The organism is Microbulbifer aestuariivivens, from assembly GCF_039545115.1.
GTDB lineage: Bacteria > Pseudomonadota > Gammaproteobacteria > Pseudomonadales > Cellvibrionaceae > Microbulbifer > Microbulbifer aestuariivivens.
On record NZ_BAABRT010000025.1, the window covers coordinates 1 to 41,962 of the forward strand.

The following is a 41,962-nucleotide window of genomic DNA, read 5'->3' on the forward strand; positions in this document are numbered from 1 at the left end:
AGCAAGAGCAGACGTATTTAATTACATCGAACGATTCCACAACCCGAGAAGGCGGCGTAAAGTGGCCGCTCAAGATCGAAAATTTACAGCCGTTTTAAAACCGTCCGTAGAAACGGGGTAGAACCCCCCCAAGCCCCAAGCCCCAAGCCCCAAGCCCCAAGCCCCAAGCCCCAAGCTGAAGATCTGAAGAGTTTAAGAGTTTAAGAGTTTAAGAGTTTAAGAGCCGCGTATCGGTCAGGGAGCGCGTGAACCTCAGGAGCCTAAGCACTTGTTCTGTGGGCGTATCGCTTGAGAGTGACGAAATAGAGGGGCACCGCATACAGCAACGCCAGCAAAGCAAGGTGGGCCATGGGCCAGGCAGCGCCGGGCAGCCCACTGCCGAGCTGGTTCAAGCGCACAAACCCCTCGACCGCGGCAGTGCTGGGCAGCAGGCCGGACAGCCACTGCAGCGGTAGGGGGATATCCTCAAGAGGCCAGGAAAAACCGCTGAGAAAAACGATGGGCAGGGAAGAAAAAAGCAGAAATGGAATGACGTCTTCACTGCTGGCAAACACTTCGGCGACCAGAAGCCCGAAAATTGCGATGGTAAGGAAAAATAACCCCATAAACAGCAGCAGCTGGGTGAAATGCCCAAGGGATGGCAGGTGATAATCCGGAAAAATCAACCAGCGGATAATCAGAAACTGCAGCAGGTACAGCACCACCCACGGGCTGGCGCGGCCAAGCGTCCATGCGGCGCGGCCAAAAAATCCCCGAGGGAGGCTGCAGGCAATTTTCCGGCGCGCATCACACAGGAGCCCAAGGCCAATCAGCATGGTCTGCTGCAGGATAATCATGGCCACAGCGGGCACCACGAAACTGGCATACCCCCCGGCGGGGTCGTAGAGTTCTTTTTTGGCCAGTGAAAATGGTATCTGGGAAATGCGGGCGGAGTGTGTGCCGCCGGAAATTTCCGCAGCGAGCCCGACGCCAATCTCTTGACCGGTCGAGAGGATTGCCGAAGAAGCCGAGCCGGTTAGCTGGCTATAGGCGAGTAAATACCCCGCATTGGCAAACAGCCCCACAGCCGGGGACTGGCCGCGGGTGACTTCCCGCTGGAACCCTTCGTCGATCTCGATATATCCGAGCACTTCTCCACGTTTTAAGGCGGCTATGGCCGCATATCGATTGCCTGAACCATCGATAATCGCCAGCTCCTCGGTGGCATCGATCCGCGCAAGCAGCATTCGCGACAGCGGACTGTCGTCCCGGTCCAGGGCGTAAACCGGCATATCGCGGTAGATCTGCTGGGAGTAGGGGGCGGGATAGATCCAGCAGTAGAAAACAGCCGCACCGGCGAGTATGAGCACCGTGGAGGGAACTCTCATTAACGCCTGTATTTCAAACCGTGCCCCTGCGAAGAAGGCGCTCATGGGCTGCCCTTGCGCTGTCGTGTGAGAAACCAGGCGTAGGTCGCGCAGACCAGACACAGGGCGAATATGGCCATTACAGCCAGCTGCAGCAGCTGTGGTTGCGCATAGACGACTTCCACCTGCTCGGTGACCAGCTTCGTCTGCAGGTGCAGGAACGAGGTCACCGGCAGTGATTCGCCGTACAGGCGCGGCCACAGGGGCATGGCGCCCTGAGGAAAGGTGACGCCGGAAAATGCCAGCGCCGGCCCCGCGAGAGCACTGATGCAGGAGTAGGCGATATGCGAGGGCAGGAGAAACGCGAAGAAAGCGCCGAGGCAGACGTAGGCGATAACCATTACCGCCCAACCGGCCACCAGCCAGCCGGGCGCTGACACCGGCGGGAGATCGAGCCAGGCGAAGCAGGAAAACAACAGCACGCTCCCCCAGACTGCCCACCAGGAGGTGAGCGCCAGCAACTTGCCGAAGAGACCGCGCCAGCGGCTTTCCCCAAACCATTCCCTCGACTCACCGGCAATGGTTCTGGCTCCATGCACAAACGCAAAGCAGTGCAGGCAGGCAGCGATCAGCGCAATTCCCAGGTAGGCGGCATAATCCAGTCCGGGATTAAATAACGGGTGCGCCTCAATTCGAATGGGTTGCGCCATGGCGGCGGCCAGCGGCAGGGGCATGCCGGTCTGTACGCGCAGGTTTACCGAAGTTTCGCCGGCCGCCTGCAGGACGACGGCGGTGATCGGGCTGCTGATAGCCCCAGCGGCCGCAAGCGCCTGCGCATTCAGCAGCAGGCCGATTTTCGGTTGTTGGCCGCGGATAATGTCGCGCTGGAAATGGCGCGGAAACTCGACCACCGCATAAATCTCCCCGCGCACCATGGATTCACGGGTCGCAGCGGTCGTCGTCACATATTGCGCAATCCGCACCGCCGGCGCCGCCTCGATCTGGGCGCTAAGCCGCCGCGAGAGCGCGCTCTGATCGAGATCGACCACCGCGATGGGCAGTGCGCTGACTGTGCGCTGCTGAAAAATCCCCAGAACCAGGGCGCAGGCCAGCAGTGGCAGCCACAGCATGAGCGTTCGCAGGCCGGGGTCGGTGCGCCAGCGCTGCAGCTCATGGCGCAGCGAGTCAGCCAGCCGGGTCATCGCCCCTGCCGAGATCGCTCATGGGCACCAGAACACTCATTCCTGCGCGCAGCCCGGAAACCGGCTGAACAGGACGCGCCCGCACCTCGAAGGAACGCAGGTCATAACTTCCCAGCGCCCGGGTGGATTGCCAGGTCCCGTAGTCACCGAGTACGGCGATACGAAAAACCTGCAGTTGCACCGATTCACCGGCCTGGCCCAGTGCCGGTATTTTTGCTGTCAGCCGCTGGCCGACTTGCAGTCCCTGCAGTAAATCCTCGCGCAGGTTGAAACTGATCCAGGGCCTATCCACGCGCGCGAGGATCGCAATGGGGACGCCGGGCGCAATAATTTCCCCTTCATGGAAGTTAATCGAGGTGATCTCGCCATCCGCAAGGGCAATGACGCGGCTTTCCGTCAGCGCCGCCTGCACCAGTTGCCGCGCACCTTCGGCTGCTCTGGTGACGGAGGCTGCGGCTGTCTTGTTCTGGGGGCGGGCGCCGGCCAGCACCAGATCATATTCGGAGCGCGCCGCATGGTAGATCGACGCGGTTGACTCTTCTGCGGCCAGCGCCTCATCCAGCCGCTGGCGTGGCACCACCCCCTCAGAAAAAAGTCGCTGCATACGCTGCGCCGTCACCCGCGCCAGCCGGGCCTGAGCCTCGGCGGCCTGCATATTCGCCTTGGCTGCGCGGCGCTGTTCAATGCGGGCACCGTCATCGACGACGGCCTGTTCCGCGCCGGCGCCAACCACGCCTGCGTCCGCCTGTGTCATCCGTGCCTCTGCCTCGGGGTCACTGATTTCAGCGAGCAGCTGGCCCTTCTGCACCCGCTGCCCCTCTTCAACATACAGGCGGGCAATCCTGCCGGGGTATTTGGTGGCAATGTTGAGTTCGCGCATCTCGACACGCCCTTCAAGGTAGCTTTCCCCGCTGCAAGCGGCCACAAGCCCCAGACCTACCATGATTAGTGCGCGCAGGCCGGCAAGAGCGCCGTGGGGAATGCCACAGGCGTGTTTACTTTCCATTGGCGCGGCCCCCGGCGTGTGACAGAAAATGCTCCACCTGATCGCGATGACCACAGGCAAGCATGAGGGCGGTCCACGCCAGCACATTGTCGAACTGCGCGGCCAGCTGCTGCAGCCGGGTGGCGGCGACTGCGCTCTGGGCATCAAGTACATCAATAGAGCGCCCCATGCCCGCGGCAAACGCGAGGCGCTGCATGCGCAGCGTCTCTTGCGCCAATGACTCGGTGCGCATGGTGACCGCAAGGCGGCGCCGGGCATCTTCCAGAGCGAGATAGCGGCTCTCAACCTGTAAATGCAGGCGTTCGATCGCATCGCGCTGCAGGGATTGCGCTTCCCGCAGGTGCTCGCGGGCCATCGAAACGCCAGCGCGCGTGGCGCCGCCATCAAACAGGTTCATCGTCAGGTTCAGCGATATGGTCCACTGCGGAAGTAATTCCGGCAGCAGGTCGCTCTCCAGTTCATACCCGCCCAGCAGGGTGACATCGGGCCAATAGGCGGAGCGCGCTGCGCGGATTGCCTGATCCGCCTGGGCGGTGATGGCAGTGAGCTGCTGAATGACCGGGTTTGACTGCCGCGCAACCTCCTGCAGTGTTTGCAGCTCTTGTGGCTCGGGTATCGCCAGGGCTGGCCCTGCGCTGGTGCTCCAGCCTTGAATATTTAAGCCAATCAGGTTGGCAAGGCCCGCTCGGGATATCTGCAGTGCGTGTCGTCGCTCCTGCTCTGCCACCTGCGCCTGTGCCAGAGCGACTTCCACCTGCATGCGCTCCACACTGGCAATTTGTCCCTCGCGCTCCAAGGCCTCGGCATTGGCGAGATGGTCCGTGAGACTGCTGACAACTTCGGTCTGAACAGCCAAGGCTCGCTCATTGACCGCGACCCCGTAATAGCGTGTCACCAGGTCGAGCAACAGCGTGTCACTGGTGGTGTCTGCAGCCGCAACCGCACCGGTAATGCCGGCCGCTGTGGCTTTCTTCGCCGCATCGATACGCCCGCCGGTGAATACCGGCCAGGCGAGGGTTGCCATGACCACGCCGAATGAATCTCCCTGCAAAATTGGGTTGGGAATACTTGGCAGTGCCGGGTCGAGGGATTCAATCAGCCGATTGAGTGGGGCGAGGTCCACCTCAATGGGATCAGACAGCCGGGCGTAAGTGCCTTCAATACCGAGCCTTGGCAGGGCAAGCGCTCTGGCGGCCTGATTTTCGGCTTCGGCACTGGCGATGCGGGCGCGGCTTGCCATCAGCAGCGGATGTGAATGCAGACGGCGCAGAGCTTCGGCAAAGGTCAGGGAATAGCTATTCGACACCGGCGCTGCGCTGGTCAAAGCAGCGGTGCACAGGCTAGCCACCATCGTAATCACCGCGAGGATTCCAAAGGCGAGGTTGGCGACAGGATGTTTCTGCACGTTCAGTGGTCAGGCAGCATTGTCAGTGGATTTGGGTGAAGTATTTGGGCCTGGATCAACTATTTTTATGTGACTGTGTATGCGGAATACCGACTGCGCATTACACGGGCAGCATGAGCGCTACATGGGAACTACATGGGAACTACATGGGCACTACATGGGCACTAAGAGAGTAGCAGACTGGGGCCGCGGGGCAGCGGGGCAGCGGGGCAGCGGGGCAGCGGGGCAAGCAGGGAGTAGGGGCTAGGGAGTAGGGGCTAGGGGGTAGGGGCTAGGGGGTAGGGAAGCGGTATCTTTCATAACGTCAGCGACGAACCAGGCGAAACTGGTTCGCCGCGCAATTTTAGGGAATTCTCACAGGTCTTTTTTAACCTTGTGCCACTCATCCTTCAGCTTGTCCCAGAAGGAGGCGCCGGGGTCTTCTTCACAGGCTGTTGTCAGCATCGGAGTCACCGTTTCTGTGGCATCCACGTCGAACATACTGTCCAGAGGCTTTCCATCTTTTGAATAAGCGGTTGCCCAAAAGACGGCATTGGGCTGGTACTGCTCATCCAGTGCCAGAAAATCTGCGCAGGTCCAAGTCTCAGGGCTTTTGTGATTGTCGGCATAGAGATTCAGTGATGCCGAGAGGCTGATAATGGCGGCAGGGAGAATGAAATACTTGCTATTCACTGCATAGTCTCCTGACTTTCAGTTCGGATGGGAGGAACCCCGCTAGGGGAGAGCAATGGCTGACTTTGATCGACCGCACTGGCACTGAATGACACCATCGCTCAGTGAAAGCATAGCCCGCCAAATGGCAGTCGACGAAGCTCGCAGTAATCCGCCTAATGAGTCTTTCAAGGAGTCCCGCTGCGTCCCGTTAAATGGCATGGAAAAGAGCCGTTCACACGCTCAATGGCTGCTTTTTAGATGCAGTGGAGTGGAAACGAAATGGGCTTATTTAACGGCAAAATTTTAAAGGGAAGTTTTGATATTGTGATTTGAAATATCAGAACCGGGGTGTCGGATTCAGCGGCTTGCCTGCGCCATCGGGAGCGTTTAAGGCGCGATTAGCCGGTGCTTTCGGTACTGTCGGTACTGTAGCTGGTATTGAAGGCAACGTAGGCAAGGCCCTTCAAAAGCTCATCAACTATTTTCCTCATCCAGCAGTTCACTATCGAGGCCCAGAGCCTCCTGGTTGCTGGAGGGACGAATGCTGATGAATTTGTTGATGACAAATAGTATCAGCCAGGTAATGAGTGCGGTGTAAATGGCGACGATGATCACCGCCAGCAACTGAACGCCAAATTGATGAACGCCGGCGGAGACTTTATCAACCCCAGAGCGGGCAAAGATACCAATAAGCAATGCGCCGGTAATACCGCCAACGCCGTGCGCCCTGAACACCTCCAAGGCATCATCTACCTTCAGAAGTCTCTGTATGCCTCTGGCAAAGTAACAGGCTGTGGCGCCAACCACACCGAAAATAGGGGCAGACCAGGGTTCAACATAGCCCGCAGCCGGTGTGATGGTGGCGAGCCCTGCCACGGAACCGACAAGAATGCCGGTAAATGAGGGCTTGCTGTCATCCCGCCATTGCCAAAACAGCCACGTCAACAGCGCGGCAGAGGCGGCCAGCGTGGTATTGGCAAAGGCATAGGCCGCAAGATCATCCGCCGCATAGGCGCCACCGGAGTTGAACCCAAACCAGCCAAACCAGAGAAGCCCGGAGCCAATGGCGATCAAAGGGATATTGGAAGCCTGTTGTGGCTTTTCATCCTCAGCGCGGGCGCCGATGAAGTACGCGGTCGTCAACGCCGATATCCCGGCGGTCAGGTGGATGACAATGCCACCGGCGAAGTCCACAACGCCGAGCTTTTGCAGGAATCCGCCGCCCCAGACCCAGTGCGCAATGGGCGCGTAAATCAGTAAGGTCCAAAAAATTACATACAGGATGTAAGGCGTCATTTTAAAACGGCTGACAAATGAACCGGTTATCAGGCCGGGGGCGATGATGGCGAACATCATCTGGTAGGCAAAGAACAGTATGAAAGGAACCGTGGGGCCGTAATTCGGATTGGGTGCGGAGCCAACATCGCTGAGCGCGAAGTAGGTGAGCGGGTTGCCAATGATGCCTGCCAGATCCGCGCCAAAAACCAGACTAAAACCCACATAAAGCCAGATCATTGCCACCAGGCCCATGCACACGAATGTCTGCATCATGATGGAAAGCACGTCCCTTCGGCGCACCATGCCTCCGTAAAAGAAAGCGAGCGCCGGAGTCATCAGCAGTACCAGCGCGGTGCAAACCATGACGAATCCGGTATCACCGGAATTGAACATCTTGTCCATGTGGCATTCCGTGTTCCATGTTGGGGAAGAGGCTGCAAGTGGGGTTTAGGCCTCAAAACAGCATAGTTGCTCGGCGAGAACTGATCAGGGGGTTGCAGAAACAGGAATCTGATCTCCAAGTGCTGTCAGGAGTGCTGACAGGGGTGTGCAAGTGAGAATGTAAAACCCCTTGGTTGAAAGTTGCGTATTGGGCAGGGGGTGAAATCAGGCAAGAGATAGTTCTACATCTTTAATCTATTGCCGTCGTTACCTGAAACCCTGGCGAGTGTTTTTGCCTTGTCTTTTTGATCTTGGTGTCCTTCAAGGCGAGGGGAGATCATTTGTCCCGCTAAGTTCCACCGTTATCGCCTCAAGTCAAGACTGCACTTTTATCTCTAACTCATTAGAATGCGCCGCTTTTTCATGTTCCAGTATTCCAGTGAAACGTGAATCGCCAGTTTTGTTCTGATCCCCGAGAGGTTTTTGAGGTTACATGATTGTTTTTACCCTTATAAATAATGAAACGGATGATGTCTGGGTTGGTACGGCCCGTGACGGGGTGTCGCCCGAGGCCCGATTCAAGCAGTTGCAGGATGCGCTGGAGCTGGGTATTGATCATCCCTTTTATAAGGATCTGCGAGCATTTGGGGCCGAGGCCTTTTCGGTTGATATCTATGCGGTGGCGGATGACCGCTCGGAACTGGCACTGCTTGTGGAGGAGGCCCTTGAAACCCACAACGGCAACAGTCTAGTCGGGATAAAAACCGTGGCTTCCAGCACTGCGCTGGGGCAGCTTACCGGCAAGTCCCAGTCCTCGCGGCGCGCTGGTGCTGCCAAGACAACTTCTGCAGCGGGCGCCTCCGGTACCGCCAAGAAGGTAAGCAAGGAAAAGCTCTCCGCAGGGCGGACTGGCAGTGCGGCCAAAGAGCGCAAGATTAAAGAGGCCATCGAGGCCGAAAAGGCGGCAATCGCCGCGGCAAAGGCAAAGCGGGTGGCAGAGGAAGCGGCGGAGATGAAAGCCATTATGGCGGCGCTGGATGCCCGGGGTTCCACCCTCAGCAGACGTTAAGGCCGACCTAGGCGATGTTAATAGGGCGTGCTGACTGCGTTTGGCTATGGATGGCCTAGCGGGTGCGGGTGTCTGACTGTTATCCAGCTGCTGCCTGCCGTGCGTCCGCCATCGCCATATACTCCCGCTCTGCGTTTTATTCTGTGATCTTTTTGCTGTGACGTTTCTGCTGTGACGTTTGTGCGGTGACGTTCAGGCAGGCTTGCCGCGTTTTGTTTGAGTACGGAAAAATTTGGCCAAAAAAAAGCCCCGCAACGCGGGGCTTTTTTCTTTAATTCAGGGGCTGCTTAAACAGCGACGTCCTGAATCTCGGTTGCGGCGATACGCTTGCCGTCCTCGGCAGATTTCTGGAATTCCTCAATCTGGTCGAAGTTCAGGTAGCGGTAGATTTCCGCTGACATGGCGTCCAGGTTCTTGGCGAACTCCTGATATTCCGCCGGGGTCGGCAGTTTGCCCAGGATGGCACCCACGGAGGCCAGTTCCGCAGAGGTCAGGTACACGTTGGCACCATCGCCCAGACGGTTGGGGAAGTTGCGGGTGGAGGTGGACAGTACGGTGCTGTTCGGGGCTACACGTGCCTGGTTACCCATACACAGGGAGCATCCCGGCATCTCGGTGCGGGCACCGGCAGAGCCGTAGATGTTGTAGTAACCCTCTTCCATCAGCTGGTGCTCGTCCATCTTGGTGGGCGGAGAGATCCACATGCGGGTGGAAATGCCACCCTTGTGCTGCTGCAGCAGTTTACCGGCGGCGCGGAAGTGGCCGATGTTGGTCATGCAGGAGCCGATGAATACCTCGTCTACCTTGTCGCCAGCGACGGAAGAGAGCAGGCGGGCGTCGTCCGGATCGTTCGGCGCACACACGATGGGCTCTTTGACTTCCGCCAGGTCGATTTCGATAACAGCGGCGTATTCGGCGTCGGCGTCGGCGCTCATCAGTTCCGGGTTGGCCAGCCACTCTTCCATGGCGCGCGCGCGGCGCTCCAGGGTGCGCTTGGAGCCGTAACCTTCGGCGATCATCCAGCGCAGCAGGGTGATATTGGAGCGCAGGTATTCGGCGATGGCTTCTTCCGGCAGCTTGATGGTACAGCCGGCAGCGGAACGCTCGGCAGACGCGTCGGACAGTTCGAAGGCCTGTTCAACGGTCAGGTGGTCGAGGCCTTCGATTTCGAGGATGCGGCCGGAGAAGATGTTCTTCTTGCCTTTTTTCTCGACGGTCAGCAGGCCCTGCTGGATGGCGTAGTAGGGAATGGCATGCACCAGGTCACGCAGGGTGATGCCCGGCTGCAGTTCGCCCTTGAAGCGCACCAGTACCGATTCCGGCATGTCCAGCGGCATTACGCCGGTGGCTGCGGCAAACGCCACCAGACCGGAGCCGGCCGGGAAGGAGATGCCCATCGGGAAGCGGGTGTGGGAGTCACCACCGGTGCCGACGGTATCCGGCAGCAGCATGCGGTTCAGCCAGCTGTGGATGATGCCGTCACCGGGGCGCAGGGAAACGCCGCCGCGGTTCATGATGAAGTCCGGCAGGGTGTGCTGGGTGTCGATGTCCACGGGCTTCGGGTAGGCGGCGGTGTGACAGAAGGACTGCATCACCAGGTCGGCCTGGAAGCCGAGGCAGGCGAGGTCTTTCAGCTCGTCACGGGTCATCGGGCCGGTGGTGTCCTGGGAACCTACGGTGGTCATTTTCGGTTCGCAGTAGGTGCCCGGGCGTACGCCTTCCATGCCGCAGGCCTTGCCGACCATCTTCTGGGCCAGGGTGTAGCCTTTGCCGGTGTCGTTGGGCTGCTCGGGCTTGCGGAACAGGTCGGTGGGCTCCAGGCCCAGTGACTCGCGGGCCTTATTGGTGAGGCCGCGGCCGACGATCAGGTTGATGCGGCCACCAGCCTGGACTTCGTCCAGCAGCACCTGTGAGCGCAGTTCGAATTCAGACAGCACTTTGCCGTCTTCAGACAGAATCTTGCCGTCATAGGGGCGAATCTCGATGATGTCGCCCATGTTCAGCTCGTCTACCGGCGCTTCGAATACGAGGGCGCCAGCGTCTTCCATGGTGTTGTAGAAGATCGGCGCCACTTTACCGCCGATACAGATACCGCCACCTTTCTTGTTCGGTACGCCGGGCATGTCTTCACCGAAGTACCAAAGCACGGAGTTGGTGGCGGATTTGCGTGAAGAACCTGTGCCCACTACGTCGCCGACGAAGGCGACCGGCAAGCCCTTGGCTTTGACTTCTTCGATCTGCTTCAGAGGACCGGTTACACCGTGCTCCTCAGGCTCCAGACCGTCGCGCTTCATTTTATACATGGCCAGCGCGTGCAGGGGGATGTCCGGACGGGACCAGGCGTCGGGTGCCGGGGAGAGGTCGTCGGTGTTGGTTTCGCCGGTCACCTTGAATACGGCAACCTTGATGCTTTCCGGCACCTTGGCGCGCTTGGTGAACCATTCGCCTTCGGCCCAGGATTCGATAACGGCCTTGGCGTGCTCGTTGCCGGCCTTGGCTTTTTCTTCCACGTCGTGGAAGGCGTCGAACATCAGCAGGGTGCTTTTCAGCTGTTCGGCGGCCAGTGCGGCCAGCTTGCTGTCGTCCAGCAGCTCAACCAGAGTGGCGATGTTGTAACCGCCCAGCATCATGCCCAGCAGTTTGGTGGCGTGCTCGGCGTCGATCAGCGGGCTCTTGGCCTCGCCCTTGACGATGGCGGACAGGAAGCCGGCTTTGACGTAAGCGGCTTCGTCCACACCCGGCGGTACGCGGTGAGTCAGCAGCTCAACCAACTCCTGCTCTTCGCCGGCGGGAGGGTTCTTGAGGAGCTCTACGAGCCCGGCCACTTGTTCGGCATCTAAAGGCTTGGGCGGAATACCCTGTTCGGCGCGTTCGGCGACGTGTTTGCGATAGGCTTCAAGCACGGATAAATCCCTCTTAGTATGTGGGGTGAAACCAACAGCTGGCGAAATTCAAGCCGGTTGCTCCGGCCAAGCTTTTCCGTTTGTGGCCGCTGGAGGCGGGTGCCGAATTCTACATGAAAGGCTTGGCGCTGTTAAGGTTATTGAAAAATCAATAACTTACGCGAATTATGATTATTTGTTTGGTGAATGTTGTCTTGGGGTCGGCGCCGGTCTTCCTTTCGCCAAGCAAACAAAATAGTCTTGCGTCGCAATGCTTCCACCTCTGCTGGAGACTCCTCCGGCAGTCGCAATACTGGTTGTCTGATGTATAAAAAAGTCCGAACTCCCTGCATTGGTGTCTGCTCTACCGGTATCGGCGATAACGTGTGTCGCGGTTGCAAGCGGTTTGCCCATGAGGTGATTGACTGGAATGCCTACAGTGAGGACCAGCGTCGGGTGATTGCCGAGCGGCGCGAGGCCTATCTTGTTAACGCCGTGCGCAGCCAGCTGGAAATTGTCGATCGCGAGCGGCTGCTGGCGCAGTTGCGCCATCAGCAGATTCGCTTCGATGAGGATCAGAATCCCTACTGCTGGGTTTTCGAGTTGCTGCGGGCGGGTGCCAGCCAGATCGCCAATCCGCTGGATTACGGCCTGCTGCCTACCTTGCCGGCCCGTGATCTGACTCTGGTGGAGATTCGGCGGCGCATTGATGAGGATTTTTACGGGCTGTCTGTGGCCTATTACCAGCGCTATGTGGCGCCGGGCCTGCAACAAGCCTGACTGATTCTGTGCGATGCAGGCGCAATACCTCGCGAGGTGGGATCTAGTGCGTATGCCGCAGGTGCACCCTGAGCGCGGGCAGGAAAGGCTCCCGATCCAGTGACAGGTCCCGCCGCTGACGCCGTCGCCCCTCCGGCGGTTCATTGCCAACCCGTGAGTACTCCGGCAGTTGCCCACTGCCATCGTTGACGACCAGTACCGGCATGGCCGCATAGCCTACCTGGTGGTAGCGCTCCCCCTCATCGCCTCTAAAAATCTCAGCCACTTGCAGGTTGGGGCGGTTCTGTACCTGCACCTGTCGCAGGTTGTCCTGCTGGCTGCGGTTGAGACCGGCCAGCAGCTGGCGCTGGTACTGAATGCCCGCGTCCGCGCCCTGCGGGTCCATTTTTACCAGCTGGCGTTCGCACCAATCGGCGCTGACCTTGCGGATCGATTTGCGCGCCTTGATCCAGCTGAGGGTCAGGGCGTCGGGCCGCTCTGGGCACAGGAGAATTTGCCGATAGCACTGGCGCAGGTGCAGACGGGGATAGCCGGCGGCGGCAAACAGCTCGCGCAGTTGCCGGTCGCGTTCATTGGCGGAGTGCCTGCCCGTGGCTTCACGGAATGCTTTTACTCCATGGGCGAATGCCAGTTTGGCTCTGTTCAGGTGCTGGGCGAGGGCGACGGTTTCCATCGGCGCGCAGAGTAGGCCGGGAATCTGCAATGTGATGCGGGCGTCGCTGCCGGCATCCTCTGGGTAACTGAGCTGCGCAAACAGGGCGCCGGTCAGCGCAAACGGCTGCTCGAAAGTCTCTCCAATCTGCTCTGCGGCCTGGCGGGCGTAGGGCGGCTGCAGCAGGTAGGTCTCCAGTCGCCGCCGGCTTGCATGGGAGTCCCGCTCCAACTGGCGCAGGTTCTGCTGCAGTGCGGCCGCACTCTGGTGCATTTCGTTCAGCAATGGGGTGAGCGACTTTGCGGCCTCTGCCTTCTTTACTTTATCCGCCGCACCGAATGGAGTCTTGTCCTGCTCCGTCATCGCCTGTTTGACCTCAGTTCCCGGCCCTGTGGCCTGTTAGTTGCTGTTTTAGCCGAAGGCCCAGCTTTTCTCCTGCCCGGTCGCTAAGGTCCGGCTGGCTAAAATATACCACCTTGATAAGTCGTTATCATATTGCGGATTGCCGCAGGCGTCACCCTGATTTGTGGTTGGTTAGGGTGGAGGGTACTGGCTGCCAGTGGTTGGCCCTACCATGGCCGGATGAATCGCAACGAGTTTAAAGAAGGGCTGCTACGGGTGATGGAGCGCAAGGTGCACTGGTCCGAGGCGGCGTTTGCGGCAGGGCAGGTGCCCCGTGACCGCTTGCATATCCTGCTTGAGCAGGAGTATGCCTCTCATGTGCGGGATCTGGCTTTGCTGATCGGCAATGCCTATGTGCAATGCCCTGCAGAGAAAGCCCGCAAGCTTATCGCGCAAGAGCTTTACGAGCAGGAAACCGGTGGCCTCAGTGGCTCTGAAGGCAATGCCGAGCTGTTTATGAGACTGGTGAGTGGGCTGGGTCTGTCTACTGACCGATTGCGCCATGTCACTCTGCTGCCTGAAGCCGCCGTGTTCCATGAGCTGTTGCATGAGGCCTGCAGCCGTCATGGTTGGGAGGTGGCTGCCGCCGTGACCATGGTGTTCCTTGAGGGCAATGCCTATGCCCGCGCAGGGCTGGAGCCGGGTGTGGACGATGTGCCGCGGCTTCGCCCGGCTGATCACCCGCTGGTGCGTTTTTATGGTCTGCGGTTGCAATGTCTGGCGCAGGCTCGAGTTCATCATGGTCGTGACAGGGCGCAGCGCAAGGCCGCCTGGCATCTGATGCTGGATCTTGTCGGGGAAGGGGCGCGCTCGCAGGTGCTGCACTGGATGGGGCAGGTGCTGCACGCCTGGCTGCGTTATCGCGATGCGCTTGCAGAGAAGATCGGCTTGCAGTCTTTTAAAACTCTACCCATAGCTCGCGGCTGGGGGCACTCGGCTTGAGCCGCCAGCGCGGGTATAATCGCCGCCCATTCTTTTGAAGTATTGCCGCCCACCGGCAGCGCAGATCCGTTATGAATCAAGCCGTCTCCGATGTCCCAGCTATTCCCGACCTCTCAGCTATCCACGCGTTCCTGCTGTGCCCGACCCCTGATGCCTGGGTGCAGGCTGCCCTGGCTGAACCGGCTCTGATGCTGGTGGATCACGCCAACTGCGAGAAGAAGGCCGCCGGAACGGCTTTGAATTTGATGTTCCGTTATCTCGATGACTTTGAACTGCTGCACAAGATGTCGCGCCTGGCGCGGGAGGAGTTGCGTCATTTTGAGCAGGTGCTGGCGATTATGGAGAAGCGCGGAATCCCTTATCCCCATGTGAGTGCATCCCGCTACGCTGCCGGGCTGCGACAGCAAGTGCGCAACGGCGAACCCGCGCGGCTGGTGGATACGCTGATTTGCGGCGCTATTATCGAGGCGCGCTCCTGTGAGCGCTTTGCCCGCATTGCTCCTCAGCTCGATGATGAGCTGCAGAAGTTCTATTTTTCCCTGCTCAAGTCTGAGGCGCGTCATTTCCGCGATTATCTGGCGCTGGCGAAAAAGGTGGCGGGGAAGGACATCAGCGACCGTGTGCAGGAGTTGCTGCAGGTGGAGCGGGAGCTGGTGGAAAGCCCGGATGGTGAGTTCCGTTTCCACAGTGGCGCGCCCGAAGTCACAGTCTGAATGGGTGAGCGGACTAAAACTCCCAGGCCATGAGCCATGATCCGTGACCCATGACTATCGTCATGCTTATGCTGATCAGGCCTTATTAAACTGTCTCAGTCGTCGGCGCGGTCGACCTTTGCCAAGAGGTCGACAAGCTCTTCCAGCTCCACTGGGTTGGCATAGTCGACGGTAAATTTATTGTGGAAGAACACGGTCAGTAGAGTCTTGCCGTTGCTGATATACACGGTGTAGCCGTCAAAATCGGTGCTGCAGGTCAGTCCCCGGTAGTGCCAGCCATCCTCTCGTTTTTCGCCATTCTTGGTGACTTTGTCGAATACCCTCAGAGCCTGCTTGACGTCTACTTTGTGTTCTATATCCATGCTGTTTCCCCTTAATCAGGCTCTGCCACTTTGGCCGCGCTAAGCTTATTCATCTCCATCCGCCTGTCAGCTTAGCGTACATGAAGGACTCCCTCGACAATTCGGCCTCCACGGAAGCTACGCCATTGTTTAATGGCCTTGCCTATGCCGGTGTGCTGCCCTTTCTGGTTGGAATCTGGGTGGCGTGGCGGGGGATTGACTTGTTCGGCGTCTCTGGACGTCTGCTGTTTACAGCTTACAGCGCTTGTATCCTGAGTTTTCTCGCGGGAATCTGGTGGAGCGGGGCGCTCAATCGGCCAGGCCATCCGCACCGGCTGGCTCTGGCACTGCAGAGCAATGGCGTGGCGCTGGCGGCCTGGGCCGGTCTCCTGCTGTCCAGCGTCAGTGTGTGGGGGCTTTTGCTGCTGGCTCTGGGATTTGCCTTTGTGGTCTGGCAGGAGGCCCGACTAAATCCCAATGCGCGACGCCTGCGCAACTATTTTCGTGCCCGCAGCCGGGTCAGCTACCTGGTGATCGGCTGTCATTTGCTGATGGTGGGATTGCTGATCTGGCGGGCTGCCGGGGTATAAGCCCGATTATCGCGGCAGCCTTCTGCGAGGTCATGATGGCTGTATGCCGGCGTCAGACCTGTGCTGGCGCCGGGCATTATGGCGATGGTGATGTTGCGGTGACTATGCCGTTGCCGGGCGCCGGATGATTCCCCGGGGCTGCAGAGTTTCCACGGCTGTCACCACAGAGTAGGGCGTCAGCTCCCGTAAAATTTCCTCCATGCTCAGCATTTGCCAGCAGACACTGGCACCGGGCCCGGGGCCCTGGCCGGCCAGAACCTTTCGGGCCAGCGCCGCCGCGGGTGCGGCGGGTATCCACAGGCCGTCCCCGGACAGGCCCAGTATCTGCCAGCGGCGCGACAGGGGCTGTCCGTTGCGGTCTTTACCGCGCAGCAGAATCTGCATGCCGCCATGGGGGGAGCCACCGGGCCAGCGGGCCGCGAGCCGGTGCCCAAGCTTTGCCAACCAGGGGCCGGTTGCCGGCAGGCGCAGGCGGTTGAGGTGGGCGCAGGCGGCCAGTCCCAGCTGCAGGGGGCGCGGTTGCACACCGGTTCCAAAGCGCACGTCCGTCAGTTCCGGAAATGCGCGCGGCCACAGTTCGAGGTCGGGCACATCCAAATCGCACACCCAGCGCTCACCCACCGGGTGGGCCATGCGCACCCGGCGCAGGTGCTTGCCGGCGAAAGTCTCGCGCCACTGCCCCTTGCGCAGAGCCGGGAAGTTTTCCCCCAGGGATTCGAAACCGGCCCGCACCATGGCCAGGCCCCGTTCGATGCGGTGGCCCGGTGCGATATCGATGCGGGCGCTGTCGAGCCGGGAATAGTCGCCGGCGAGTTTCGCCAGCACCGCGGAACTGAGGGCCGGCAGGGTGCTGGCGCCGGTGACCAGCGAGATACCAGCGGCTTCGGCCTTCGATGACAGGCGCTGGAAGTCGCATACGAAACGGCGCCCATCGGCTATGTCGATATAGGGGGTGCGGGCCTCGATGCAGGCCTCGGCGACGCGATAGTCCTGGTTCTGGAAGGGGCCGGCGCAGTGAATCAGCAGGTCGAGGTGCAGTGCCTTGAGCTGCGCGGCCAGATTGACAGCGTCGCGCTCGAGGCGCAGGCCTTCGGCAAGGTTGGGCAGGCGCGAGGCGCAGAGGTCGGCGCGGTGCTTGTCGCGGCCGGCGATGATCAACTGGATGTTCGGGTCGCTGGCGAGCATCTGCGCGATGCGCGCACCGAAACTGCCGTAGCCACCCAAAATAAGTACGCGCTTTCTGTAATTGCTGACCATGTCCCGCTTCCGATTCCTTTTGTCGGCTGATTCCCCGCAGGACGAGAATATCAGGAAGTGATGGGCCAGTGGATCAGTTTCAGGTCTGTGTCGTCGGCGCGGATGCACCAGCCTTCATTACCCCAGTCGCCGAGCACGATGCGTTCGGCGTTTTCACCGTCGAGATCCAGCGTGTGGTGGGCGGGGCGGTGGGTATGGCCGTGGATCAGGGTGCGCACTCCGTGAGTGCGCAGTGCTTTTTCCACTTCTTCGGGGGTGACATCCATGATGTCCTCGGCCTTGAGGCTGTTCATGGATTTGGAGGCGGCGCGAATCTGCGCGGCGATCTGGCGGCGCTCATCGAGGGGCTTGGCCAGCAGGGCTGCCTGCCACTGGGGGTTGCGGGCCTGCTGGCGAAAGGCCATATATTCGCCGTCGCGGGTGCACAGGCTGTCGCCGTGCATCAGCAGTACCTCGCGACCGCCCAGCCGGACCGGGCTGGGGTCCGGCAGCAGCACTGCGCCGGCGCGGCGGGCGAACTCCTCACCGAGCAGGAAGTCGCGGTTGCCGTGCATCAGGTAGAGCTCGACACCGGTTGCGCTGTAGCACTTCAGTGCTTGCGCCACTTCTTCGGCGAATGGGGAGTCGTCATCATCGCCAACCCACACCTCGAAAAAGTCGCCGAGAATGTACAGGGCCTCGGCGCCGGCGGCCTGGGTGCGCAGGAACGCATAGAAAGCCGCCGTAATGGCCGGACGGCTCTCGTCGAGATGCAGGTCGGAGATGAGGTAGGTCGTCAAAGCCGGCCTTACTTGTCTGCGTAGTCGTCGGAAATGCTCACGCCGGTGATTTCGATGGCGTCCAGCGGTACATCCTGATGGAAGCCCCGGCTGCCAGTTTTGACGCTCTTGATCTTGTTGACCACGTCCATGCCGTCGACCACCTTGCCGAACACGCAATAGCCCCAGCCCTGCGAGTCTTTGCTGCGGTGGTTGAGGAAATCGTTGTCCTTTACGTTGATAAAGAACTGCGAGCTGGCGGAGTGGGGGTCCATGGTGCGGGCCATGGCCAGGGTGCCGGTGTCATTCTTGAGACCGTTGTCCGCTTCGTTCTCAATCGGGTCGCGGCCGGGCTTCTGCTCCATGTCCGGGGTCATGCCGCCGCCCTGGACCATGAAGTTGTCGATCACCCGGTGAAAGATGGTCCCGGTGTAGAAGCCATCGCGGCAGTACTGCAGGAAGTTGGCCGCGGTCTTCGGGGCCTTGTCGAAGTCGAGTTCGATGGCGATGTCGCCATGAGTGGTGTGCAGGGTGATCATAAAACGTCCTAAAGATTCAACTCGGCGCGCATCATACCTTGTCGTCGGTGGGGGTCAAAAGAATCGCGCTGCCAATTTGCGCTTGGTCAAAAAATGGCCGCGGTGAGATGCCTGTGGGCCTGCCGGTTGCATCGCGATGTGTCAACCGGTGTTATGCGCTACAACTGAGTTATAATCCGCCGCTTAACCTGACTCACGGGATGGCGGCAGGCGCCTGCGATCCCTAGCCGCAGCTGTATGTAGAGAATCCTATGACATCCGAGAGCAAACCCGCTCACTTTCTGCAGAACATCATTCGCGAAGATCTGGCCGAGGGCCGTGTGTCGCAGGTGGTTACCCGTTTTCCGCCGGAGCCCAACGGCTACCTGCATATTGGCCACGCCAAGTCCATCTGCCTGAACTTTGGCCTTGCCGGCGAGTTTGGCGGTCGCTGTAACCTGCGCTTTGACGATACCAACCCCGCCAAGGAAGAAGAAGAGTATGTGGCGGCCATCCAGCGGGATGTGTCCTGGCTGGGCTTTGAGTGGGCCGACGGCGCCAAGTACACCTCTGATTACTTCGACCAGCTGTACGAATGGGCCCTGTACCTGATTCGCGAGGGCAAGGCCTATGTTTGTCATCTGAATCCCGAGCAGGCCCGCGAGTACCGCGGCACCCTGACAGAGCCGGGCAGGAACAGTCCTTACCGCGAGCGCAGCGTCGAAGAGAACCTGGCGCTGTTCGAGCAGATGAAAAACGGTGAGATGCAGGAAGGCGAGTGCAGCCTGCGCGCCAAGATCGATATGGCGGCGCCGAACATCAACCTGCGTGACCCGGTGATCTACCGCATCAAAAAGATGGCCCATCACCAGACCGGCGACAAATGGTGTGTCTACCCCAGCTACGACTTCGCCCATGGCCAGTCGGATGCCATCGAGGGAATCAGCCACTCCATCTGTACTCTGGAGTTCGAGGACCACAAGCCCCTCTACGACTGGTTTATCGACAACCTGCCGGTGCCGACGCGCCCGCGCCAGTATGAATTTGCGCGGCTTAACCTGAACTACACCGTGGTCTCCAAGCGCAAGCTCAAGCAGCTGGTGGACGAAAAGCATGTGGACGGCTGGGACGACCCGCGTATGCCGACCCTGTCGGGCCTGCGCCGCCGCGGTGTTACCCCTGCGGCTATCCGCAGCTTCTGCGAGATGATTGGCGTCACCCGTTCCGACTCCGTAGTGGATGTGGGCATGCTGGAATACTGCATCCGTGACGACCTGGACAAGAACGCGCCCCGCGCCATGTGCGTGATGGACCCCCTAAAAGTCACTCTCACCAATTATCCGGAAGGGCAGAAGGAGATGTTGAGCGCCCCCGGCCACCCGGTGCGCGAAGACCTGCCGGCCCGCGAACTGCCCTTCACGCGCACCCTGTACATCGAGAAGGAGGATTTCCGCGAGGAGGCCAACAAGAAGTACAAGCGCCTGGTGTTGGGTAAGAAGGTCCGCCTGCGCAACGCCTATGTGATTCAGGCGGACGAGGTGATCAAGGACGAGGCCGGTGAGATTGTGGAACTGCTCTGCTCGGTGGACCTGGACACTCGTGGCAAGGATCCGGCGGATGGGGTCAAGCCCAAGGGCGTGATTCACTGGGTGTCCGCCGATCACAATGTGGACTGCGAAGTGCGCCTCTATGACCGCCTGTTCAACGATCCTGCTCCCGATGCGGGAGGCAAGAATTTCCTCGATTACGTGAATCCGCAAAACCTCAAGGTGCTGAGTGGCTGCAAAGCGGAAATCGGCCTGGCCAGGGCCGAACCGGAGCAGGGTTACCAGTTTGAGCGCAACGGTTATTTCTGCCGTGACAGCAAATACGGTACCGCCGACAAGCCGGTGTTCAATCGCACCATCGGCCTGCGGGACTCCTGGGCCAAAGAGCAGGGCAACTAACCTCAGAAGCCGGCCTCTGAAGCCGGAAATACAACCCGGAAACGGAGCGGGTGCCGGCAGCGCCGGCACCCGCTGATACAAGTCCGCGAGCCGGGCTGCAACGAACTCAAGCGCGAAAGGATTTATGGCTTTACAGCTCCACAACACATTCTCTGGACAGAAAGAAGACTTTAAGCCGCTGGTGGAAGACCGGGTGCGCATGTATGTGTGTGGTCCCACCGTGTATAACCGGGTGCATATCGGCAATGCCCGCCCGGCGGTGGTGTTCGATACGCTCTACCGGCTGCTGAAGCGCAACTACAGTGATGTGGTCTACGCGCGCAATATCACCGATATAGACGACAAGATCATGAAGGCCGCCCGCGACCAGGGCGAGGATATCGGCACCCTTTCCGCGCGTTTCGCCCAGGCTTATTTCGATGATATGGCGGCGCTGAATAATCTCGAGCCGGACATCATTCCCTACGCCACCCAGCACCTGCCGGAAATGATCGCCATGATCGAGCAGCTGCTGGAAAAGGGCCACGCCTATGCGGCCGAGGGCCACGTGCTGTTCGCGGTGGACTCCATGGCGGACTACGGCAAGCTGTCCAAGCGCTCCCTCGACGACATGCTGGCCGGGGCGCGGGTCGAGGTGGCGCCCTACAAGAAGTACGCCGGCGACTTCGTGCTGTGGAAGCCCTCCAAAGAGGATGAGCCCGGTTGGGACAGCCCCTGGGGACGCGGGCGTCCGGGCTGGCACCTGGAGTGCTCGGCGATGATCAAAAAGCACCTGGGTGACACCATCGATATCCACGGCGGTGGCCGCGACCTGACCTTCCCCCATCACGAGAACGAGCGCGCGCAGAGCTGCTGCGCCAACGGCACAGATTTCGTGCGCTACTGGATGCACAATGGCTATGTGAATATCGACGGCGAGAAAATGTCCAAATCCCTGGGCAATTTCCGCATGGTCAATGATCTGCTGCAGCAATATCCTGGTGAAGTGCTGCGTTTTGCCCTGTTGAGCGCCCATTATCGTTCGGAACTGAATTTCAGTGCCGATCTGCTCGACCAGGCCTGGCGCAGCCTCGATACCCTCTACGGTTTCCTGCGGGATGTGGAAGATGTCGCCGCGGCGGAGTCCGACCTCGCTGGCAGCGCCTTTATGGCGGCGCTGGAAGACGACCTCAATACGCCAGTGGCCATCAGCGAGCTGCATCAGATGGCCAAGGAGCTGAATCGCACCGGTGATTCCGATAAGCCGCAGCAGAAAGGTCTGCTGCTGGCCGCTGGTGACATGCTCGGCATTCTGCAGCAGGACCCGGAGGCCTGGTTTAAGCAGGCCCGCGGCGGCCGTGAAAGTATCTCGGAAGGCGAGATCGAAACGCTGATCGCAGAACGCCAGCAGAGCAAGAAAGACCGCAATTACGCCCGCGCCGACGAGATCCGCGAAGTGTTGAAGGCGCAGGGTGTGGTGCTGGAGGACAGCCGCGAGGGCACCAAATGGCGCCGTGAGTAGCGGTTTCCCTTGCACCTAGTTTGCATTGCGTTTAGGGGGCCGGCGGCGACGCCCCTAAATGGCTTGGATCGGTCATCAACAATCAAGAACGTGCATCTCAATGCACCCAGAAAAGTACAAGGCCATCATGAAACAGTTTCTCGCTTTTTCGATTTCCGTGCTTCTCGTTGCCAGTCTTGCCGGCTGCAGCCCCAAGCGTGGCTCCGATGCCTGGTGCAAAAAGATGGACGAATTGCCCAAGGGCAAGTGGACGCTGGAGGACGCCGGTGACTACACCCGCTACTGTGTCCTGAACCAGAAACCGGACCAGGAATAAACGGAAGCCAACGGTTGTTTTTCGCCGACCATTATCAGCACTTCTTCCGCCCGCTCACCGGCAAATACCGGGAGCAGGTGGTTGAATGTCTGCGCCTGCTGTATGAGCGCCTGTATACCGCCAAGGCGGATTATGGGGAATCCCTCGCTCGCGAGCAGATCCTTGAAATCTTCAGTGAGGCACTAACCCGCGCACCGCAGCTCGATAGCGACGATGTGGATGAATCAGGCCGCTCAACGCAGGCGGGAGCCGATACCGGCGCCACTAGCAAAGAGCACCGTTTTCGCAGCCTGCGCGAGCAGGCGGTGTGGGTGCTCAACAGTCTGGTGGAATTCGGCTGGCTCGAAAAACAGGTGGACAGCGCCACGCTGGCGGCCTCCTATCCATTCAGCCGGCGCGGCCGCCTGTTTACTCAGCCACTGGTGGAAGTCAACAGCACCCGCGTGCGCACACGCCACCGCAATACCCGCAACACCCTCAATGCACTGGAAGCCTTTGCCGGTCGTGGTGAAATCCACGATCTGATCGATGCCTGGGAGTATTCCGAGCGGATCGTGGCGGACTTCACCGACATGATCGCCGAGCTGGAAGAGCGCAAGCGCGAGCTGGTGCGTGAGGTTGAGGCAAAGCTGCTGGTGCAGCAGGCCACCGACGAATTTTTCTCTTTTATGGAGAGCCGTTTCCAGCCGGACCTCGCCATCCGCCTCTCCGCCGACAGTGTGGAGAAGCATCGCGATGCCATCGGGCGGGTGATCGCCCGCATCCGCCGCAAGGACAAAAACCAGAAAGCCGAATGGGAGCGCCGCCTGCGCCAGCTGCTGCCGGAAATGGTGGAAGAGGGACGCTCTCTGCTGTGGTGGATGCTGGACACCATCGAAGATCGCATGCGCCGCGCCTGTGAGGTCAAACTGCCCGCACTGCGCCATGCCCTGCACGGCTTTACCAAGCGCGCCGACATCATCATCCGCCAGCTCAGCTACCTGCACAGTCAATCCCAGGGCGGCTTCAGTGATCTGTGCCAGAACCTTGGCGAGAGCGACGCCCGCGACCAGCTGCTGGACCGCTTGGGCCAGCAGCTGGGTAGTTTCCAGTTGCGCCTGTTCGACCCGAAACAGACACAGTTGTGGCAGCGCCAGCGGCGTCAGCCGGTGAATACCCGCATGGAGGATGCCGAGCCTTTGGCGGAGGACAATCGCCGCGAGATCCTCCTGCAGCAGCGGCTGGACCAGGCGTTTAATTTCAACTCCGGCGACCTGCGTGAATACCTGCACAAGGCCCTGGGGGCGGGGCGTCGCGTCAACAGCCGCGATCTGCCACTGGATAATGCCCGCGACCTGCTGGCGATGAGCCACGCGCTGGAAGCGGCAGCGGTGAGTCAGGATGGTGGCCCGCGCATTGCCGTGCAGTTCACCGGCAATACCGCCAGCAATGATTATTTTGCCCAATTCGACGAATACTACCTCGAGCTGAAAGACAGTGATTGAACAGGCATTGGAAGAAGCACTGGAACAGTGCCAGGTGACGCGTGGGGAGTTCTCGGAACTGCTGGTGCGCCTGATGGACTACGGTGTGATCTGCCGCGACGAGAGCCAGATAGAGGCGACCCTCTATGATCGCTTCCAGCGCTGCGAGGCGTTGATCCGCGAGTGGCTGTCTCCGCTCGGGCTGCGCTTGCAGCACGACAGCCGCTTCCAGTTTATCCGCGTATATCCGCCGGGCGCCGAGGTGCCGGGAATGCCGGATCAGGAAGAGCCGCATCATGGCGGTTTCCGCGCGCGTCTGTCGCAGCAGGAGGTGGCGGCCATTCTGGTATTGCGGGTGGAGTACGACAAGGCGCTCCGCGAGGGCCAGGTGGATGACAGTGGTTGTGTGACCCTGTCTCTGGAAGCGCTGGAACTTGGCCTGCGCAATTTGCTGAAAATGTCTCTGCCGGATCGCATGGCGGAACGTCGCACTCTGTTGAAGAAACTGCGGCAATTGCGCCTGGTGCAGTTCGCTGGTGACGAGACTGAAGCATTGGAAGAAATCTGGCTGCGGGTGCGGCCGACTATCGCCCACTTCGTCAGTGAAAGTGTGCTGCAACAGTTGATGGAAGACGAGCTGCCAAGTGAGCAAAACCCGCAAGACAGCAGTGATGCTGTCGAGCGGATGACGCCCGCCAGTCAGGAGCACAGCCTGTTCGCCGCAGGGGAGGTTGGGGTAACAGATGCGGTGCCCGGTGGCGAGGATGCCCCTGTGGAAGAGGCCAGTGTTGAAGAAGCCGGCGTTAAAGCGGGAAATGTTGAAGCAGTAAATGTTGAAGAAAGCAGCAAAGTAGCAGGGGAGGCTGAAAGTGTTTCTTAAAAAGCTGATCCTGATTAACTGGGGCAATATTCCCCAGCTGGAGTATGACTTCGGCCCCATCAATCTGTTTTCCGGTGGCAATGGCTCCGGCAAGACCACAGCGGCGGACGCCATCCAGACACTGATGACGGCCGCCCACGACACCCTGTTCACCTTTAACCCCGGCCAGGATGAAACCACCCAGCGCGGCCGCGGCGGCAAGCAGGTGCGCACCCTGGCCTCCTATGTGCTGGGTTGTGACGATGGCAGTTACGCGCGGCTGGACCCCACCGACTGTTACATCGCCGGCGTCTTCCACCCTACTAGCGGCGAGGACAGCGACCCTTTCACAGCGGTAATGGCCATCCGCGCTCATCTGGATTCCAGCAGCAAGCCCGCACAGGCGCGACAGGACGACCTGAAGTTCTTCCTGTTTCCCGGTGAGCAGCTGGCCATGACCGATTTCGTGCGCGAATACAAAGACGGCAAGCACCTGCTGCCTCTGGATAAGTTCTACTCCGTGCTGGCCAAGCAGTTCGACAAGGTCGAGCAATACGACAAGAAGAAGGCTTACCTGCGTCGCCTTTATGGAGCACTGCGCGGCCGCCGCGACGCCGTGCCGGATCGCGAGGCCATGCATGCGGCGCGCACCTTTGCCAATTTCATGGCCTATAAGCCGGTCAAGAGCATCAATGATTTTGTCGCCCAGGAAGTGTTGGAAAAACGCGATCTGGGTGAGGCCATCCGCTCGGTATCGGAGCTGATGAAAACCATTCACGCCATGGAGCAGGAAGCGCGGCATATTGTCGATCGCGTTTCCGCTCTTGAGCAGCTCGCACAGTCCGCCACCCTTTATCGGGAGCAGTGGCTGCAGATTCGGGTGCAGGAATATCTGCAGGCGCGCCACCGCCAGCTGCGAGTCCAGAAGACCTATCTCGCCGGTAAAAAGAACCAGCAGCAGCTGCGTGCCGATCTGGAAAGCAACGCCACGGATGCGCGCCAGGCTGGCGAACGCAGCGAGGCACTGAACCGGGAGCTGGTCGAGCTGCAGGCACAGCGCCTGGGAATCGACGCCCTGCGCAGCAAAGACGAACTGGAGCAGCGCATCAGTCGCGCACATCGCGAGCTCTCTGCGCAGGGCGGCCCCCTGTCCGCCGCTCAGGATCAGTGGCAGCGCAACCGCGAGGGGGCGGCAAAGCTTCTCGATCTCCTGAATGGCTCCGCCGCGGAACTGGAGATTCCAGCGCTGCGCGACAAGTCTCTCGTACAATCCATCCGCCAGGTGGCGCGGGAAGACGAGCTGCCGGATCTGCATAAATTACTGGGCAAAGACTGGATCGACCTGGCCGCACTGGAGCCGCTGCGTGAACGGGCTGTAGAGGCCGAGCGCTTACACCTGCAATTGCTGCAGCAGATTACCGGTGAGCAGTCGGCGGCGGGGGACGATAGCCTCCCCCTGCGCGAGCAGATTACCCAGCAGGTTTCCCGCTGGGAGCTGCGTGCGCAGCAGCTACAGAAGCAGCTGCACGCTCAGGAGAGCCGTATTCATCACCTGCAGGCCAACCGGGTCCGCTACCCCCAGTCGGTGGAGCACGCGGTGGCGGCCATTCGCGAGCAGTGCCCGGCCGCCGAGCCGAGGGTGCTCTGCGATTATGTGGAGGTGGTCGACGAGCGCTGGCAGATGGCGGTTGAAGGTTATCTGGGCGGTGCGCGCTTTGGCATCATCGTCGAGCCGGAGCATGAGGCCACGGCAATCCGTATTGTTCGCAACCTGTCTGGTCGTGGCAGCCGTGCCCGGGTGATTCAGGGTGACAAGGCCCGCCGTGATGCTGAGCGCGCGACCGTGCCCGAGGGCTCGATCGTTGAGCTGATGTCCTTTAATCACAGAACCGCGGAATACTACCTGCGCGCTTCTTACGGTTCGGTACTTCAGGTCGCCGATGAAGAAGAGCTTCGCCGTACCCGTCGGGGTCTGACCGCCGAGGGGGTCGCCAGCGGCAGCTACAGCATGTGGCGCTGCGATATTGAGGACGGCGATCTGGTCTTCGGTCAGGGTGCCCGCGCGCGGGCGCTGGCGGCACAGCAGCGGGCGCTGGAACAGTTGTTGGCAGAAGCGGCCCAGGTCAATGAGCAGTACCAGCTGTTCCGGCGTGTGGCGGCTGCCGTGCGGGACCTGCAACCGCTGTCGCTGACACCGATCGTCGATGCCGCGCTGGCCGCGCAGCGGGAGTGGCGCAGTGCCGAGCAGGCGCTGGAGAATCTGGATCTGGCCGACAGCCAGCATCTTGAGTCGCAGGTGGAGGAATTGCGCGGGCAACTTGCCGAACAGCAGCAACAGCTGTCGCGCCTGCAGCATGAGGCGGGCAAGCTGGAGCGGGACCTGGAAAACACCGGCAAGCAGCTCAAGGCTCTCGCCGCTGAACTGGATACCCTCGACGAGGCCCTTTGCGACTGTGAGGCGGCGGTCAAGCGCATTGCCCAGATTACGCCGGATTACGAGGCCGATGAAGTCCTGCGGCTTGCCGATGAGCAGGCCGAGCGGGCAGGGGAGCGCTTCGACTTTGCTGAGGAGCTGGAGGAGTGGCAGGGCCGGCTCGAAAAGTACTGTCGTCAGCTGGACCGGGGGGTGATGGAATACAACGCCGACACTTCGACCGGAGACACACTGGCTTTCGAACCCGATCTGACGTCGGGCCACGATGAGCGACTGTTCAGGCTGGTCTGTGGTCTATACGACCAGGTGGAGGCGTTGCGCAATCGCCTGAAAAACAATTTGCTGGTGGACCGCCATGAGCAGCTTCTGGGGTTGAAGAAGTCTTTCAACACCACCTTTGTAACCCACCTGTGCCACGCCATTTACCAATCCATCAACGATGGCAAGCAGGTGCTGGACGACCTGAACAAGGAACTGGAGCACCACCGCTTCGGCGCCGACCGCGAGCGTTTCCGTTTCGCCTACCGCTGGGTGCCCGAGTTCAAGGAGTATTGGGATTTCTTCCGCGCGGTGATCGAGTTACCGAATCTCGGCGAGGAACAGAGCCTCTTTGATGCGGATCTGGACTCCCGGCACCAGAAAGTGCGCGACCGCCTGCTGAATATGCTGCTGAGTGAGGATGAGCAGGTGGCCCGGCGGGAGCTGGACCGAATCAGTGATTACCGCAATTACCGCAATTACGAAATCTACAAGGAACCCGAGGGCAAGGAGCCCATTGCCCTCAGCCAGTACGGTACCGGCTCCGGCGGTCAGCTGGAAACCCCGGCCTATATTATCCGCTCGGCAGCGGTCACCTCGGCGTTCCGCTTCAATGAAGGCTCCAGCCACCTGCAGATGGTACTGGTGGATGAGGCTTTCTCGAAGATGGATGAGACCCGTTCCAAAGAGGTTATCCGCTATCTGACCGAGACACTGGGCCTGCAGCTGCTGTTTATTATGCCCAGCAGCAAGTCGGGACCGTTTATGGATCTCATTTCCAACCAGTTCGTTTTCAGCAAATGCCCCAGTGCCGTGCCGGTGGGCCAGTTGAACACCCGTGTTTATGTGGACCGCAAGGTCTGCAACCGGGAGCGGATTGCGGAACTGTGGGCCAACCATCGCCGCACGATTCGCCAGCAGGCGTCACTGGACTTTATGGAGCTGGTGGATGGGGAGCCCTCTTAGGGAGGGATTCCGGCGGTTTTTTAGCAGTATACCTACTGGCCATTTTAGGAGTATCTTTGGCTCGCGCAGCCTGCTTGCGGTATGGCGTATCGGGGGTTATGGGGAACGAAGTAAGGTGTTGGTACGGTGTCAGTTGGATGTAAGTTGGAAATAAATTAATTAGTGATCAGTTGACCCCCGAAAACACAGACAGGCTGCATGGATCGACAGCTGTAAAAAACGAAAAATAACTAAAGAAGACTAGGGAGGGGGTATGCGTTTTTTCTTGATTCTGGCGGTTTTCGTGATCGCTTTTGGTGGTGCCGCCATGCTCTACGAGCAGGAGAGCCGAAAGGTAAAGGGGGTGCTCGAACAGGTCACTGAGCTGCAGGCGCAGATGGGCGACCTGCAGGCTGAAGTCAACCGGCTGCGCGGCGAGCTGCAGGCTGTCAAACTGACCCAGCAGCGCCGTCTGCAGTTGAATGGGGAGCTAGCCCGCGAGCGGCAGGCTCGACTGGGGGCTGTTGAGGGGGCTGAAGCTCTTGAGGGGGCTGAGGATACCGTACGGCAGCGGCCCCAGGGGCCTAAAGGTCGTATCTTGGCGGCCTCGGATGTCACCAGCGCCGCGCCGGTTATTCGGCCGGGGGGCGAGGAAGATCCCGAGTGGAGCCGCCCCACCGTCGATGCGGAAGAGTATCGACGCAAGGTACCGCAGGAGGCATCTGCGCCAGTGACGGCCCACCCCTAACATCCCAGGTAACAAGGCTGTTTTGGGTTTTCAAGCTTTTAGCTTTCGGCCGCCGGGTATTCTGCAGCCCTTGAGTCCCGGCAACCCGACCCCATTGTGGGGGTAGCCCTTGGCACCTTGTGCCGGGGGCCTTCCCGTCCAACCATTACTGCTGTCGGGTAGCGCTAGTTCGGTAAAGTCCTGCTAGCCCAGAAAAACCCAGCGAGGCCAGCTAGTCCGGCAGATTAAGTCCACCAGAGTTTTACCTGCTTCGAATCATGTCCACCAGAGATTTTTATACTGCCCTCAACGCCCAATTGGCGGGCCTGCTCTCCACTGAGCGAGACTGGCTGGCCAATACCGCCAATGCCAGCGCACTGCTGTTTATGGAGCTGCCGGATATCAACTGGGCGGGATTTTACTTTTTGCATGATGGTGAATTGCGATTAGGGCCGTTTCAGGGCAAGCCCGCCTGCACCCGCATACCGGTGGGGGCCGGTGTCTGTGGTACGGCGGTAGCTACCGGCGAGGCGCAGCTGGTGGAGGATGTGCACCAGTTCCCGGGGCATATCGCCTGTGATGCGGTCTCCGCCTCCGAAGTGGTGGTACCGCTTTACGATGGTGATCGCTGTCTGGGTGTTCTGGATATCGACAGCCCGTCGCTGGCCCGTTTCACCCGGGAGGACCTGCAAGGGCTGCAGGACTTTGCCGAGGTGCTCCTGCAAAATAGCGACCTGTCAGGCGCCTGATGGCTCTGGTCTGGGAAAAACGGTCCGGCGGCAACCTTTATCAGGTGCGTCGCCATGGTGCCAGTGTGCGCCTGTACAGTAACGGCGTTTTCCACTCCCAGTGGAACGAGCGCGATCCCCTCAAAGGCTCCCTGTGGGAACTGCTGTTCCTGCCGGCATATTTTCTCCCGCCTGAGCGTATTCGTTCGGTGCTGTTACTGGGCGTTGGCGGAGGCGCGTTGATTCGATTGCTACAGCGCTTTCTGCGGCCTGAGCGAGTGGTCGGTGTGGATCTCGATCCGGTTCACCTGAGCGTGGCTCGCAAGCATTTTGGCGTCCGTGACGCGACACTGGTGTGTGCCGATGCCCGCCTCTGGGTGACCGATTACCTTTCTAACCCCGACCAGTCCGCTTTTGATCTGGTGATTGATGACCTGTTCGGTCACAGCGATGGTGTGCCGGAGCGTGCGGTGACCGCCGATCAGAACTGGTGCCGCCAGCTGTTGCAGTTGGCGCGGGGTAGTGGTGGCGGCAGCACGCTCCATAGCCGCGCTGGCGGTGACCCTCCCGGGCTGGTGATCGCCAATTTCGGCAGCCGGCGCGAGCTGCTTGCCAGCGGCTGGCGTACCCCAGCAGTGGGCGCGCTTCTCGGCGGCGCCTGGTCGGCGGAGCTGCCCGGCTATGAAAACTGTGTGCTCGCCGCCAGTACCGGGCCGCTGTCGCGCCGACAGCTGACCAGCGCGGCGCCATCTCAGATCAATCCGGCCCTGCCTGGCTGCCGACTTTCCAGTCAATTGAAGCCACTGCCCCGCTGGGCTTAGTTGGCGGATTTTTGTCGCTGAAGCCTATACTGAATGAGAGCTGCTTCTTTTCAGGGTAGGTGCATGCGTTACAAGACAGTGGGTGAGGTGATTGAAGAGGACAAGGCATTCCATGCCCAGCTGGCCAAGCAGTACGGGGAGTTTGAGCAGTTGGTGGCCGATGAGCGCATCGAATTGCTGTTGGATCAGCTGCACCGACGAGAGGAGGCGATGGCGCAAACCCTGGATAACCTTCTCCACGATGTGCACCCCGGCGCCCTGAGAACCTGGGTTCAATTTGCTCCGGAAGGCCGCGAACCGGAGTTCCTTCAGCGCCTGCGCAACCTGAGCTTGCAGGATCTGGATGAGATTGCCCGGCTGGCGATGGATATTGAGGTCTATCTGGCCGACCACTATCGGGACCTGCTACAGGATGCACAGACGCCCTCCGCGAAGGACACTTTTCAGCGCCTGCTTGAGTTGGGGCGTCTGGATGAACACACCCTGTCCATGAATCTTTTTAATCTGCGCGACTATTGATGAATGCCGCTACCGCCAATAGACACCGCAACTGATGGGGCTGCCAAGGACGCAGGATCATAATGCAGTCAGGCTGTGGTGCGGTGATGTAGGGCTAGGGCAGCAGCATGGCCAAGTGAGAGACTGAACGCTTCTGTTTGACCGGTGTGCTTAGTTGCCAATACTAGCTGCAAATCGCTGCCAGAGCACCGGCTAGGGGCAGGCCACTGGCCTGTTCAGGCGATAAACGCAAAAGCCCTTATTTTTGATGAGAAGTTGTACGTCGGCAAAATAAGGCGCGGCCTTCCTGCCCAGAGGGATAAATTCGTTCACCACAAATAGGGCGCAGCCAGCGGGGCGCAGCAGGCGGGCGGCGTTGCGGAGAAAGCGGGTGGTGAGATCGCCTTCCACTTGAAAGCCCTGGTGAAAGGGCGGGTTGCAGATTACCGTGTCGGCGATAGCCTCACCCAGCTCAGCACCCGCATCCGAAGGGATGACAGTGCCGCGAATCCCGCGTTGCTTAAAGTTTTCCCGGCAGGCGAGCAGGGCGGCAGCGTTGTTGTCCGTGGCAGTAAAATGAAACTCGCCGAGGCGGGCAAGTTCGGTGCTCAGGTAACCGTAGCCACAGCCCAGATCTACGATGTCAGCGCCAGCTGCGGGTTTGTGTTCGGCGAAGGTGGTGGCAAGCAGCGCACTGCCGGTATCTACTTTGTTCCAGCCAAACAGGCCGGGCTTGCTATACAGGCCGCCCAGTGTTTCCAGTGGGCGCAGCTCTGTGTAGTGTTCTTCGTCGAGTCGGTTTTCTGCCGTCATCGCACTGTGCAGAATATTGAGACTCAGGTACTCACTGCCGTGTTTCTCAAGCCGCTTTACGGAATCGAAGCAGCTGGCAACCCGGGCCGCATAGGTCTTGATACCGCTCTGCTTGCTTCCCAGTAACGCCAGCTCCCCCCCGAGACCGAGGGTGCGGTGGCATTCATTGATCACGTGATGAACCACCGCCTTTTCTTTCGATAGCGGATAAACGATGCGGCGATAGTGTCGGCCCGCCTCGTCAAAATGAAAGTCGTTGAAGAAACCATGCCGGACTCGCCCCTCGGCAAGGCGGGCGATATCCCAGCGATTGGTCAGCAGGTCGCCGCCGAAAGAGAAGCCGGACTCGAGCAGTGCCTTGCTGTTCTCATCGGCGATCCACAGGGTCTCCGAGGGGTTCTCCAGGAGCAGTTGTTGGAGCAGGGTGGACATGGCGATTTCCGACTGTGGCGATGCTGTCCGTTTAGGTAACGGACGCGATCTCTTCCGGTGACAGCGGGCGGTAACCCCCCTCGGTGAGATCTTCCTCAAGCACGATATCGCCGATGCGTTCACGGTGCAGCTCTACTACCCGGTTGCCGAGTGCGGCGAACATGCGTTTGACTTGATGGTAGCGGCCCTCAGCGATGGTCAGGCGTACCTCATTGGCGAAGAGAATTTCCAGTTTGGCGGGTTTGGTGCGCTTTTTCTCCCCTTCGAGCCAGATGCCTTTGGCAAATTTTTCCACTGCGGAATCGTCGATACGCTCGGCCAGCAGAGCATAGTAAGTCTTATCACAGTGATGGCGCGGGGAGGTGATCTTGTGGGACCACTGCCCGTCATCGGTGATCAGCACCAGGCCGGTGGTATCGATATCCAGCCGGCCGGCGATATGTAGCTTCTGCTTGTTGGGCTCATCCAGCAGGTCCAGTACCGTGGGGTGTTCACTGTCTTTGGTGGCGCTCACATAGCCGAGCGGCTTGTGCAGCATGAAATATCGCGGCCCCGGTTCTTCCAGTGGTTCGCCATCGAGGCAGATTTGATCCGCCTCGCTGACCTTGCTGGAGGGGTCTTTCACTGGCGTATCATTGACGGTGATGCGACCGGCCTTGGCGGCGCGTTTGACCTCGGCCCGCGACAGATCGGTGACCTGGCTGACAGCCTTGTCGAGGCGCATGGTTTTTTCCTGTTCGCCACTCAAACTGGTCAGCCCATCTTGCGTTCGCCGGAATCGACGGACTGGTAGATGAGGGTGTTGATGGTCATGGGGCCGACGCCACCGGGAACAGGGGTGTAAGCGGCCACGCGATCCACCAGAGGGGCCAGTTCGATATCGCCGACACCGCCGGGATGGTAGCCGGCGTCGACGACCACCGCGCCATCTTTGATCCACTCGGCTTTGATGAACTCCGGGCGGCCCACGGCGCCGACGACGATATCCGCACGACGGATATGCTCGGCCAGGTTCCTGGTGCGGGAGTGGCAGATGGTGACGGTGGCGTTGGCATTCAGCAGCATGGCCGCCATCGGCTTGCCGAGGATCGGACTGCGGCCCACAACCACGGCGTGCTTGCCCTGCAACTCCACATCATAGGCCTCCAGCAGGCGCATGATGCCCTTGGGTGTGGCGCAGCCGTAGGCCTCTTCCCCCATGGCCATGCGGCCAAAGCCCAGGCAGGTCACGCCGTCCACATCCTTGTCGAGGCGGATCGCATCGAAACAGGCGCGCTCATCAATCTGCTCCGGCACCGGGTGCTGAAGGAGAATGCCATGCACGTTGGGATTGTTGTTGAGTTCCTCGATCTTGCCGAGCAGTTCCGCCGTGGTGGTGGAGGAGGGCAGTTCCACCTGCAGTGAGTCCATGCCGATGCGGCGGCATGCGTTGCCCTTCATCTTCACGTAAGTGGCAGAGGCGGGGTCATCACCCACGAGAATGGTGGCGAGGATCGGCGTCTGGCCGCCGCTTTTTTCCTTCAGCTTGGCCACGCGAGCGGACAGTTCTTCTTCGGTTTTCTGAGCCAGGGCCTTGCCATCGAGAACCAGTGCAGACATACGGATATCTCAAACAATAAAAAGAAATAAAGATCAGGGGCGGATACCGTGATCTTGCGCATCATCCAAACCACAGCTTTATAGGCGTGATCCCCGCGATTAGAGCAGGGGCCGAGACGATACGGTGTTTTTCACGGCAGATTCCAAGGGGGAGTTTAGGGGCCCCTCAAAGGGGCGCTATTTTGGCACAGGCCGCGAACAATTTCCCTATCTGGCTACCGCTTGACCACTACAATGAAAACTCTGCAAAAAGAATAGCTTAGCGGCGTTGACTCCCTCCGGGACCATGAGTATTATGCGCGCCTCGTCAGGGAGACGGGCTTTGCAAAAGGCGCTATGCGGTTTTTAGCTGGCTCATCCTGGGGAGAGTAGGGTGACGGGGCATAGCGCAGTCTGGTAGCGCGCCTGCTTTGGGAGCAGGATGTCGGGGGTTCGAATCCCTCTGCCCCGACCAGATTTAACCGGGTTTTCTTGCGCCCGTAGCTCAGCTGGATAGAGCATCCGCCTTCTAAGCGGATGGTCGCAGGTTCGAGTCCTGCCGGGCGTGCCATCCTTTCGATGGTGGCTATAGTTTGGCGGACTTTGTTCAGTCTATTGCCAGCTTCTTAGTCGCAGGGCTGATCCGGTCAACCAGCGAGGCTGGTTGGCTCCAGGCGTAAGCCTGAACTTTGGTCATGTGTAGAGTTTCGTAACGCAGCCACAAGGCGTTACAGTTGTCACGATTAATGGTGGCCGTAGCTCAGTTGGTAGAGCACAGGATTGTGGCTCCTGAGGTCGCGGGTTCGATCCCCGTCGGCCACCCCATATTCAGGCCTCTTGGGCCTATCAGAAAAGCCCGGCAGCGTCCGGGCTTTTTTGTGCCTGTACACAGGCCTTCCGGTCTGCGCAAGGAGGCGTAGTTGGTGGTAAAATTCGCCACTTTTCTGCCACAAGAAACGACAACCAGATTAGAGGGTATCCAGTGTCCACGACCACTTTAGAGCGCAAGGCAACCAATGTTCACTGGCACGACGGCGAGGTCACTCGTGATCATCGTGCCCAGATGCTTGGCCACAAGGGCGTGACCCTGTGGTTTACCGGCCTTTCCGGTTCCGGCAAGAGCACCGTGGCCGTGGCAGTGGAGAAGGCGCTGGCGGCTCGCGGTGTGCTGAGCTACCGCCTCGATGGCGACAATATTCGTCTTGGCATCAATGCTAACCTGGGATTTTCTGCCGAAGACCGCCAGGAGAATATCCGTCGCGTTGGTGAGATCTCCAAGCTGTTTGCTGATACGGGCGTTGTGGTGCTGAGCAGCTTTATCAGCCCCTATCGTGATGACCGCGACATGGTGCGCCGTATGCATGAGGAGGCAGAGCTGCCTTATCTGGAGGTTTTCGTCGACTGCGCGCTGGAGGAGGCCGAAGCCCGCGATCCCAAGGGTCTGTACAAAAAGGCCCGCGCTGGCGAGATCCGTGGTTTTACCGGCATCGACGACCCCTACGAAGCCCCCGCAGCACCGGAGCTGCATCTGCATACCGACCAGATGTCTCTGGAGGAAGAGGTGCAGGTGATTCTCTCCGCTCTGCAGAGTCGCGGTATCATTGCCTGATAGTGTCTCATCCCCTCATGCCGGCTTGCGCTGGCATGAGGGGGGCTTTCCCTTCTCTATATCACCTTCCCCTTCCTGAACTTTTGTCGCTTCACTGGCACCGCCATCTACCCCTTAGCTCCTCTCTAAGAATTCCCCCTTAATGGCCTAGGTGCCGCTGGCCCGCCGCTAACTCAGTAGGTGTTTGTCCGTGGGGACCGTTGCAACGGAGGGCTTTGGTTGACTGCGCCATTTCTTGGATTCTGCTGAGGCTGCTGGCAAAGGTTGCACAGCGTCTTGCTGGCAGTGTTTTAGTCTCTGGCAATAGTGTCCGCGCCATCTGATCTTGTACCTGTGCGCTCATGTCGCTTGGCCTGCCAACCCCCGGTGGGGATGGCGAGGGCCACATATACTCAAGCCATATCGACGGCGTAAGAGTGGGCTGGAGGCTGATATGTCGGGACGGAGAGGACGGATACTCTCTGGCATCGTGGTTGCGTTCTTTCTGGCGCTGGGTGCCGGTGGTTGGTATGGATATCAAGAGTTGCCAAGAATTCCAGGGGTGCCGAAGGCACCGGTGGTTGGCGTTCCGCAGGGTGCGTTGGAGCATCAGCCATTGCCTGCCTATGCCGGACCTCACCCCCGGGTGATGCCGCGACCCCCAGAGTATTACCCCTTTCCGATCACCATCGGCGAAACTGGCCCGGTGGAACCCCTTTTTGCCGGTCCATCGGCCTACCCTTTCTACTGTGACAACAACAGTGTCACGCGCCGCCAGCCTCTGGTGGATAATCACGATAGAGAAGGGGTGCCGGTATTCGCGGAAAATGAAAACGGTGAGCTCACCGATGAGGTGATCGGTTACAGCCGCGATTGCAGTCACCCCACGGCGGTGACCTATTACTATCGCAGCACCACCGATGGCGCCTTTCACCTGCTGGAAGATGCCAGTGGGGATATCGATCAGGTCACCGTCAATGGCCGCACCACGGACTTTATCGTGCGGCTGGAGACTGGCACCATCAACCGCTTTCATTACGCTATTGCGGTACTTAGAGGCGATGGAGAAACTGCCGGCAAGCCCACTCCTTCCAACTGGAATCGACGCCTGATTTACCAGATGCGTGGTGGTGTAGGGGTAGGGCGTCGCCAGGGGGATATCAGCAAGGGTGATATCGTTACCCGGCGTGCGGATCAGCTCGCCCGTGGGTATGCCATTGTCTATTCCACCGCCAACCAGACCAGTAACCACTACAATATCTGGCTGGCGGAAGACACCGCACGCCGCCTCAAGAAACAGTTTGTGGCGCTCTACGGTGAGCCCCTGTATACCGTGGGTCTCGGTGGTTCCGGCGGTGCCATTCAGCAGTATCTGTTTGCCCAGAATGCGCCGGGCTTACTGGATGCGGCCATCCCCCTTTATTCCTACCCGGATATGGTCACTCAGACTATTTATGTTTTTGACTGTGAGCCGCTCGAATACTTTTTTGACGTGCTTGATGCCGACAACCCGCGCTGGAAAGACGCCAGTGAGCGCACAGTGATTCAGGGGCTATCTGCCAGCAATGAAGTGGAGAGCCGGTTCAAGACTCTGAAAACCGCCGCCGCGCTGTTTGACGGCCGCTATCGAGATGGCGCCAGAGGAGCTACCGAATGTACTCAGGGTTGGCGCGGGCTGGTGCCACTGGTGAACAACCCCAACTTTGCCCACTTTATGAAGAACTTCGTGGATGAGGTTGCAGAGCGCACTCACTGGAGTCACTGGGAGGACCTGCGACAGTTCTACGGTGCTGGGGAGTCCGGTTACGCCAATAGCACCTGGGATAACGAGGGCGTGCAGTATGGTCTCTCGGCACTGGTGGGTGGAGAAATCTCCATTGAGACTTTCCTGCAGATGAACGCCAGTATCGGCGGCTGGAAGGATCCGCTCGACCAGACTGGCGAAAAGCTCTGGTTCCTGAATGGGAATCTCTTTCCAGCGGAGCTGTCCGTCTGGAGCGAACAGAATATGAATGTTGGTAGCCTGGATCGCCCGGCACCCAGGAGCCGGGCCAGCATGGACGCGATCGAGGGGATTTACCGCTCCGGGCATGTATTTCTTGGGGACGCAGAAATTCCCATTATCGATCTTCGTCACTACTTGGATGGCGAGCTTGATATGCACCACAGCCTGGCCTCTTTCTCATCCCGTGAGCGTATGCGCCGTGCCCGTGGGCACGCTGATAACCAGCTGATCTGGGTTGCGCACAAGGATTACACGCCGCTGGATGAGGCCCTGGATACCATCGACCGCTGGATGCTGAATATCATGGACAACCCAGAGGCGGGTGTCGTCGCGAACATGCCGGCTGGTGCAAGTGACCAGTGCTTCGATCAGGAAGGTAACATCATTGCTGCTGGTCCCGGGGTGTGGGATGGCGCCTGGAACAGTCAGGCTACCGGTGCCTGTATGCAGGAATATCCGATTTACCGCACTTCCCGTCAGGTAGCCGGTGCCCCTATCACCGACGATGTGTTCAAGTGCCACCTGCAGCCTGTGGAGCAGGCGTTGGCCAGTGGCTTGTACGGTCAATCCACGCCGTTTGTTGCAGAGCGGATGGTGGATATGCAGCGTATTTTCCCAACCGGGGTATGCGATTTTCGTGAGCCTGACCTCGCGCGCCCAGCGGAAGAGTTGATACCGGTGAGGGAAACTGTACGCATTGCCGGTCAACGGATTTCACCGGACTACCGGCAGGCAGGGGATAACCTGGCCGGCGAGGAAAGGGAGCAGCCGATGCCGGTTTCTCTGCCGCTTGAACAGGGGGCGCGGGATTAAATTTGCGCAATCCGGCTACAGTTTGAACTCAAGTTAAAAAGTACATTGGCACGTATTTATTTGTTGTTGACACCCGAACTCGATCGGGTATTATGCGCGTCGCTCGAGGGGCAAGCCCCTGATTTTAGAGCGGCGCGCAAGCGCAGCGGGTGGTTAGCTCAGTTGGGAGAGCGACGGCCTTACAAGCCGTAGGTCACAGGTTCGACCCCTGTACCACCCACCACTTCCCCATCCGGGAGGTACACTACCGAGGACCGGTAGTTCAGTTGGTTAGAATGCCGGCCTGTCACGCCGGAGGTCGCGGGTTCGAGTCCCGTCCGGTCCGCCAGATACTAAAAAGGCCCCTCACGAATGTGAGGGGCCTTTTTAGTATGGGTGGGTTTCAGTTTATGCCGGATTCCTATTTACTTGTTTCAGGCTTTAACTAATACCTTGCCGTTGCGCCCTCCCTCAGCAGCCAAAGCCACTGCCTCCTTGATATCCTTTATGCTGAACACGCTGTCGATAGGCGCTTGCAGTTTTCCTGCGGCAATGAGTTTCGTCAGCTCCCCGTAGACAGCCATCTGCTGCTCTGGCGAAGCCTTGTCAAACCATTTGGCGAGCCAGAAGCCAGTTAGGGTGATGCCGTGGAAAATCAAAGAAGCGGGGGAGATCCTGCATGGCTTGCCACTCATCATGCCGTAGTTAACCAAGGTCGCCTCATCCGCAAGGCTATCGGCGATGCGGCCAGTAGCCGTATCACCCACGGCATCGATACCGAGGCGGATGGGAGCACCGCTGATCGCATTCTTTACACGTTTTGCCAGATCGTCGCCATCGACCAGCACCACATCAGCGCCCTCGTCTTGCAGAGGTGCGATCAGGGACTCGCGGCGGACTATATTCACTGTCTTGAAGCCGCGCAGCTTTGCCAGCTGAATCAGGTAGCTACCAACCCCGGAGTTAGCGGCGTTTTGAATCACCCAGTCTCCCGGCTGCAGCTCCACAAACTCGCTCAGTAACAGGGAGGCGGTTGGTGGATTGATAGCGACCATCGACAATTGTTGCGGGTCGGCCTCATTGGGAAGTTGGATCAGCTGATCTGCTTGCATAACCAGGTGGGTTCGCCAGGTGCCGCAGCCCACCGGTAGCAAGACTGTTTGCCCTAAGGCTGGGGACTCCACGCCAGGACCCTGCTCAATGATCTTTCCCACGCCCTCATTGCCACCGATTGCGGGAAGAGGCGGTAACATGCCGTAGTCACCCGTGAGGGTAAGTACATCCGAGGGATTGATCGGCGCTGCCAGCAGCTCAATGAGCACTTCGCCCTCGCCGAGCGTCGGCTTCTCGAAGGGCACAGCCTCGATAACATCTTGCGGTACTGGACCGCGCGCTCTGTATTCCGCTTTCAGCATCTGCATGATCCTTGTTTTTGCCTGAAGATACTCAGGCTGGAATCTAAAGTATGGCAGCTGCAGCATGCCACTCATCTTTCATGATGGAGTGCCATCACTGCTATTGATGGCGGCTACCGAGCAGACAAAACCCTTTGGGGACTTTGCAATATGTATGCTTTGTGGTTAATTTTCGAACAGTAGTCGGTGAAGATCAGTCTGCTAGGCTCACTTGCCGAGAGCAAACGCCTCAATTACATATGGGGCTGATGGCAGGGGTGGCGCTACTTTGGCTGACAAGCCGCTCGGTTTTCCCGAGCCTGGCCTGATCTCTTGCTGTTTCGCTTAATTCTCTGGAAAAACACCGTGACACCCCGATACCTCTCTGAGTTGACCTTGCCTGAACTGGAACGCGCAGCGCGCGCGGTGCCCTACCAGCGATTGCCAGACACACTGTTTCCTGGTGTGGAGGCCTGGATAAGACGTGACGACCTGCTTGACCCGCTGATCTCGGGCAACAAAGCCTACAAATTGCTCTTCAACCTGGTTGAGGCGCGCAGGCAGGGTGCCGAAAAAATCATCACTTGTGGCGGCGCCTGGTCAAATCATATCCACGCGCTTGCCGCCGCTGGACGCAGATTCGGCTTTGCGACAGTCGGCATCATCCGCGGCGAACGCCCGGCGCAGCTAAGCGCCATGCTGCAGGATGCCGAACGCTTTGGCATGGAACTGCGATTCGTATCCCGTGATCTCTATCGCAGGCGGGGAGAGAGTGAGTTTATTGAGCAGGTGGGAATAGAGATGAACCGCACATATTTTGTGCCGGAGGGTGGCGCCAACCTGGCTGGCGCTCGAGGTGCTCAATTTCTAGGCCGGATCATTACCGAGACCGCGCCGACTCCTTTTGATCAGGTCTGGCTGGCTTGTGGTACTGGCCTGACCCTCAGTGGTGTTCAGGCTGGGTTGGCAGTCATCCCCGCAGTTGGCGTACCGGTACTGAAGGCGGGCCGCTCAATTTATGCTCAAGCCGGACACTGGCTCAGGAGCTTGGGTGTAGCAGTAAAACATGAACCGCTTTGTGAAGGCTATGAATGTGGAGGCTATGCTCGTATAAACCCTGAACTTTCACGCTTCCTGCATCATTTTAAGCAGACGTCATCAATCCCGCTGGACCCTGTTTACACTGCGAAACTGGTTTTTGCACTCTATTCTGAGAGCCGCATAGGCAAAATAACTATACAGAGCAAAGTTTTACTTCTTCACTCAGGTGGCCTGCAGGGGAGGAGGGGGTTGTTGCCGGCTGATAATGATATCCGTGACACGTTAGGCCAAATTATCTAGATGCATTCGACTAGGAAAACACGCTCATGCATAATCTCCATTTTGGGGAGGGCCGCAAAATAGCGGCAAAGTGGCCGGTTGATGAACTATCAACTGCCCCTGAAACCTACTATTTTGCCAGTCGTCGGGCCCTGATTCGGGCACCTTGGAGGAGCGGTGTCGGAGTTCCAGAATATAGGCCTGATCGGCCGAACAGAAAGTGATAGCGCGGTCCTCTCGCTCAAACGCCTAATGGCTTTCCTTGAGCGGGAAGGGTTATCCGTTGTACTTGAGAAAGAAACCGCTTCCTCAGTATCTGACCACACTGCACGTATTTCTAGCAAAGATAAACTTGGCGAGCTCTGCGATTTGGTCATCGTTGTCGGTGGTGATGGCAGCCTGCTTGGCGCTGCACGAGCCCTCGCGAAGTACAGCGTGCCTCTTCTCGGTATTAATCGAGGCCGGCTCGGCTTCCTCACCGACATCACCCCAGATGAGATTGAACAGAAAGTAGGGGAGGTTCTGGCTGGTAAATATATGGCAGAGAGCCGTTTCCTGCTTGACATGTCCGTTACAAGTGACGGTAAGCCTGTGGGTAAAGGTTCTGCGCTGAATGACGTGGTAATTCACCCCGGCGAATTCATTCGCATGATTGAACTTGATCTTTTTATCGATGGCCAGTTTGTCTACACACTGCGGTCCGATGGTCTCATTATTTCGACGCCTACAGGGTCGACAGCTTACGCGCTATCAGGTGGTGGACCAATTATGCACCCAAAGCTAGACGCCATAGTTGTTGTACCACTGAACCCGCACACCCTGAGCAGTCGACCAATTGTGGTTGAAGGGAGTAGTGAGTTCAAAATTGTGGTGCGGAAACACAATATTGCAAAGCCTCATGTAACCTGTGATGGGCACGATCAGTTGATAACTGATCCAGGGGATGTGATTCGAATACATAAAAAGCCACACCGCCTGACTCTGATACATCCAATTGACCATAACTTTTATGAGACTTGTAGATCAAAGTTAAACTGGCAAAATCATTAAATAGAAAATACCTGATCTCAAGGGGGGATAAAATATAAAATGACATATTCCCTTACACTCACACTGTTCCAGACGTTTAGGTGGGAATTCACCAAGAATCTATTATGCTTTTTCTTCTAAAGGGTTCTACCCCGTTTCTACGGACGGTTTTAAAACGGCTGTAAATTTTCGATCTTGAGCGGCCGCTTTATGCCGCCTTCTCGGGTTGTGGAATCGTTCGATGTAATTAAATACGTCTGCTCTTGCTTCATTTAACGTTCGGTATCGGCGGCGGTTGATCACTTCCCGTTTCATCATGCCGAAGAATCCTTCACATGC

Annotated in this window: 36 protein-coding genes, 5 tRNA genes and 1 pseudogene; 25 read left to right on the forward strand and 17 right to left on the reverse strand. The window is 59.0% G+C overall.

The features are described 5' to 3' along the window. Positions 1-121 (forward strand): annotated as a pseudogene (locus ABEA58_RS13155) (IS3 family transposase); the annotation flags it as partial. Between the two features lie 139 nt (positions 122-260). Here the strand turns inward: ABEA58_RS13155 and ABEA58_RS13160 are convergent. The 6 genes from ABEA58_RS13160 to ABEA58_RS13185 form a co-directional block, all read right to left on the reverse strand. After that, positions 261-1,367, reverse strand: coding sequence for an ABC transporter permease (locus tag ABEA58_RS13160; RefSeq protein ID WP_345552186.1), 1,107 nt, complete (start codon positions 1,365-1,367; stop codon positions 261-263). 41 nt (positions 1,368-1,408) lie between these two features. Beyond that, entirely contained in the window at positions 1,409-2,548 is a 1,140-nt protein-coding gene (locus ABEA58_RS13165; protein ID WP_345552188.1) for an ABC transporter permease, read from the reverse strand. Next, complete coding sequence (locus tag ABEA58_RS13170) at positions 2,532-3,554, reverse strand: HlyD family secretion protein (protein WP_345552189.1); 1,023 nt, start codon at positions 3,552-3,554, stop codon at positions 2,532-2,534. The genes ABEA58_RS13165 and ABEA58_RS13170 overlap by 17 nt, the downstream gene beginning before the upstream one ends. Continuing rightward, on the reverse strand, positions 3,544-4,959 hold the full coding sequence (locus tag ABEA58_RS13175) for a TolC family protein (RefSeq protein WP_345552190.1): 1,416 nt from the start codon (positions 4,957-4,959) through the stop codon (positions 3,544-3,546). Before ABEA58_RS13175 ends, ABEA58_RS13170 begins: the two co-directional genes overlap by 11 nt. 354 nt (positions 4,960-5,313) lie before the next feature. Further along, complete coding sequence (gene hdeA / locus ABEA58_RS13180; protein WP_345552191.1) at positions 5,314-5,631, reverse strand: acid-activated periplasmic chaperone HdeA; 318 nt, start codon at positions 5,629-5,631, stop codon at positions 5,314-5,316. 456 nt (positions 5,632-6,087) lie between these two features. Beyond that, positions 6,088-7,293, reverse strand: coding sequence for an ammonium transporter (locus ABEA58_RS13185; RefSeq protein WP_345552193.1), 1,206 nt, complete (start codon positions 7,291-7,293; stop codon positions 6,088-6,090). Between the two features lie 472 nt (positions 7,294-7,765). On the opposite strand from ABEA58_RS13185, the gene ABEA58_RS13190 reads away from it, so the two are divergent. After that, complete coding sequence (locus tag ABEA58_RS13190; protein ID WP_345552194.1) at positions 7,766-8,341, forward strand: GIY-YIG nuclease family protein; 576 nt, start codon at positions 7,766-7,768, stop codon at positions 8,339-8,341. 287 nt (positions 8,342-8,628) lie between these two features. Here the strand turns inward: ABEA58_RS13190 and acnB are convergent, their stop codons facing one another. Beyond that, a complete protein-coding gene (acnB, locus tag ABEA58_RS13195) occupies positions 8,629-11,244 on the reverse strand; it encodes a bifunctional aconitate hydratase 2/2-methylisocitrate dehydratase (RefSeq protein ID WP_345552196.1) in 2,616 nt (871 codons plus the stop codon). Between the two features lie 303 nt (positions 11,245-11,547). Between acnB and ABEA58_RS13200 the strand changes: the two genes are divergently transcribed. Continuing rightward, entirely contained in the window at positions 11,548-12,003 is a 456-nt protein-coding gene (locus ABEA58_RS13200; protein WP_345552198.1) for a DUF1289 domain-containing protein, read from the forward strand. Positions 12,004-12,046: 43 nt separating this feature from the next. Here the strand turns inward: ABEA58_RS13200 and ABEA58_RS13205 are convergent, their stop codons facing one another. Next, complete coding sequence (locus ABEA58_RS13205; protein WP_345552199.1) at positions 12,047-13,018, reverse strand: hypothetical protein; 972 nt, start codon at positions 13,016-13,018, stop codon at positions 12,047-12,049. Positions 13,019-13,237: 219 nt separating this feature from the next. Between ABEA58_RS13205 and ABEA58_RS13210 the strand changes: the two genes are divergently transcribed. Then, positions 13,238-13,999, forward strand: coding sequence for a hypothetical protein (locus tag ABEA58_RS13210; RefSeq protein ID WP_345552202.1), 762 nt, complete (start codon positions 13,238-13,240; stop codon positions 13,997-13,999). Positions 14,000-14,070: 71 nt separating this feature from the next. Then, positions 14,071-14,712, forward strand: coding sequence for a MiaE family protein (locus ABEA58_RS13215; protein WP_345552203.1), 642 nt, complete (start codon positions 14,071-14,073; stop codon positions 14,710-14,712). Positions 14,713-14,807: 95 nt separating this feature from the next. Here the strand turns inward: ABEA58_RS13215 and ABEA58_RS13220 are convergent, their stop codons facing one another. Continuing rightward, on the reverse strand, positions 14,808-15,074 hold the full coding sequence (locus ABEA58_RS13220) for a DUF3081 family protein (RefSeq protein WP_345552205.1): 267 nt from the start codon (positions 15,072-15,074) through the stop codon (positions 14,808-14,810). 80 nt (positions 15,075-15,154) lie between these two features. On the opposite strand from ABEA58_RS13220, the gene ABEA58_RS13225 reads away from it, so the two are divergent. Next, positions 15,155-15,643: a DUF3429 domain-containing protein gene (locus ABEA58_RS13225; protein ID WP_345552207.1), complete on the forward strand. Its 489-nt coding sequence runs from the start codon at positions 15,155-15,157 to the stop codon at positions 15,641-15,643. A gap of 102 nt (positions 15,644-15,745) precedes the next feature. Here ABEA58_RS13225 and ABEA58_RS13230 read toward each other — a convergent pair whose 3' ends face one another. The 3 genes from ABEA58_RS13230 to ABEA58_RS13240 are packed head-to-tail and all read right to left on the reverse strand — an operon-like array spanning position 15,746 to position 18,197. Then, the gene (locus ABEA58_RS13230) at positions 15,746-16,900 is read right to left on the reverse strand and encodes a saccharopine dehydrogenase family protein (protein WP_345552209.1); all 1,155 of its coding nucleotides are present in this window, start codon (positions 16,898-16,900) and stop codon (positions 15,746-15,748) included. Positions 16,901-16,950: 50 nt separating this feature from the next. Then, positions 16,951-17,679: a UDP-2,3-diacylglucosamine diphosphatase gene (locus tag ABEA58_RS13235; RefSeq protein WP_345552211.1), complete on the reverse strand. Its 729-nt coding sequence runs from the start codon at positions 17,677-17,679 to the stop codon at positions 16,951-16,953. A gap of 8 nt (positions 17,680-17,687) precedes the next feature. Then, complete coding sequence (locus tag ABEA58_RS13240; protein WP_345552213.1) at positions 17,688-18,197, reverse strand: peptidylprolyl isomerase; 510 nt, start codon at positions 18,195-18,197, stop codon at positions 17,688-17,690. Positions 18,198-18,448: 251 nt separating this feature from the next. Between ABEA58_RS13240 and ABEA58_RS13245 the strand changes: the two genes are divergently transcribed. The 10 genes from ABEA58_RS13245 (at position 18,449) to ABEA58_RS13290 (ending at position 30,693) form a co-directional block, all read left to right on the forward strand. After that, complete coding sequence (locus ABEA58_RS13245) at positions 18,449-20,122, forward strand: glutamine--tRNA ligase/YqeY domain fusion protein (protein ID WP_345552215.1); 1,674 nt, start codon at positions 18,449-18,451, stop codon at positions 20,120-20,122. A gap of 124 nt (positions 20,123-20,246) precedes the next feature. Further along, a complete protein-coding gene (cysS, locus tag ABEA58_RS13250; protein WP_345552216.1) occupies positions 20,247-21,623 on the forward strand; it encodes a cysteine--tRNA ligase in 1,377 nt (458 codons plus the stop codon). Between the two features lie 100 nt (positions 21,624-21,723). Beyond that, on the forward strand, positions 21,724-21,939 hold the full coding sequence (locus ABEA58_RS13255; RefSeq protein ID WP_345552219.1) for a DUF3012 domain-containing protein: 216 nt from the start codon (positions 21,724-21,726) through the stop codon (positions 21,937-21,939). Positions 21,940-21,953: 14 nt separating this feature from the next. Continuing rightward, positions 21,954-23,423, forward strand: coding sequence for a Wadjet anti-phage system protein JetA family protein (locus ABEA58_RS13260; RefSeq protein WP_345552221.1), 1,470 nt, complete (start codon positions 21,954-21,956; stop codon positions 23,421-23,423). Next, complete coding sequence (locus ABEA58_RS13265; RefSeq protein WP_345552223.1) at positions 23,416-24,282, forward strand: DUF4194 domain-containing protein; 867 nt, start codon at positions 23,416-23,418, stop codon at positions 24,280-24,282. The genes ABEA58_RS13260 and ABEA58_RS13265 overlap by 8 nt, the downstream gene beginning before the upstream one ends. Beyond that, on the forward strand, positions 24,272-27,919 hold the full coding sequence (locus ABEA58_RS13270; RefSeq protein ID WP_345552225.1) for an ATP-binding protein: 3,648 nt from the start codon (positions 24,272-24,274) through the stop codon (positions 27,917-27,919). The genes ABEA58_RS13265 and ABEA58_RS13270 overlap by 11 nt, the downstream gene beginning before the upstream one ends. 253 nt (positions 27,920-28,172) lie before the next feature. Next, positions 28,173-28,646 carry a hypothetical protein gene (locus ABEA58_RS13275; protein WP_345552226.1) on the forward strand — a complete coding sequence of 158 codons (474 nt, stop codon included), beginning with the start codon at positions 28,173-28,175 and terminating at the stop codon, positions 28,644-28,646. Positions 28,647-28,903: 257 nt separating this feature from the next. Further along, on the forward strand, positions 28,904-29,374 hold the full coding sequence (locus ABEA58_RS13280) for a GAF domain-containing protein (protein WP_345552228.1): 471 nt from the start codon (positions 28,904-28,906) through the stop codon (positions 29,372-29,374). Beyond that, complete coding sequence (locus ABEA58_RS13285; protein ID WP_345552230.1) at positions 29,374-30,174, forward strand: methyltransferase domain-containing protein; 801 nt, start codon at positions 29,374-29,376, stop codon at positions 30,172-30,174. Before ABEA58_RS13280 ends, ABEA58_RS13285 begins: the two co-directional genes overlap by 1 nt. Before the next feature lie 63 nt (positions 30,175-30,237). Further along, positions 30,238-30,693: a hypothetical protein gene (locus ABEA58_RS13290; protein WP_345552232.1), complete on the forward strand. Its 456-nt coding sequence runs from the start codon at positions 30,238-30,240 to the stop codon at positions 30,691-30,693. 192 nt (positions 30,694-30,885) lie between these two features. Here ABEA58_RS13290 and ABEA58_RS13295 read toward each other — a convergent pair whose 3' ends face one another. From ABEA58_RS13295 to folD, 3 genes are read right to left on the reverse strand one after another with little or no spacing between them, the layout of a single operon-like run. Further along, a complete protein-coding gene (locus ABEA58_RS13295) occupies positions 30,886-31,917 on the reverse strand; it encodes a class I SAM-dependent methyltransferase (RefSeq protein ID WP_345552234.1) in 1,032 nt (343 codons plus the stop codon). 31 nt (positions 31,918-31,948) lie between these two features. Continuing rightward, positions 31,949-32,641 (reverse strand): 16S rRNA pseudouridine(516) synthase RsuA, encoded by a 693-nt coding sequence (gene rsuA, locus ABEA58_RS13300; protein WP_345552235.1) that lies wholly within the window; start codon positions 32,639-32,641, stop codon positions 31,949-31,951. 29 nt (positions 32,642-32,670) lie between these two features. Continuing rightward, positions 32,671-33,516, reverse strand: a complete 846-nt coding sequence (folD, locus tag ABEA58_RS13305; RefSeq protein WP_345552236.1) for a bifunctional methylenetetrahydrofolate dehydrogenase/methenyltetrahydrofolate cyclohydrolase FolD — start codon at positions 33,514-33,516, stop codon at positions 32,671-32,673. Between the two features lie 377 nt (positions 33,517-33,893). Here folD and ABEA58_RS13310 point away from each other — a divergent pair. The 7 genes from ABEA58_RS13310 to ABEA58_RS13340 all read left to right on the forward strand — a co-directional run bounded on the left by ABEA58_RS13310 (position 33,894) and on the right by ABEA58_RS13340 (position 38,229). Next, positions 33,894-33,970, forward strand: a tRNA-Pro gene (locus ABEA58_RS13310). A 19-nt stretch (positions 33,971-33,989) separates the two neighbouring features. Further along, a tRNA-Arg gene (locus ABEA58_RS13315) sits at positions 33,990-34,066 on the forward strand. A gap of 178 nt (positions 34,067-34,244) precedes the next feature. After that, positions 34,245-34,320: transfer RNA gene (locus ABEA58_RS13320), tRNA-His, on the forward strand. Between the two features lie 157 nt (positions 34,321-34,477). Beyond that, positions 34,478-35,104 (forward strand): adenylyl-sulfate kinase, encoded by a 627-nt coding sequence (cysC, locus tag ABEA58_RS13325; protein WP_345552238.1) that lies wholly within the window; start codon positions 34,478-34,480, stop codon positions 35,102-35,104. Positions 35,105-35,537: 433 nt separating this feature from the next. Next, positions 35,538-37,901, forward strand: coding sequence for a DUF6351 family protein (locus tag ABEA58_RS13330; RefSeq protein WP_345552240.1), 2,364 nt, complete (start codon positions 35,538-35,540; stop codon positions 37,899-37,901). A 147-nt stretch (positions 37,902-38,048) separates the two neighbouring features. Next, positions 38,049-38,124: transfer RNA gene (locus ABEA58_RS13335), tRNA-Val, on the forward strand. Between the two features lie 28 nt (positions 38,125-38,152). Beyond that, positions 38,153-38,229: transfer RNA gene (locus tag ABEA58_RS13340), tRNA-Asp, on the forward strand. Positions 38,230-38,314: 85 nt separating this feature from the next. On the opposite strand, the gene ABEA58_RS13345 is transcribed toward ABEA58_RS13340, so the two are convergent. Continuing rightward, the gene (locus ABEA58_RS13345; protein WP_345552242.1) at positions 38,315-39,295 is read right to left on the reverse strand and encodes a zinc-dependent alcohol dehydrogenase family protein; all 981 of its coding nucleotides are present in this window, start codon (positions 39,293-39,295) and stop codon (positions 38,315-38,317) included. A 375-nt stretch (positions 39,296-39,670) separates the two neighbouring features. Between ABEA58_RS13345 and ABEA58_RS13350 the strand changes: the two genes are divergently transcribed. Beyond that, complete coding sequence (locus ABEA58_RS13350) at positions 39,671-40,615, forward strand: 1-aminocyclopropane-1-carboxylate deaminase/D-cysteine desulfhydrase (RefSeq protein WP_345552244.1); 945 nt, start codon at positions 39,671-39,673, stop codon at positions 40,613-40,615. A gap of 156 nt (positions 40,616-40,771) precedes the next feature. After that, complete coding sequence (locus tag ABEA58_RS13355; RefSeq protein ID WP_345552246.1) at positions 40,772-41,644, forward strand: NAD(+) kinase; 873 nt, start codon at positions 40,772-40,774, stop codon at positions 41,642-41,644. A gap of 126 nt (positions 41,645-41,770) precedes the next feature. Here ABEA58_RS13355 and ABEA58_RS13360 read toward each other — a convergent pair. Next, on the reverse strand, positions 41,771-41,962 hold a 192-nt coding region (locus ABEA58_RS13360), incomplete at its 5' end, for an IS3 family transposase (protein WP_345552248.1).

What these genes read in the sequence shown, in the direction of transcription:
- ABEA58_RS13245 (WP_345552215.1), top strand. Translation starts at nt 18,449, where the DNA reads ATGACATCCGAGAGCAAACCCGCTCACTTTCTGCAGAACATCATTCGC.
- ABEA58_RS13330 (WP_345552240.1), top strand. Translation starts at nt 35,538, where the DNA reads ATGTCGGGACGGAGAGGACGGATACTCTCTGGCATCGTGGTTGCGTTC.
- ABEA58_RS13230 (WP_345552209.1), bottom strand. Translation starts at nt 16,900, where the DNA reads ATGGTCAGCAATTACAGAAAGCGCGTACTTATTTTGGGTGGCTACGGC.
- ABEA58_RS13295 (WP_345552234.1), bottom strand. Translation starts at nt 31,917, where the DNA reads ATGTCCACCCTGCTCCAACAACTGCTCCTGGAGAACCCCTCGGAGACC.
- ABEA58_RS13275 (WP_345552226.1), top strand. Translation starts at nt 28,173, where the DNA reads ATGCGTTTTTTCTTGATTCTGGCGGTTTTCGTGATCGCTTTTGGTGGT.
- ABEA58_RS13290 (WP_345552232.1), top strand. Translation starts at nt 30,238, where the DNA reads ATGCGTTACAAGACAGTGGGTGAGGTGATTGAAGAGGACAAGGCATTC.
- ABEA58_RS13170 (WP_345552189.1), bottom strand. Translation starts at nt 3,554, where the DNA reads ATGGAAAGTAAACACGCCTGTGGCATTCCCCACGGCGCTCTTGCCGGC.
- ABEA58_RS13240 (WP_345552213.1), bottom strand. Translation starts at nt 18,197, where the DNA reads ATGATCACCCTGCACACCACTCATGGCGACATCGCCATCGAACTCGAC.
- ABEA58_RS13225 (WP_345552207.1), top strand. Translation starts at nt 15,155, where the DNA reads ATGAAGGACTCCCTCGACAATTCGGCCTCCACGGAAGCTACGCCATTG.
- ABEA58_RS13190 (WP_345552194.1), top strand. Translation starts at nt 7,766, where the DNA reads ATGATTGTTTTTACCCTTATAAATAATGAAACGGATGATGTCTGGGTT.
- ABEA58_RS13200 (WP_345552198.1), top strand. Translation starts at nt 11,548, where the DNA reads ATGTATAAAAAAGTCCGAACTCCCTGCATTGGTGTCTGCTCTACCGGT.
- ABEA58_RS13255 (WP_345552219.1), top strand. Translation starts at nt 21,724, where the DNA reads ATGCACCCAGAAAAGTACAAGGCCATCATGAAACAGTTTCTCGCTTTT.
- ABEA58_RS13205 (WP_345552199.1), bottom strand. Translation starts at nt 13,018, where the DNA reads ATGACGGAGCAGGACAAGACTCCATTCGGTGCGGCGGATAAAGTAAAG.
- ABEA58_RS13215 (WP_345552203.1), top strand. Translation starts at nt 14,071, where the DNA reads ATGAATCAAGCCGTCTCCGATGTCCCAGCTATTCCCGACCTCTCAGCT.
- folD (WP_345552236.1), bottom strand. Translation starts at nt 33,516, where the DNA reads ATGTCTGCACTGGTTCTCGATGGCAAGGCCCTGGCTCAGAAAACCGAA.
- ABEA58_RS13160 (WP_345552186.1), bottom strand. Translation starts at nt 1,367, where the DNA reads ATGAGAGTTCCCTCCACGGTGCTCATACTCGCCGGTGCGGCTGTTTTC.
- cysS (WP_345552216.1), top strand. Translation starts at nt 20,247, where the DNA reads ATGGCTTTACAGCTCCACAACACATTCTCTGGACAGAAAGAAGACTTT.
- ABEA58_RS13210 (WP_345552202.1), top strand. Translation starts at nt 13,238, where the DNA reads ATGAATCGCAACGAGTTTAAAGAAGGGCTGCTACGGGTGATGGAGCGC.
- rsuA (WP_345552235.1), bottom strand. Translation starts at nt 32,641, where the DNA reads ATGCGCCTCGACAAGGCTGTCAGCCAGGTCACCGATCTGTCGCGGGCC.
- ABEA58_RS13280 (WP_345552228.1), top strand. Translation starts at nt 28,904, where the DNA reads ATGTCCACCAGAGATTTTTATACTGCCCTCAACGCCCAATTGGCGGGC.
- ABEA58_RS13345 (WP_345552242.1), bottom strand. Translation starts at nt 39,295, where the DNA reads ATGCTGAAAGCGGAATACAGAGCGCGCGGTCCAGTACCGCAAGATGTT.
- ABEA58_RS13285 (WP_345552230.1), top strand. Translation starts at nt 29,374, where the DNA reads ATGGCTCTGGTCTGGGAAAAACGGTCCGGCGGCAACCTTTATCAGGTG.
- ABEA58_RS13185 (WP_345552193.1), bottom strand. Translation starts at nt 7,293, where the DNA reads ATGGACAAGATGTTCAATTCCGGTGATACCGGATTCGTCATGGTTTGC.
- ABEA58_RS13220 (WP_345552205.1), bottom strand. Translation starts at nt 15,074, where the DNA reads ATGGATATAGAACACAAAGTAGACGTCAAGCAGGCTCTGAGGGTATTC.
- ABEA58_RS13165 (WP_345552188.1), bottom strand. Translation starts at nt 2,548, where the DNA reads ATGACCCGGCTGGCTGACTCGCTGCGCCATGAGCTGCAGCGCTGGCGC.